This is a genomic window from Streptomyces albicerus, from assembly GCF_008905045.1.
Taxonomy (GTDB): domain Bacteria; phylum Actinomycetota; class Actinomycetes; order Streptomycetales; family Streptomycetaceae; genus Streptomyces; species Streptomyces albicerus.
The window spans coordinates 44766-102186 of the sequence record NZ_VWMY01000034.1 but is presented as its reverse complement, the minus strand read 5'-3'; the positions used below and the strand labels follow the sequence as shown (position 1 = coordinate 102186).

Here is a 57421-nt window from a genome sequence, read left to right as displayed (position 1 = left end):
GCGGTCCTCCGCGCGGGTCTCCAGGAACGGCTCGTTGCCGATGGTCAGGATGTCGACCTTGCCGAGCACGGCAGCCAACGCCTTGTCGACGCGTGCCAGTTCGGCGTCCATGGCGCTGGTGCCCGGCTGCGGCAGGGGCTTGTCCTGGTAGGGGAACTTCAGCGACAGCACGGTGCAGTAGCCGGCGGCAGCGAACGACAGCAGCGACTTGATCGCCGGCTGTTCGGGGGCCGCCACCGAGTCCAGCTGCGGCATCGCCACGAAGCCGCGCACCCACCGCGTGCGCAGGTCGTCCAGCACCGCGGTGGTCATGCCGCGCGGCTCCTCGTTGAAGTTCGCGCCCAGCACGTCCTGCGGTGCGGCGGTATGCGGCTCGTCCCCGCTGCTGCCGCTGGAACCGCCGCCGTCGCTGCTTCCGGCACCGCTGCCGTCGGAGCCGACGGCCTGGACCGTGCCGTACCCCGTGAGCAGCAGGGCTGCACCACCGGCGAGGCCGAAGAGTCGCCGACGGGTGGGATCCCGGTGGTCAGGCGGACGTTCGCCGGTCGGTTCTCCCGGCTCCAACATGTAGTCCTCCATTCTCGTAGATCTTGCTCCCGGCACCACGCCAGGGGATGGGCGCGTTGTGACGCTGACACAGCATGAGCACGACCAGATTTTTTCGTCAACAGGCCGGAATAATTAGTTGCGAGTTGTGGCTCATTGGGGCGGTGCCGACGAGGTGAGTTCGGTCATGGCGTCGGTGCCGGCGATTACGCCGCGGGATTCGGCCTCGGCCCAGGTGAAGATGCCGGTCGACATGCTGCTGCGCTCTTGGGCGGACCAGGCCGTGCGGAACGTGCTGCGGATGTTCGGCGTGAAGAAGACCGACGTGGACCGGATCGTGGCGTTGCCCCTCCCCGCCGACGAGCCCCCGGACGAGTCGATCTGACGACGGCGATCACGCGCCGGATGAGCGGCCGTCGGGCGCCGAGCATGGCCAACGCCGCGCGCATCAGGCCGGCGACGGCCTCCGGGTACCTGCGCTTGCCGCTCGTCCGGTCGGCGTAGGCGATGAGCCTCGGCAATCTCGCCGCAGTCGTCCACGCCGCGGACCCGGCACCATTCCGCATTGCCTGGCAGCAGCGACAACCCCAGGGTCCCGTCAACCGCGCGCACCCGCGGCGTCAAGGCGACGATGCCCGGAGGCTAGGGCGGGTTGCCACCATCGGGGGGCTCTCTCCCGGAACGACTCTCGGCGCGGAGGGCTTCGAGTAAGTTCCGTCCGCGCGAAGGCAGTTGATCGACGGAAAAGTGATCAACGCCGGCTGCTGTCCGACGGCAGTGAATGTGGGGGATTCTCATGGAGCGGCGTCTGTACGGCCTCGATGCCCTGCTCGACGGTCTCGTACCGGAGTTGGTCGGCCGCGAGCGCAACGGCGATGTCCGTGCCGTCGCCTGCCGCGAGGGCAACCCGGCGGTGGAAGTGATCGGGGGGCGGGACACCGGCAAGAGCGCCCTGCTCGATGCGCTCTTCGAGTCGTACAAGGATCTGGCTCCTGTGGCCCGGGCCGACTTCGCGGACAGCAGATACGGGGAGCCGGGCCTTGCTGAAGGTGTCCACGCGCAGGAGACGCCGAACGCCTCGCCGGTGAGCAACCTGCTGTATCTGCTCTCCCACAAGCTGGGCCTGAAGGCCGGTAGGTTCCAACGGGCGGTGAAGTTCCCGCGGCTCCACCTGGGTCTCCTTGTCGTGACCGCCTGGCGCCCGGACGGCGACGGTCTCAGTCCGCCGGAGCTGTGGCAGGCGCAGGAGAAGCTGCGGCAGCAGATCTCCCAGGACCACCCCGACCCGAGGCGGTTGCGCAACCTGGTGCGCCAGTGGATCGACGCGGTGATCAGCAATCTGGGAGCCCTCTCGCCCGGCCTCCCGGGGATCGACGCCATCATCGCGGGAACGCTGCAGACCGCGCGTGACGAGCTGCTCACGCGCCCCGACAGGGGGGCTCTCCGCTGGTGGAGAGATCATCTGTCGTCCTTTCGCGGGAACGGACTGCAACGGCTGTTGGACTCCGTGTGGGACTTCAGGCGGGACGGAGCCAGTCGGCAGGAGGCCGAGGGCCGGCTGATCGCCGCCTTTCTCGATGACATCGCTCAGCACTACGACCCCGTGAAGACGTGGTGCAACGCGCCCCGGCCGCTGTTGCTGTTCGACAACGTCCACGCGGCGTCCGGGAAACGCTTCTGGGAGCTGCTGTGCTCCGCGTACGGCGCGGGCGCCGGTGGCACGGAGCGGCCGGCGGTCATCGCCGCCTGTCTGGGCCGCGGCCCAGACCACGCTTCTCTGCGTGACTACGCCCGGCAGCTGCCGCTGCAGGGGCCTCGGGTGCGACTGGGTATCCCGGAGGTCACGGGCTCGGATGTGCAGTGCATGCTCAACGTGGCACCGGACTATCCGAAGACCCTGCCTGTCCTCATCAGGCGCTTCAGCGGCGGGCGCACCGGCAGCGCCGTCGTCCTCGCCGACGAGGCCGTGCGGCTGAGGCGAAGCAGCGGCGAGCACGCCGACGGCAGAAGCCTGCTCGACGCCGCCGCGCCGCGGCTGCTGGCAGGCCTGTTGCCGGATCCGCACCTGCACGACCGGCTGATGTTCTGGGCGGCGGCCGGTGACCGGGCGGCAGCCACGCGGCTGTGGGGCGTCTTCCACCCGGACGACGCCGCGGCAGAGATGGAGCAGGCCGTGGACCATCTGGCCGCGGCACAGCTCACGGGCGACCCGGCCCTGCGGGACCTGCTCCTGAACCTGCTGGCAGACGACCCGCGCTGGTCAGACATCCACCTCAACCTTCGGGGCAGCCACAACCCGAACCATCTGGAGGAGTACGCGCCCGGGCACACCGACGGCTATCTCCTCCACACCCTCGCGCTGGGCCGTCTCAAGCCCGTGGCACAGGCGATGCACCGCCGCTTCGCGGACACGCCGCCAGAGCAGTGGCTCGCCTCCGTCAACCTGCTCTGCTCCGCCCCGAGGCTGCGCGAGGAACTCGCGCCTTGGCCGGACACGGCCCGGCACCATGCCCGGCCTGCCCCGGTGACGGCAGACCCGACGACGTGCACTGCTCGATCAGACAGCTGGTCGAGAACGTGTGGAAACTGTCGGCTCCTCTGTGCTGCGAGCCGCCCGACAAGTAACTCAGGTCGATCGGCGCGGACCTGGAGAACCTGCACCGGGCCATGCGGTCCGAGGAGGACACCCCGTACCGCCTCGCCTCGCAGGACTGGCCCGAGCAGCTGAGAAATCACGTACGTGCGCCCCACCTGCGGGTGCCGGAGGGGCGTGGCTGATGAGAATGAAGCAGCGCATCACATACCTGATCGCAGCGATGACCCCGCCCACGAGAGCAGTGGCCCTCGCGGTCGTGGCGGCGGTGCTCGCGACGGGCGGCTGGAGGCTGCATGACGCGCTCCAGCCCGACCTGAGCTGCGCAGAGGGCATCAGCCGACACGAGGACGACTCGGAGTGTGTTGGCGTGACCGACGGCGCGTACAGCTTCGACGACGGCCTCGACGAGGTCAGCGCGCGGATCAAGGTCGAGAACGACAGTGTCGTCCACCAGCGCCATGTCTCCGTCGCGATCATGATCCCGATGGCGGCCGACGCGCCCTTCGAACGCCGGAAGATTCTCACCGAGGTCCAGGGCATGTATCTCGCCCAGTACCGCGCCAACCACCGCTCCAACGACCAGACCCCCAAGATCCGTCTGCTGCTCGCCAATCCCGGACGCGACCACCGCCACTGGAGGGAGGTCTCCGACCAACTCGCCCGTAGGACCGCCTCGCTGGAGAATCTGCGGGCGGTCGTCGGCTTCAACGTCAGCGTGGACCGCACCGAGAAGGCCATCGGCTACCTGACCAACGTCAAGCACATTCCTGTCGTCGGTGGCGCGGTGACAGCCGATGACATCGGCAACAGCGCACACCGTCCGGACGCCTACCGGGGGTTCGTCCGTGTCCTGCCCACCACGACGGACCAGGCGTCCGCGCTGCAGTCGTTTCTCACCAAGGACATCGACCCGAAACGCACCCAGGTCGTTGAGGACACCCGCGAGGACGACATCTACACCACCAGCCTCAAGAACGCCTTCCACGAGTTGGCCAAGGACGCCCCCCGCGCGCCGGAGCAGTACCGCTCTCCGAGGGACTTCAGCCAGGAGGGCCACACCTCAAATGACTTCCACCAGATGGTCAACACCCTCTGTATCTCGCCGGCCGACACCGTCTACTTCGCCGGTCGCCCCGTCCAGCTGCGGCAGTTCGTCAACGCACTGGGGGCACGTCCCTGCGTCCAGAAGAAGTACCGGGTCGTCACCGGCTATGCGGCCTCCACTCTCGCCTCCGACACCAAGCTCCACTGGAAGGCACTCACAAGCGGCGTGACCGTCCAGTACGCCTCCGTCGCCCACCCGGACGCCTGGACAGGCCCGCACGCCCCTGCGACCGGCGGCTCGGCGTCGGCGTACCGCACGCTCAGCGAGCTCGCCGACGAGGCCGCAGGCAAGCCCGTGGGCCCGATCGGCAGGGTGGATCTCACCGATTCGCGGACCGTCACGACCTACGACGCCGCGTGGACGGCGATCACTGCTGTCCGCAACAACTCCGGCACCGGCTCGGGCATCCCCAGCCTGGAACAGGTGCGCAACGCCTGGCTGCGGCTGCACGGAGTCAACAAGGTGGAGGGCGCCAGCGGTTGGATCTGTCTCGACAACCACGGCAACCCGTACGACAAGCTCGTGGCGGTCGTCCAGCTCGACCCCCGGACCAGGACCGTCGACTTCGTGGGCCACGCCTGGCCCAGAAATGGCAAGCCACCGGCGAAGGACTGCACAGCGAGCGCCGACTGATCCCAGGTCCCCGCCGGCACCGGCGGGGACCTGCCGGACAGCGCCCGGGCTCTGGCGGTTCAGCCTCGCGGCCACGCGCGGCCATGGTGTCGTTCCGCGCCGCTGGGTGGAGGCCCGCTGGGGTTTCACCCCGGCCCATTCCGTACGAGAATTGGACAGACGCCTCAGATCCATATGTCGCGCCACCAGTGCAGTGATCGGGGTCAGTATGACGTCCACCGGCAGCAGGTTGGGTGCGCACCCCTTCGGTACGACGAGCGCCGAAAGGGCGGCGGAGCGTGACGACGCGCTGGTCGACGCGGTGCTGAAGGCCGTCGAGATGACCGGGGCGCATGCCGGGAGCGTGTTCCTGGCCTCCGATGACGGCAGCACGCTGGTGTTGGCCGCGGCGGCGGGGATGCCGCCCTCGCTGCTCGGCGGCTGGCGGCGGATCCCGGCCAGCAGTGCCATTCCCGTGGCGGAGGCGTTCCGTACCGGCCGGACGGTCCATCTGGCCGACGCCGAGGAGACCGTCCGGCGGTTTCCGCAGCTCGCGGCGGCGTTGCCTTACCCGTTCGGGTCGGCCTCCGCGCCGGTCACGGCGGGGCAGGAGACCATGGGCGTCATTGCGGTGGTGTGGGCGGCCCGGCCGGGTGGGCAGGGGCTGTCCAAGGCGCAGCGGCGGCATCTGCGCACCACGGCCGGCCGCCTCGGCGTCTCGTTGGCCCGGCTGCGTGCGCACGGCGCCGACGCGGCGGGCGACCTGGGGCGTGAACCGGTGGAGGTCGCGATCCCGGCCGCCTCGGCGGTGCGGGTGGGCCTGTTCGACTGGGATGTGGGCACCGGGGCGCTCGCCGCGGATGCCACGGTCTGCTCGGCCTTCGGGCTGACCCCGGACGAGTACGACGGGCGGGCGGCCACGCTGGCGGCCCGGGTGCACCCGGCGGACCGCCCCGCCTTCCGGGCCGCCGCCCGCGCCGCGATCCGCGACGGCCATGTCCTGGCCCAGTGCCTGCGCATCCCGGAGACCGGCGGCGGCCACCGCACCATCGAACTGTGGGGCCGGATCCCCGACACCGGCGACGGTCAGCAGGCGCGGTCGCACGTGGTGGGCGGGGTCCTCGATCTGGGGACCGGGATGGCCGCGGTCGCGGCGCTGGAACGGCTGGCGGACGGGTTCTTCGCGCTCGACCGGGAGGGGCGGATCACCTACGCCAACCACCGCCTCGTGCAGCTGGCCCACGTGCGGCGCGGCGACCTCGTGGGCCGCCGCCCCTGGGAGGTGCTGCCGGGTCTGGCCGATCCCGCCTTCGAGGACCGTTTCCGGGCCGCGCGGGTCTCCCAGCAGCCCGTCTCCTTCCTCGCCCGAGGCCCGGATCAGTGGCTGATGTTTTCTCTACGCCCGGACGCGCAGGGCCTGACCGGGTGGGTGGCCCCCGCCCAGGACCCAGTCTCGGCCGGAGCCGAGCCCGCGGCATCTGACCCGGAGGTGGCCGTGCCTGCCCCGGCCGCCGCGATGCCCGCGCCGCCACGCCCGGGCGCCTTGTACCGGGTCCTGGAGCTGAGCAGCGCGCTGACCGAGGCCATCACCGCGCGCGAGGTGTGCGAGGTGGTCGCCGACCAGCTGCTGCCCGCCTTCGGCGGACACCGTGTGGCGATCTACGTGGTGCGGGAGCGGCGCATGCGTCTGCTGTGCCAGCGCGGCTACCGGGAGAGCTTCCTGGACCGGTTCGAGGGCACGCCGCTGCAGCACACCTGGGGGCCCGTCGCCGGGGCGCTGGCCGGTGGGGTCCCGCTGTTCATCGAGACCCCAGAAGACTTCGCGCGCGCCTACCCCGAGCTCGAGCCCGCCTCCAGCTCCCTGGTGTTCCTGCCGCTGATCGCCGCCGGCCGCCCCGTGGGAGCCTTGGTCCTCGGCTTCGACGAGGCGCACCCCTTCCCGGGCGAGGAACGCAGTCTGCTGACCGCGCTGAGCGGCCTGATCGCCCAGGCACTGGGACGCGCCCGGCTCTATGACGCCAAGAGCACCCTCGCCCACGGGCTGCAGCACGCGCTGCTCCCGCACGAACTGCCCACGCTGCCGGGCATCCGGATCGCCGGCCGGTACCTGCCCGCCACCCGCGGGATGGACATCGGCGGCGACTGGTACGACGCGATCCCCACCGACCACGGCATCGCGCTGGTCGTCGGCGACGTCGAGGGCCACAACGTCGCCGCCGCGGCCACCATGGGCCAACTGCGCAGCGCGGTACGCGCCTTCGCCACCGCCGGCCACGAGCCCGGCGAGGTGATCGCCCGCACCAACCGCCTGCTCCTCGACCTCGGCCCCGGCCAGCTCGCCAGCTGCTGCTACCTCCTGCTCGACCCCGCCACAGGCGTCGCGCACGCAGTCCGCGCCGGCCACTGCCCGCCCCTGCTGCACCACCCCGACGGGAACACCGAAATCCTGGAGCTGCCCGGCGGCCCGCTCCTGGGCATCGAGCGCCCCGCCCACTACCCGCAAACCCGACTGACCCTGACGCCCGGCTGCCTCCTCGTCCTCTACACCGACGGACTGGTCGAGACCCGCGACACCGACATCACCGTCGGCATCGACCGGCTGCGCACCCAACTGGCCCACACCCCCGCCGACTCCCTCGACGACCTCGCCGACACCCTCCTGCACAGCGCCCGCCACGCGGCGGACCGCACCGACGACATCGCGCTGCTCCTCACCCAATACACGCCTGCCCCACCGCCCACGACTCCCACCGACTGAACACCAGCGGGCACCGAGCGGCCAGGACCGCGGGTGCGGCCCATCGATCGCTGCTCCGTCGGCATCGCGCCCGAACGCGCCCTGGGGCGCGGCGACTTCACCGGAGTGCGCGCATGCCATGGTTCCGTATGGCACCGTGTACTCAGGCCGGGCCCGTCACTCCCCCCGTGGTGACGGGTCCGACCTCTCGCACGAGAGATCAGGCCGGGGAAGCCCCTGCCGCAGATCGGCGTACAGGTGCAGTCGGACGCCGGGCCGGCCGGGGTCCCGGCGGGTTGCTTCGGCCGTCGCGGCCGGCCGCAAACGGGCGATCGCGGGCCTGGACAGCGAACGCCGTTTCAGCGTCCTTGGCCACCACCTTTCTGGACCGCCTAGGCGCTCGCGGTCTCGTCCGGGTGGAGGGCGTCGAGCATGAGGGTGAGGCCGAAGGCGAACTCGTCGGTGTAGTCGTAGCCGGGCTTGAGAACGTGCTCGGTGGCCAGCTCGGTGAGGTGGGGGTAGGCGTCGGCGGGCATGTCGCGCAGGATGGCGCCCGCGACCTCGTCCAGCTCCGCCGCGCCCCTGAACGGCAGGCTCAGCTCCTGGAGCACGAAGCCGTACAGGTAGCTGTCGATCAGCGAGACGGCGTGCGCGGTCATCGGGACGGAGAATCCTCCGGCGCGCAACGCTCCGATGACAGCGTCGTGGTGGCGCAGGGTCGCGGGGCCGGGCTGAGAGCGGGAGTCCATGAGCCCGATGGCCCACGGATGGTGCCGGAGGGCGGCACGGGCGGAGACCGCGCGGTGACGCATGGCGCTTTTCCAGTCCGTGTCGGACGGTGGCAGGTCGATCTCGCCGAACACCGCGTCGACCATGCCGTCGAGGATGTCCTCCCTGCCGGCCACGTGGTGATAGAGCGACATCGCCTCGACTCCCAGCGGTTCGGCGATGGCCCGCATGGTGAGCGCGGCCGACCCCTTCTCGTCCGCCACCGCGACGGCCGTACGAATCACACGCTCGCGACTGAGCGGGGTGCGCGCCGACGCCCCGCGCCGGTCCTTGCCTCCCTGGGGCATCCACCCCTCCTTTCGCTCTCCTTGACTGCCTTACAGTATAAGGCTAGCTTGCCTTACAGCATAAGGTGAGCAGACCGGCGAAGGGGCAGTGCCATGGGCACGGATCGTGTGAAGAAGGTCTGCATCGTCGGGGCTTCGGGGAAGCTCGGGCAGTACATGGTCGGGCAGGCACTGGAACGCGGCTACGAGGTGGTCGGCGTGTGCCGGGAGCGCAGCGTGCCGAAGCTGGCCGCGTTCGAAGGCCGGATGACCGTCGTCCCCGGACCCACGAACGACCCGGAGGTGATCCGGCGGGCGGTCGCCGGGTGCGACGGGGTGTTGACGGTGCTGGTGCCCTGGGGTGTGCAGCAGTATGCGTCGGGCACGGCGCAGGCGGTGCTCGACCACGCACGGCCGGACGCGCGCCTGGTCTTCTCCTGCGGCTGGCACATCACCCGCGACGGCAAGGACACGTACTCGCGGATGTTCACCATGGCTGTCCGGATCGCCGCCGTGCTGGCCAAGCTCGTCCGTGCCGTCGAGCTCGACGACCAGGTGGAGGCGTGCCGACGGGTGTTCGCCAGCGACACCCGGTGGACCGTGGTGCGCGGCAGCACCCTGGAGGAGGGCGAAAGTCAGGGCCTGCCCGTGTGGAGCCGGCATGTGGGCGACCCGGTGCTGGCCAGCAACTTGACGCGCCGGGTGGACTTCGCGCTGTTCATGGTGGAATCGCTCACCGACGACACGCTCGTCCAGGAGGCCCCGGCGATCGTCGGCTGCCGAACCCCGAGCGCCCTCGCTCACGCCGTCAGCCCTCACGACCACGCCTAGCCAGGCCGGACAGGCTCCTTGGGCGGAACGCTGACCCGGTCGGGGAACCCGTTGGCCGGACTCCGGTGGTCCTCGTCCATCTCGGCCTTCACCCTCGCGTGTTGGATGAACATCTCGGCGATGCCCTCGCTCCGCACGGCGGCTCGGGACCGCGAAGTCGGAGGCGGAGAGCCGGAGTCGAGCCTGCGCCGGGGGCTCAGGTTCGGAGACCGTGGCCAAGGAGACCGGGCGGAGCGATCCGCCTCGCGTTCCGCACGCGGATCCTCTTGCGGGAGGCCGGTGTGGCGCCCCGCAGTGGCGCGTACACCTGATGGGACGCTGGGCGGACCGAGATCACGACAAGGGGAGGAATGACCGTGCAACCGAACGAGATCACCGAGGTTCTGAACCGACCGATCAGCCAGGAACTGCTGGCCCGCGACCTGACCCGCTTGGCCTACGTCGCCAAGGACGGCACACCCCGCAACGTCCCGATCGCGTTCGTCTGGAACGGCTCGGAGATCGTCATGTGCACTTCGAAGAACGCCCCGAAGCTCGCGGCCCTGCGCAACAACCCGGCAGTTGCCCTGACGATCGACACCGAGGTGCACCCGCCCAAGATCCTGCTCATCCGCGGATCCGCCGAACTGGACGTCGTCGACGGCATCCCGGACGAGTACCTCGAGGCGAACAGCACCTACCAGATGACGCCCGAGCAACGGGTCGAGTGGGAGGCGGAAGTGCGTTCGCTCTACGACGGCATGGTCCGGATCGTCGTGACCCCGACATGGGCGAAGCTGATCGACTTCGAGACGACTCTGCCGAGCGCGGTCGAGGAACTGGTCCGGCAGCGGGACGAGCGGCAGCGCGCCTGAGCGCCGCCAGGTCGCCCGCGTTGGGCGGATCGCCCACGTTGCGCCGCGGAGTGCGTGGAGTCTTTGAAATTCGACAGAGAAATTCTCGGCGGGATGTCGAGAACTCGAGCCCGGCTCCGTCCCCGCAGTGAACACGGCCACCACGGGCCGTATCGCATCAAGGAGACCAAGACGGCCAAGTACCTGCTTCTCAAGCACTACCGGGGCGCGCCGACGGCGGTCAACGACGTGCCGATGCAGGTCACCGTCCCGGCGCTCACAACACGACCGCTTCGCCGGCCGGCAGGCCCTCGAAGCCGGCCCCGCATCGAACGAACCTCGGCGAGGCCGCAGCGCGCCGACACCCCGGGCCGTCGTAGGCCGTCGGCCCGGGTGCGGAGCGGCCTCGCCGAGGTCGGACGATCAGTGGCCGGCGACGACGCCGGACAGTTCGTTCGTGCTCTTCGGCAGGGTCACGGACGTGACCTTCTTGCCCGATTCGATGTCGATCGCGTGCAGCTTGCGCTTGCCCGGCTCGGAGACGTACGCGGTGTGGTCGCGGACGAAGAGGGTGGGCCGGGGCTGCTGCCAGTCCAGCGGCTCCTGCCACGCGTCCACGACGGGGATCTTCTTGTCCACCTTGCCCGTTTCCGGGTCGATGACGTGGAGGGTGCCGTTGGTGCCCAGGAGGAGTGCTTCGCCGTTCGGTCCGCGGCCGAGTGAGCGGAAGGAGTAGCTGGTGCCCAGGTCGACGAGGCGCAGTTTCCCGGTCTCGGTGTTGATGAGGGAGATGCGGGTCGGCCGCTCCAGTTCGGCCTCCGGGTCGGTCTTGTAGTCGCCCAGGAGGACGGGCGACGCGTCGCTGCCACTCTGGTTGCCGATGCGGCCGTAGTCGTCGGGGGCGTCGACCTTGGTGAACTTGCCGTCCTTGTAGATCAGGATGCCGTCCTCGCAGCCGATGCCGATGGCCTCGCCCTTGGCCGCGGCCTCGCCGTGGACTCCGGGGCACTTCTCGTTGCGCTTGATCTCCTTGTTGTTCTTGTCCAGGACAAGGGCACCGGTGCGCTTCTCCTCGGTGCCGAGGGTGCTGAGGAGTTCGCCGTTGCTCAGTTCGATGGCGACGCCGTGGTGCGGCTCGGCGGAGGTGTAGGTGCGGCCCTGCGGCTTCTCGCCGCCCGAGAGGTCTTCGGGGTCGAAGACGTTGACCTCTCCGGTGCCGTCGGTGAACAGCACGGTCTTGCCGGCGTGCCGTACGACGTGGCCGGGCTTGGCGCCCTGGTACTCGATGCCGGTGAAGGTCTGTTCGGTGGCGCTCAGAACGCGGAATCCGGAGTCGGTGGAGACGATGACGTGGGAGTCGTCGCCGGCGGGGTTGAGGCGGTTGAAGCCGGGCAGCTCGATCGTGTCGGCCACCTTCAGGCTCTCGCCGTCCAGAACGTACAGGCCGCCGTCGAACGTGGCGACCAGCGGGTCCTTGACCGCTACGGCCTTGGTACTCGGCGCATCCTTGGCCTTCGAGTCGAACGACGAGGAGTTGTCCTCTCCTCCGCAGGCGGTCAGGACAGCGGAGACCGCCAGAGCAAGGGCCGTGCCCGTGATGGCTCTGGTGCGTATCGGCTTGTTCACCGGTGTGTTCCTTTCTGTGCCGCGCGGGCGCGGCAGTGGGTGCGGGTGTGCTTGAGCGGCCGGTCGGCCGGTGTCCACGTCAGGCGCGCTGGTTCAGGCGCCGGTCAGGCCGTCCGTCATGGCGGTGGTGTTGGCGCGCATCATCTGCAGGTAGGTGCCGGCGCCCTTGCCCTGCTCGGTCAGCGATTCGGAGTAGAGCTCGACGACGCGCACTTGTCCGCCCATCTCCGTACGCAGCACCTCGGCCAGCCGCTTGGGCTGGGAGGAGTCCGCGAACACGGTTTGTACGTCTGCCTTCCGCATCGCCTCGGTGAGTGAGCGCAGGTCGGAGGAGCTGGGCGAGGCCAGCGTCGTACCGCTCGGGATGACCGCGCCCACCACCCGGAAGTCGAAGCGTTCGGCGAGGTAGCCGAAGACGTGGTGGTTGGTCACCAACGCGCGCCGCTGTTCGGGTATGCGGTCGAAGGACTTCTCCATCCAGGTGGCGAGGTCGGCGAGTTGGTCGTCGTAGCGGTCGGCGTTGTCGCGGATGGCCGTCTCGTCGACGCCGCCCACGTGCTCGACCACCTGGTCGGCGATCAGTCCGGCGGCCTTGCGTACGCGGTCGGGGTCGGTCCAGAAGTGCGGGTCGGGCTGCCCGGCCTCCTCCTCGGGTCCGCCGTCGTCGTGAGCCTGGAAGGCGAGCGGGTCCACCGCCTTGCCGGCCTCGAAGGTGGCCACCCCTGCCTCGCGGGCAGCCTCCACGTGCCGCAGTACGTTCTCCTCAAGACCCAGCCCGTTGAAGATCACCAGGTCGGCCCGCTCCAACTCAGCGGCCTGCACGGCCGACAGACCGAAGGAATGCGGGTCGGCGTTCGGCTTCATCAGGACCGTCACTTCGGCCCCGTCGCCGACGATCTCCTGGGTGATGTCGCCCAGGATGTTGGTCGTCACGACTACCCGGGGCTGCTCGCCGCTGCTCGTACATCCGCTGCCGGCACCGGCCAGGGCGAGGATGAGCAGGACCGGCAGGAAGGTGCGCAGCGGCCGTGCCCCTCGTGTCTGTCTCGTCATCGTCCGGTCTCCACCATCAGGGCCGGCTCGATGTCCAGGTCGAAGGTGCGCGCGATGCGCAGGTTGTCGTTGTAGTCGATCTCGTACACGCGTTTGCCTTGGGGGTCGTTGAGGTAGGCGCGGCTGCGGTCGACCTCGATGACCGGTCCCGCGTTGCCTTCGGTGCCGGACTTGGGGACGCCCGTCAGAAGCCGCTTCGTCTTGGAGACCTGTTTGCCGGTGGTGATGTCGTAGCCGTGGAGCGATCCGTCGGTCTCCAGGACGATCAGGACGGAGCCCTCACCCGCGGTGTTGGCCGAAACGACGGGCCCGGTCTTCACCCGTGTCCAGGTCCGCTCGGTGACGTCCAGCACCCACACGGCCCGGTCACCGGCCGCCGCCGTGAGCGTGTCGCTGCCGGGCCGGTGCCGGAAGACCGTGGCCCGTTCCTTCGCGGGTACGTCCTCGCCGTACGGGATCCTCTGGGCCGTGAACGCGCCGTCGGTCTCACGGACGAGCAGGGCACCGTCGGTGCAGCCCAGGACGACTCCGCGCCGGGTGACGGCATCGCCCCGCGGGTCCTCGCACGCCGCGTCCGGCGACGCGACGCGCTTGCCCTCGCGGTCGTACACCGCGAGCTGCGCGGCGTCCTGCCCGCTGTCTGTGAGGCTGAGCAGGTGCTCCGCGTACGGCACGACAACTCCCGCGTGTGTCCCGGGAAGCGCGTGGGGCGAGCCGACCTTGCCCTTCTCCAGTTCGGCCCGGCGGTAGACACTGGCCCGGCCGTCCTCGTCGGTCACCGCGGTCACCGCGGCGTCGCTGCGGACGCGCGCACCGGAATCTCCGGGCAGTTCGCCCACCTCACGTATGGCCGCGCGGTAGTAGTGGATGTGGTCGCCGTGATCCACCATCCAGGCGCCGCCGTCGAGGACGTGCGTGCCGCCTGAGGTGTGGAAGTAGCCGAACCGACCGTCCGTGGTGAGTCCGGTGGTGCCCGTCGTCCGGGACACCTCGTGCGTCTTCCCTGTGATCAGGTCGAGCACCTGGGTGTTGCCGGTCCCCGGGTCGTTGAGCAGCAGCCGCGACTGCTGCTCGGCCTTCTCCTGTGCCCCTTCGACGTACCCGTGCGGTGCGGAGGCCGATGTGGTGGTCTTCGGAGCGGACGCGTCGTCGTTCTGACCGGCGCAACTCGTGGTGAGCAGGGAGACGGCCACGAGCGCGGCAGGCGCCCAAGGGGTGCTGTTGCTTCGGACGTGCAAGGGGATCGCCTCAGGTTCTTTTCAGTCGGTTGCCGCGACGTGCACGCCGACGAGGTGCGCACGGCGGTGGTGGCGGAGACCGGATGCCAGGTGGGAGAGGAAGAACAGGCTCACCGCGAGGGCCGAGACGGTCGCGCCGGCGGCGGTGCTCAGGTGCCAGGACAGCAGCAGGCCGCAGAAGGTGGCGGTGATGCCGAGCAGCGCCGCGAGGGCCATGACACCTCGCACACTGCGTGCCCAGGGCAGCGCGGCTGCGGGCGGGGCGATGAGCAGGCCCAGAACCAGTAGCGTCCCCACGATGTGGAAGGAGGCGACGATGGCGAGGGCCAGCAGGCCGAGCAGCACGGCGTGAGTGAGGCGGGGACGCAGGCCGAGCGTTCGGGCCTTGCGCGGGTCGAAGGCCAGGGCGAGGAAGGCCCGGTGACCGAGGACCGAGACGGCCAGTGCCAGCACCAGCGCCACACCCAGCAGCACCAGGTCCTGCTCACGGACGGCGAGGACGTCACCGAAGAGGAACCCGGTCAGGTCGACCGCGAAGGACTGCGAGCGCGACACGATGATGACGCCGAGGGACAGCATCCCCACGAAGAGCAGGCCGATGCCGGTGTCCTGGGACAGCTTCGGGGTGCGGCCGAGGGCGGTGACACCGGCGGCCATGACGACCGCGCTCAGGACCGCCCCGACCAGCAGGTTGCCACCGAGCAGCGCGGCGAGCGCGACCCCGGGCAGCAGCCCGTGGGACATGGCGTCACCCAGGAAGGCCATCCCCCTGAGCACGACCCACGTACCGGCCAGTGCGCAGATCACCGACACCAACATCCCGCCCCACAGGGCCCGTTGCACAAAGGTCACCTCGAAGGGAACCGTCAGCCAATCCATGCGGCGCACATTACAATGAAAATCATGTTCAAAAAATCCCCCTCTTTCGCCCAAGCCGAGGACAGGACGTCCCGCGTCCGCTTCACCGAGCTGTCCGCCGGTTACCCGGGCCGGCCCGTCCTCCACCAACTGGACGCGGAGATACCGGCGTTGGCCACCACCGCGCTCGTCGGCCCGAACGGAAGCGGGAAGTCCACCCTGCTCGGAGTCCTGGCCGGAGTGATCCAACCCACATCAGGCGAGCTCCACCACCACGGTGACCGGCCACCGGCGTTCGTCCCGCAGCGCGGCGCCGTCGGGGACGCACTGCCGCTGACGGTCAGGCAGACGGTGGAAATGGGGCGCTGGGGCGAACGCGGACCGTGGCGCCGACTGACCCGACAGGACCGCATTACCGTGGACCAGGCCATGGAGAGGCTCGGTATCAGCGACCTCGCCACCCGCCAACTCGGAGAACTATCCGGCGGACAGAGGCAACGCGCCCTGATCGCCCAAGGACTCGCCCAGGAATCGGACCTGCTCCTCCTGGACGAACCGACCACGGGACTCGACCCCGAGGCGAGGGGCTGGATCGGCGCGCTGCTGACCGAGCTGGTCGCTGACGGAGTGACCGTCGTCCACGCCACCCACGACCTCGAAGCCGCACGCTCCGCGGACGCCTGCCTCCTCCTCCGCAACGGCCACCTGGCAGGACAGGGGCACCCCGAACAACTCCTCACCGCATCAACGCTCGCCAGCATCTGGCAACCGATGTGAGGCGACCGCCCCGTCCTGTCTCGTGGAGACGGTACTCATGCGCCGCTGCCGCTGCCGCTGCCGCTGCCGCTGCCGCTGCCGCTGGTCCGGCCCGGCTCAGGGCTGTCGCGCGTCGATGGGTCCACGGCTGTTCGCGAGGCGTCATCGGTGTGGCGGACGCTCGGTCATCGGCATCGCCGGAATCGCCGAGTCCGCAGCCTGTCGACGGCGGCATGCCTGCCACTCCGGCAACGGCGGCCCGAGTGCCTGTTCGGCTCTTCCGTTCCCCACGTCGGCGCTGCACCGTAGTCCCCTCAGGTCGCCCGGACAGAACACAGATGCTTGCCGATGCTTCGTGTGGTCGGGCGATGCCAGGCGAACTTCAGCTGACGTAATTCCGTACTCCCCGTGACGGCATGGACAGTTCGCGGCCCTCTGTACGCAAGCTTCCCCGCGCACTATCGGCATGTCCTCGACAGCACCGACAGTCCCCGACAGTTAAGGAAGCGTCAGTGAGAACGCAGCACGCCAAGCGAAGAGCCGCAGTCCTCGCCTCCGGCACCGCCCTGGTCCTTCTCGCGGCGGCACCCTCAGGGGCGGCCGACCTGCCGGTGGTGACCGCCACCAGCGAGACTCCCGCCCTCTACGACGACGAGGCGGGCGGCAACTCCGACGCGGACGACCCGGCGATCTGGCGCAACGCCGCCGACCCCGGGCGCAGCCTCGTCATGGCCACCGCCAAGGAGGGCGGCCTGCGGGTCTACGACCTGGACGCGCGCCTGGTGCAGTCGCTGTCCGCCCCGCAGCCTCCGACGGCGGACGACGCGCCGGGCCGCTACAACAACGTCGACCTCGTCTCCGGCCTGCGCACGTCCGCCGGCCGGGCCGACGTGGCGGTGGTGAGCGACCGGGGCAACGACCGCCTGCGGATCTACCGCATCGACCCGTCGCAGCCGGGCGGCCCGCTGAAGGACATCACCGACCCGGCGGCCGCCCCGGTGTTCTCCGCGGACCAGTCCGCGATCAACGACCAGCGGACCGCGTACGGCCTGGCCACCTGGACGGACAAGGCAACTGGGCGTACGTACGCCCTGGTCAGCCAGCGGGAACGGACCCGCCTCGCCCTCCTCGAACTCGTACCGGCCGCAGGCGGCAGGGTCGGCTACCGCAAGGTGCGCGCCCTCGACCTGCCGTCCTCCTTCCGCCTGCCCGACGGCACGTCCTGGAGCCCCTGCGCGGAGCCCGACGAACTCCCGCAGGTCGAGGGCATGGTCGTCGACCCGGCGACCGGCACGCTCTACGCCGGTCAGGAGGACATCGGCATCTGGCGGCTGAGCGCCGACCTCACCGGCAAGCCGGTCCTGGTGGACAAGGTCAAGGAGTACGGCGTCCCCGGCGTCTACGACGAGGCGACCGAGGAGTGCACGCCGGGCACCGACCCCGGCTACGGCGGCGCGCGGCTGTCGGCCGACGTCGAGGGCCTGACCCTGTTCCAGGAGAAGGACGGCGACGGCTACCTGCTCGCCTCCAGCCAGGGCGACAACACCTTCGCCCTGTACGACCGCGAGGTGAGCGAGGCCAACGAGTACGAGGGCGGCTTCCGGATCGGGGCCGCCACGGCGACGCTCGACAGCGTGGAGGAGAGCGACGGCGCCGCCGTGCTCAACGCCCCGCTGGGAACGCGGTACCCGCGCGGCCTGCTCGTCGTCCAGGACGGCCAGGAGACCCCTGCGGTGCCGGACGGCGAGGGTGGCACGCGTACGGCGACCGGCTTCAAGTTCGTCGACCTCGGCGCTGTGGTGGACGCCACCGACATGTGACATCCCGTACGGCCGCCGGGTGCTCCCTGGCGGCCGTACGTGCTGCTCGGCCCTCGACGGCCTGCCGCCGAACAGGATCCCGTGAAGGTCAGGCCACCTTGGCGGGGGCTGGCGCCAACGACAGCAGCTGGCCCATGGCGGCGAGCACGGACGGCTCGACGCGGTAGTAGACCCACGTCCCGCGCCGCTCGGAGGCGAGCAGTCCGGCCTCCTTGAGCTTCTTCAAGTGGTGGGAGACGGTCGGCTGCGAGACGCCGACGTCTGCGATGTCGCACACGCAGGCCTCGTTGTCCGGGTGGGAGGCCACCTTGGAGAACAGGCGCAGCCGGACCGGGTCACCCAGCGCCTTGAACATGGCGGCGGTCCTCTGGGCCTCCTCCGCCGTCAGCTCCCTCTCGGTCAGGGGTGGGCAGCAGGGCTCGGCCGGGAGCACGGCCACCTTCTCCTGAAGATTCGACATGTGTCTATATTGACACTCGTTCGCCGAGATGCCAACATCCGCTGTTTCGATAGCTGCCTAAGTAGCGCGCCCGTCCGGCCGGGCGGTCCGGGGCTCGCAGGGTCGCTTCGCGGAGTTTGCGTAGACAGTGGCGACCTTCTCCGCCTCGACTGCGGAGAGTCTCGCGCCCGCCTCGGAGTGGCTATTTCGATGAACCTCTATGTTGACGTACGTCTATTCAAGGTGCATGCTGGTGTCCACAGCGTATCGATAAGCATCGAAGTCGAGGAGAGTCCCGTGACTGTGCCCGCCACCCACGATCTGCCCGTCGTCGTCATCGGAGCCGGCCCCGTCGGTCTGGCCGCCGCGGCCCACCTGCTCGAGCGGCAACTGACGCCCCTGGTCCTGGAATCGGGTCCGCTGGCGGCCGGCGCGGTGCGGGACTGGTCCCACGTCCGGCTGTTCTCCACCTGGGGCGAAGTCACCGATCCCGCCGCCGAGAAGCTGCTCGCTCCCACCGGCTGGACCCGCCCCGACGCGGCGACCTACCCCACCGGCGGCGACTGGGCCGAGCTCTACCTGCAGCCCCTCGCCGACACCCTCGGTGACCGTGTCCGTTACGGTGCCACCGTCACCGGCGTCTCCCGCGCCGGACGGGACCGCATCGTGGACGCCGACCGCGACAGCCAGTCCCTCGTCGTTCACCTCACCACCGCGGACGGCCGCGAGGAGCGCCTCTTCGCCCGGGCGGTCATCGACGCCTCGGGCACCTGGACCACTCCGAGCCCGGCCGGCGGCAGCGGACTGGCCGCCCTGGGGGAGCGGGCCGCCACCGACCGCATCACCTACCGTGTGCCCGACCTCAAGGACCCGGCCGTACGCGCCCGCTATGCCGGCCGGCGCACCGCCGTCATCGGTTCCGGGGCGTCCGCCTTCACCGCGCTGGCGACCCTCGCCGACCTGGCCCAGGACGAGCCGGGCACACGCGCGCTGTGGATCCTGCGCCGGGGCATCAGCGGCTCCACCTTCGGCGGCGGGGAAGCCGATCAGCTGCCCGCCCGCGGCGCCCTCGGCCTGGCCGCCAAGGCCGCCGTCGACAACGGCCACGCCGACGCCGTCACGGGCTTCCGCACCGAGGCGATCGAGCGGGACGGCGACGGCCGCCTGGTCCTGGTCGCCGAGGACGGCCGCCGTCTCGACCCGGTGGACGAGGTCATCGCCCTGACCGGCTTCCGCCCCGACCTCTCCTTCCTCTCCGAGGTCCGCCTGGGCCTCGACGAACGCCTCCAGGCCCCGACCGCGCTGGCCCCGCTCATCGACCCCAACGTGCACTCCTGCGGCACCGTCTACCCGCACGGCGTGGGCGAGCTCTCCCACCCGGAGAAGGACGTCTACCTGGTCGGCATGAAGTCCTACGGCCGGGCGCCCACCTTCCTCGCGCTGACCGGCTACGAGCAGGTGCGCTCCATCAGCGCCGCACTCGCCGGAGACCAAGAGGCCGCCGAGCGCGTCGAGTTGACGCTCCCGGAGTCCGGAGTGTGCGGCGGCGCCGGACTCTTCGACGAGCCGGAGAGCGCGGAGCAGGCCGGTGGCGGCTGCTGCGCGACCCCGACCACCCTGCAGATCGGCATCGGCGCCCCGGTCTCCTCCGGCGGCTGCTGAGACCCCACCCATCCAAGGAGGTTCGCCATGTCCCGCGTACAACTCGCCCTCCGCGTGCCCGACCTCGCCGCGTCCATCGCCTTCTACACCAAGCTCTTCGGCACCGAGCCCGCCAAACTCCGCGACGGCTACGCCAACTTCGCCATCGCCGAGCCCCCGCTCAAGCTCGTCCTCGTCGAGAGCGCCGCGGGGGAGGACACCCGCATGGATCACCTGGGTGTCGAGGTCGAATCCACCGAAGCCGTCAACGCGGCCACGGCCCGGCTGGCCGACGCGGGCCTGGCCACGGACGTGGAGAACGACACCACGTGCTGCTTCGCCCTCCAGGACAAGGTCTGGGTGCACGGTCCCGGCCGTGAGCCCTGGGAGGTGTACGTCGTCAAGGCCGACGCCGACACGCTGACCAAGGAGCAGGGCAGCACCTGTTGCGCCGCCCCGGACGCGGCCGACACCGGCGCGAACGAACCCGCCGCCGACGGCTGTTGCTGACCGCCGGATGCCCCACCTTCACACCAGTCAGGCCGCGACCGGAACGGGCGACCGGTCGCGGCCGCGCGCCGCCCTGCCGGCCCTGTGCGCCACCCAGATCACCAGCTGGGGCATCGTCTACTACGCCTTCCCGGTCCTCAACGCCCGCATCACCGCGGACACCGGCTGGTCCACCACCGCCACGACCGGCGCCTTCTCGGGCGCCCTGGTCGTCTCCGCGCTCGCCGGGATACCCGTCGGACGCATCCTCGACCGCCGGGGGCCGCGAGCCGTGATGACCGTCGGCTCACTGCTTGGCGTCGCCGCGGTGCTGGGCATCGCGTACGCGCCCAACCTCGCGGTCTTCACCGCCGCCTGGCTGGTCGCAGGCGTGGCGATGGCCGCCACCTTCTACCAGCCCGCCTTCGCCGCGCTCACCCTCCCCCAGTGCCTAAAGGGCCTGGGGGGACCCCCAGGTGGGGAGAGGACAGGGTCCGTGCCCTCACGATCGTCACGCTCGCGGGCGGCCTGGCGTCCACTGCCTTCGCCCCACTCACGGCCGCGCTCGCCGAACACCTCAGCTGGCGCACCACCTACGCGGCCCTGGCCGTGATCCTCGCGGCTGTCACCGTCCCGACGCATGCGCTCGCGTTGCGCGCCCCGTGGCCACCGGCCCCGCAGAACTCCGCTCGCCGGACCACCACCCACAGCGACTCGGTGATCCGCAGCCGCCCCTTCCTGATGCTCGCCGCCGCGCTCACGCTCAACGGCTTCGCGATGTACGCCGTCGTCATCGCCATCGTTCCGCTGTTGACCGAACGTGGCGCGAGCCCCACCGCGGCGGCCTGGGCTCTCGGTCTCGGTGGTGCGGGCCAGACCCTCGGCCGCACCCTCTACACAACCCTCGCCCGCCATACGGGAGTTACCACCCGCACCGTCGCGCTGATCGCCGCGGGCGGAGCCACCACCCTGGCGCTGGCCCTCACCCCGGGTCCCTATCCGCTCCTGCTCCTCCTGGCCATCTCCGCGGGCATGGTCCGCGGCAATCTCACCCTCCTCCAGGCCACCGCCGTCACCGACCGCTGGGGCACCACCCACTACGGCCGTCTCTCCGGCCTCCTAGCCGCACCCGTCACCGTCGCCAGCGCTCTCGCCCCCTTCGCGGGAGCGGCCCTCGCCGTCGAACTCGGGGGATACTCCACCCTCTTCGCACTGCTCTCCGCGGCTTCCCTCGCGGCGGCCTCGTTGGCTGCTCTGTCCACGCAGAGGTGAGCGCATCCCTGCCGAGCGTGGTGGGTGCCCAGTCGTGCCCTGGTGCTTCTATCCGGCTTTCCGAGGCGCACGGATGCGTGTGCCAGGACTCCTCGGGTACCCGTCAGCCGCTCTGAGGATCACCACGCTTCAAGCGTGGCGGGTGACTCCCCTCTGATCCCCGAAAGGCCTCATCAAACGACACGGAGGAGATCCACCATGACAAGCAGCACCGAAACCGGTGGCATCACCGGCACGCAGGACAAGGACTACAACCTGATCTGGTACGTCGAGTCGTGCCTGAACAACGCCCTTCGGCTGGAGACGTACATCCAGGATGCGGAGCGGGACAAGGACAGCGAGGTAGTCGAACTGTTCCGCAAGGCGCAGGCCGACAGCCGCAAGGGCGCTGAACTGGGCAAGCGGCTGTTGCGTACCCGGCTGAACGGCTGACGGCCGGAGTCAGCCGAGGAGGTCCGCGATCGTGGCGATGCCGCGGGCGATGGCGGTCTCTGTGAGGTGGCCGAAGCCCATCACGAGTTGTGGCGGGTGGGAGGCACCGTCGATCCGGTAGTGGCTCATGCCGTGCAGGCCGATCGACCGGGCCCACGCCTCGCGCACGACATGGCGTTCGTCGACGTCGTCGGGAAGGTGGGCCACGGCGTGCAGGCCGGCGGCCAGACCGCCGACGCCGACCCGTGGCACCTGGTCCTGCAGGGCTCGCACCAGAGCGGCCCGGCGGCCGGCGTAGACCTTGCGCATGCGGCGCAGGTGTCGGTCGTACCGGCCCGACTCCAGCAGCGTGGCGAGAGCCAGTTGGTCCAGGGTCGGTGACCCCCGGTCGGCGTACCGCTTGGCATGGGCGATGGCCGCGACGAGGTGCGGCGGGCTGAGGACCCAGCCCAGGCGCAGTCCGGGAGCCAGCGACTTGCTCACCGTGCCGAGCAGGACGACCCTTTCCGGTGCCAGGCCCTGGAGCGTTCCGACGGGTTCGCGGTCGTAGCGGAACTCCGTGTCGTAGTCGTCCTCGACGATCGTCGCGTCCCGCTCGCGTGCCCAGGCCAGAACGGCGTGGCGCCGCTCGGGGGTCAGCACCACACCGGTGGGGGACTGATGGGCGGGGGTCAGGATGACGGCGCGCGCGCCGGTGGCGGCGAGTGCGCCGACATCGATGCCGCCTTCGTCGACCGGGACGGGAACCGCCTCGATCCCCGCCCGCGTTGTGACGATGTCCCGGTACGTCGGACCGGGTTCCTCGACGGCGACGCGACGGACCCGCTCGGCCGCGAGCGCGCTCAGGACCAGCGCGAGCCCTTGGGCGAATCCGCTGCTGATCACCATCAGCTGCGGCTCGGCGACGGCGCCGCGCACTCTGCGGAGGTAGCCGGCGACCACCTCCCGCAGCGTGCCGCTGCCCTGGGCTTCGCCGTAGCCGAACTCGGAGCTGGGCGCACGGCGGGCGGCCTCGCCCAACGCCCACAGCCAGTCGCGTCGCGGGAAGTACGAGAGGTCGGGCTGGACGGGCCGGAAGTCGGTCGCTCCTGGAGGAAGCGGCTGCAGAAGCGGTGCCACCTCGGTCCGCCGGACCACGGGTGAACGCCCGGCGCCGTCCGCCACCCGCGTCGCCGATCCGGGACGGCTGCTCAGGTAACCCTCCGCCTCGAGCTGCGCGTAGCAGTCGACGACCAGCCCGCGCGAGATGCCCAGTTCGGCTGCCAACCGCCGTGTGGACGGGATCCGCTCCCCGGCCTGCAGGCGGCCCGACTGGATCGACTGACGCAACGCGCGTTCGAGCTGGGTACGCAGTGGTTCGCCGTGTCCGCGGTCCAGCTTCAACAGCAGCTCGGGATCCGAACCGGTCCACTCGATCGGCATGCAACTGGACCTTACCGACGGACCGCTTCCCCAGCATGCTGAAGGCCGGAACCGAGGAGAGACCCCCTCACCGACCGACGCTTCACCCGTCCCGAAGGAGATGACGTGACCGACACGCTGCGCCGCCTTCACCCGGCGCTCAACGAACTCGTGGCCGCGGTGCGTGACGCCGTCGGAGTCCGCGCGGACTGGGCCACAACCGCCGATCTCGTCGCCGACCAGCTCCGCCGACGACTTCCGACGCCCGCCATGCTCACCCCCGAGCAACGACTCGGGGATCCTGACCGGGCACGCGGCCACATACTGCACGTCGAACCGGACTCCTCGTTCTCCGTGCTGGCGGTGGTCTGGCGACCGGGGCAGGGCACGCGTATCCACGACCACACCACCTGGTGCGTCTTCGGCGAATTACAAGGCGTCGAGCACGAGATCCTGTACGACGAGAACCTGAACCCCGTCGGCGAGAACGCCCAACACGTCGGTGAGGTCAGCGGCTTCGCCCCGCCGGGCGACATCCACCGTGTCTGCAACCAAGCGGCCACCACCGCCATCTCCCTGCACATCTACGGCACGGACGTGTCCAGACTGGGTTCCAGCGTCCGCCGCTACTACGACTGACAGCGGGGACCGGTTCCAGCTCAACTGCCAACAGTTCCACGGAAGGACGAGGCACCCATGGGCAAGCTGATCTATTCGATGACCACGTCACTCGACGGCTTCGTGAGCGATCCCGACGGCAACTTCGGCTGGGGTGGTCCCGAGGAGGAGGTGCACAAGTTCATCAACGAGAAATTTCGAGCGATCGGCACGAACCTGTACGGCCGTCGGATGTACGAGACGATGGTCTACTGGGAGACGGCGCACACGGTGCCCGACCAGCCGCCTTTCATCCTGGAGTATGCGCGGATCTGGCGGGCCGCCGACAAGATCGTCTACTCCACGACGCTGGACGAGGTCACCAGCGCGCGAACCCGGCTGGAGCGGACGTTCGACCCGGATGCGGTGCGAAAACTGAAGGCCGAGTCCGACCTCGACATCACCGTCGAAGGGCCGCGCCTGGCGGCTCACGCGATCCGCGCCGGGCTCGTCGACGAGTACCAGCTCTTCGTGGGACCGGCGATCGTCGGCGGCGGCAACCCGTTCTTCCCGGACGGCGTCCGCGTCGATCTCGAGCTGTGGGACGAGCGGCGTTTCAGCAATGGTGTGGTCTATCTGCGCTACGGCGTCAAGGACCCTGGGCAGCAAGCGTAGTTGCCGGTGACACACGCGGCGGCCGACGCCATGCCGATGGGAGATCCATCTGAGGTGGATCAACCCGATCAAGTCGAGGCCGACCGCATGCACGAGATCTTCCGAGCCGACCAGGTTCACCAGCCCCGCCGGACGAGGACGCGCCCGACAAACAGGTGCTCGCCCAGCAGGAACCGTCAGGTGTCGAATTCGTGGTCGCGGGTCTCCGGCAGGGCCAGCAGGCACAGGAGGCTCAACAGGCAGAGTCCGCCGGTGTAGAAGCCGAGCACGAGCGGTGAGTCCCACCGACTGTTCAGCCAGGTGGCGATGCTCGGAGCGAAGCCGCCGCTGAGGGTGTTGGCGAGGATGAAGGCCGCGGAGGCGCCGGTGTAGCGCAGCCGGGCGGGGAACAGCTCGGGAAGGAATGCCGCCACCGGGGAGAACATCAGCGCCAGCAGCATGAGTCCGACGGTGTACGCGCCGGTGATCACCACGGCGTTGCGCGAGCTCAGGGAGGCGTACATGGGCACCGCCCACACGACGCAGCCGACGGCTCCGGTCAGCATCACCGGGCGGCGGCCGATCCGGTCGGCCAGCGCGGCGACCGGGAGGGTGATGGCGATGCCGGCCGCCGCGCCGATGCTCGCGGCGGTCAGCATCGTGTTCTGGGGGATGCCGAGCGACTTCGGCCCGTACGAGATGCTGTAGACGATCGTCAGGTAGTAGACGGCCGAGCCGCCGATCGCCGCACCGATGCCGAGCAGCAGCCGGCCGGGGTACTCCTTGACCAGAGCGCCGAGGGGGAAGCGGGACACCGGTGCCGGTGCCGGTGCCGGTGCCGGTGCCTGGGCCTGGGCCTGGGCCTGTATCTGTGCCTGTGTGGTGCGGCGGGCCGCGGAAGTGAAGACCGGTGACTCGGAGACCGTCGCCCGTACCCACAGGCCGATCACCACGAGCACGGTGCTGAGCAGGAACGGGATCCGCCAAGCGCCGTCCCTGAAACCGTCCCGGCCCGCGAACTCGAGGGTGGGCAGGATGACGGCGGTGGACAGCAGGAATCCGAGCGAGGGGCCGGCCTGCGGGATGGACGCGTACAGGGCGCGGCGTCCTGGCGGCGCGTGTTCCGCGGCGAGCAGCACCGCTCCGCCCCACTCGCCGCCCATGCTCACGCCCTGCAGCAGACGGAGCGTCACCAGCAGTACGGGAGCGAGGAGTCCGGCGGTCTCGTACGTGGGCAGCAGTCCGACGCCGACCGTTGCCACGCCCATCAGCAAGAGGGAGATGACCAGGGCCTGTCGGCGGCCCAGCCGGTCACCGATCGTCCCGAACAGCAGGACGCCGAGGGGGCGGGCGAGGAAGGCCGCGGCGAACGTGAGGAACGCGGCCAGGGAGGAGAGGGTGGCGTTGCCGGAGGGGAAGAAGGCGGGACCGAGGACGAGCGCGGCGGCGGTGCCGTACACGGCGAAGTCGTAGTACTCGATCGTGGTGCCGATCAGGCTCGCGACGGCGACGCGAGACGCCTCGCTCCGCCCGGCCGGCGGTGGTGGTGACGCGGCCGGTCTGTGGCCGACGGTCTCGGGAGCGGTCCTGGACGGTAATTCGGGCATGGGGAGGTCACTTCCGGTAGGCCCGGAGCGTGTGAATGGTCCGGGCCAAGGTGGGGGAGGGGACGGACTCGCATGTAACACGAACCGGAGTGCGCCTGTCACCCTAATCCCGTGAATTCCATTTCGACAAGGAAGACGACTCGTCCGAATAACCGAACAAGGTGGCAGGGGCTTAGCGGAAGAATAGCCGCCTCTTTACACGTCTCACCAGCAATAAAGTATCCGATGCAGCCATGGGTGGGGACAGACCGGCTCAATGGGCATAGACCGCACCGCATCCGCCACCTCACCATTTGCCGCACAATGGCCCACGAACACCACTGCTCGACGCCGTCAACCCCGTCATTCCTGTCAAATCGCTGTCAATATTCTTGCGGCGGATGGCATAAAAAGTTGCCGGTGATTACGCCTTGCCAACGGGCGATCACTCGGGGAATGCTGATGTGCGGCTGAACTTGAAAGTTCTACGACCATCGTTTTTCGGACATGGAGGCCCGCGACGGGATGTTGCGGTTCGAATTCCTGAAATGTTCACTCGAAGCCGCTGCCGGACCTTTGCCATGCGGCCTCCTGGCTGGGAAGGCGCATTACCCATGCTGAAAACTGGCAAGCCATTGCGCTTAAGAAGACTGTCCTTGGCAGGTGATGACCGGCACCTGCTCGTTCCTCTGGATCACACCGTGTCGGACGGCCCGGTGGCCCCCGCCGGCCAGTGGGACGATCTGCTGCGAGCGCTGGTGGCCGGCGGGGCCGACGGGATCATCGTCCACAAGGGGCGTGCCCGTGCCCTCGCGCCGGACATCCTCAAAGACTGCGCGCTGGTGGTGCACCTGAGCGCCAGCACCGCCTGCTCCGCCGACGTGGACGCCAAGGTGCTGGTCGGCGACGTCGAGGAGGCGCTGCGGCTCGGCGCGGACGCGGTCAGCGTCCATGTGAACATCGGCTCGGACACCGAGGGCCGCCAGCTCGCCGATCTGGGGGCGGTGGCCCGCTCCTGCGATGCGTGGGGTATGCCGCTGATCGCGATGATCTACCCTCGGGGCCCCCGCATCGAGAACCCGCGCGACCCCGCCCTCCTCGCGCATCTGGTCAACGTCGCCGCGGACCTCGGTGCCGACATGGTGAAGACCTCCGTCGCGCTGCCGCTTGACCGGATGGCCGAGGTGGTGGCCCACAGCCCCATCCCCGTCCTGGCCGCCGGCGGTCCGCCGGACGGCTCCGACCTCATCGAGTACGGCACCGCGGTGATGGCCTCCGGCTGTCAGGGGCTGGCCGTCGGCCGCCGGATCTTCTCGGACCCCTCACCCGCTTCTCTCGTGTCCCGCCTCGCCGCGGTCGTGCACGGCGATGGGGGCACCTCCCGCTCGAGCAGAGCCGAGAGCAGGGGAGAGATAGCTGATGACATGGGCATGTCCAAATACTCGACGATCGTGGCAGGTGTCGCATGAGGTTCGCGTGGATCGATCTCCGTGAAGTCCCCCGACCGCAGCTCCAGGCGGTGGTGGACGCGGCCGTCCACACCCGGATGGCGGGAGTGGTGTCCACCGACGCCGAGCTGCTCGGGACGCTGCCGCCGACTGTCACCCGGGTGCTGGTCCCCGGGGGGCCGGCCACGGCCGGCGCGAAGAAGCCCGGCGAGAAGGCGGTGAAGGACCCCGGGGACACGAAGGACACCAAGGCCGCCAAGGTCACCGAGGACCGGAAGGCGTCGGAGTCCCCGGCCGCACTCGCATCCCCGGCCGGAGCCGGAATCGACCTCCTGCTGCGGAAGTTCACCACTCAGGACGAGCTGGACGCGCTCACCGCGGACAACCGTGCCGCCGGTGGCACGCCGGCCGCCGGTCTCATCGACGTACGGGACGACCGTACCCTGCAGCTGTCGTGCGCGGGCGCCATGGCGCTGCCGTACACCGTCATCCACTTCGCCGACCCGACCAAGATCCCGCTGGAGATCGTGCTCGCCGCGGCCGAGTCCGCCGAGGGCAAGCTGGTGACCGTCGTGGACGGCCTGGAGGAGGCCGCGATTGTCTTCGACGTCCTGGAGCGCGGCTCGGACGGCATCCTGTACGCACCCGGCAGCGCCGACGAGGTGTTCGCGCTGGCACGACTGCTGGAGGCCACCACACCCCAACTGGAGCTGTCCACACTGACCGTGGAGAGCATCCGGCACGTCGGGCTCGGCGACCGGGTCTGTGTGGACACCTGCTCGCACTTCGAGGAGGACGAGGGCATCCTCGTCGGCTCGTACTCCTCCGGGTTCGTGCTCTGCTGCAGCGAGACCCATCCGCTGCCGTACATGCCGACCCGGCCGTTCCGGGTCAACGCCGGTGCCCTGCACTCGTACACGCTCGGCCCCGACAACCGCACCAGCTACCTGAGCGAGGTGGGCTCCGGAATGCCCCTGCTGGCGGTCGGCGCCGACGGACGCACCCGGCGGGTCGTGGTCGGCCGGGCCAAACTCGAATCCCGGCCGCTCCTTGAGATCCGCACCCACGCCGAGGACGGACGGCTGGTCAGCCTGACCGTGCAGGACGACTGGCACGTACGGGTGCTCGGCCCGGGCGGGAAGGTCCTCAACGTCACCGAGTTGCAGACGGGGGACGAGTTGCTCGGCTATCTGGCTGCGGACAAGCGCCATGTCGGCCTGCCCATCGGCGAGTTCTGCAAGGAGGTCTGAGGCCTCATGGGCGAACTCGTGGCAGACACGGCAGATGACGGGATGAGCTCCCTGGTCCAGAGGCTGTTCGACGCGAAGGACGACGGCCTGCCCTATCTGACACACCAGCAGGAGACTGTCACCCGGGGCGAGTTGAGGGAGCGAGTGGCCAAACAGGCCGCGGTCTTCGCCGGATACGGCATCGGCGCGGGCAGCACCGTGGGCCTGCGCACACCGCCCAGCTTCACCCAGGTCGAGGTGTTGCTCGCGTTGTGGCGGCTGGGCGCCCAGGTGCTGCTCTTCGACTTCCGGTTCAAACCGGCCGAGGTGGCGGCGCTCTGCGCCGTCTGCCGACCGCAGTTCATGGTCAGCGCCGGTGTCAACGTCCGGGCGGCGTTCGGCTTCCGGCCCGAGTACGAGGTCATCACCGAGTGCCAGGGAACCGGCCGGCCGGCCATCACCGGGCACCGGCTGGTCCAGTTCAGCTCGGGCTCCACCGGGCGGCCGAAGGTGATCGGCAGGACCACCCGCTCGCTCGCCGCCGAGGTCGAGGCCTTCGCCACGGTCCCCGGCATGCCGGGCGAGGGCGACCGGCTGCTGCTGCTCAGCTCGACGGCGCACAGCTTCGGCCTGATCGGCGGTCTGCTGCACTCGCTGGCGGCCGGTGTCTCCGTGGTCTTCGCACCCCGCGTCTCCGCCCGCGACCTGCTGCGGACCGCGGTGGACCACCGGATCACCGCCGTGTTCGGGGTGCCGATGCACTACGAACTGCTCGCCGCGGCCGTCGATCCCCCCGCACTGCCCGACCTGCGGATCGCTGTGTCGGGCGGCGAGTTGATGCCCCCGGACGTCGCGGCACGGTTCGCCGAACGCTACGGCGTCGCGGTCGGCGAGGCGTACGGGACCACGGAGACCGGCATCGTCGCCATCGACGTCGGCGGCACTCTGCGCCCGTCGGTCGGCCGGGCCGCACCGGGTGTGGCGGTGCGGGAGCACAAGGGCGAACTGGACGTCGCCCTTGGGGAGTCGCCGTATCTCTTCGACTCGGGCGGTACGCAGTACGCGGACGGCTGGCTGCACACCCGCGACCGGGCCACGGTGGACGCCACCGGGGCGGTCTCGGTGCACGGCCGCGCCGACTCCCTCGTCGTGATCGGCGGCCTCAAGGTGGACCTCACCGAGGTCGAGCACGTGCTCCGCGAGCACCCGGCGGTCGAACAGGCGGTCCTGGTCCACGAGGGCGTGACCGAGGCGTACGTCGCGGTGGCCGCCGGAGCCGACAGCCCGTCCGCGGAGGAACTGCTGCGCTGGTGCCGGGAGCGGCTGGCCGACTACAAGCTCCCGCGGGTGATCCGGCTGCTGGATGCGCTGCCGCGCACGTCCAACGGGAAGCTTGTGCGGCAGGCCGTGGCGTTGCGGGAGCGCGAGCGCTCCGCTGGGTGAGGTCCGGGTATTGCCGGTTGTTCGTTGTCTGCGGGTCTTCTGTGGCTGGTCGCGCAGTTCCCCGCGCCCCTTCGGGGGCGCCGTCCGACTCACTTGAACCATTCGATGGAGATTCTGGTCATGAGTACGTCAACCCTGGAAGATGAGATCCGCGAGTTCGTTCTGGCCTCGGTCATCGACGAGATGAACATCCTGACGAGCCGCGACGGCATCACGGACGAGAGCCCGGTGACCGTCGGCGGGCTGGATGTGGACTCACTGAGCCTGATCGAGCTCGCCCTGCGGCTGGAGTCGCGGTTCGGCGTGGAGATCCCGGACACCGATATCGAACCCCTGGCCTTCCTGACCCTCGGCGGACTCGTCGCCGAGGTCGTCCGACGCGGTGCGAAGGCATGAGCGCGGGAACCACGGCGAGCGACGCGGACCCCGCCCCCGCGTTGTCCCCCATCACCACCGACACCGTCCGGGAGCTGCTGTCGGACCGCAAGATCTTCCCGGGGCTGCCCGACGACCTCGGCGAGGACGCCGAACTGGTCCTGGACTCCCTCGGGTTGGTGTGGCTGCTGCACGTGGTGGAGGAGCGCTACGGCCTGGTCGTGGAGCCCACCGACGAGGACATCGCCGGACTGACCTCGCTCCGGCGGCTCACCGAACTGCTGCGCGCCGCCCAGTCGGGCCGGGCGGAAGGGGGGCGGCCGCGATGAGCGGTGAGGTGACGGTGACCGGATTCGGCGTCCGCACCGCGTTCGGCACGGGAGCCGAGGCCCTGCGGCGCGGGGTCTTCGCGGGAGTCCCCTCGTTCGCGCCCACCACGAGGTTCGACACTGGCCCGTACCGTACGCCGATGGCGGCGGCCGCCCCGGACGGCCCCGACGCGGTCGAGGACTGGGCACTGCGGCACGCGCTCGCCCAGTGCGGCACGGACGCCGTCGGCATGGCGGGCCTGCCCGCGGGCACGGAGGCGGCGGTCCTGCTCGGCGTCGCCGGCGACCACACGAGCGTCACGCGGTACTGGCGGGGCGCCGCGGGTTCTCTGCCGAGCGCTCCACGGGAAATGCCGTACGGAAACCGCGGGCCGTCGGTGGCTGGTCGCGCCCACGCGGCGCAGCCACAAATGTCACAGCCCCGCGCCCCTGAGGGGGCGCGGTACCGCGGCGAGTTTGATCGACTCCGCTCAGCCGCCGCGTCTGTACCGGGGCACGGGTCCGGCACGGACGCGAACCGGACGGCGGAGCAGGTTGCCGACGCCGTACCGACGGGCCGTCCCGGTGGGGACGTGGGCGAAGCCGCGGAGCGCCTCGCCGACGCCGTGCCCGCTCACCTCGCAGAGTTGCTGGCCGAAGGCCTCGGGCTGGTCGGGCCGCGGCTCACCTTCACCAATGCCTGTGTCGCCTCCGCCGCCGCGATCATCCATGCCTGCCGGCTGATCTCCTCCGGCCGGATCGATGTGGCGGTCTGCGCGGGCGGTTACCTGGTGGAGGAGGAGACCTTCGGCAAGTTCGACTCCGGCCGGGCGCTGTCCCGCGACGGCATGGTGCGCCCGTTCAGCCTCGATCGCAGCGGGCTGCTGCTCGGCGACGGGGTGGCGGCCGTCGTGCTGGAGTCCGCCGAGCACGCCCGGCGCCGCGGTGCCCGGCCGCTGGCGACCGTGGTGGGCTGGGGCGCGGCCACGGACGCCCACCACATCGCCCAGCCGCACCCGGAGGGCGTCGGGCTGGCACGCGCGGCACGGCAGGCGCTGCGGCTCGCCGGTGATCCGGACGGGGCGGCCCTCGGCTATGTCAACGCCCACGGCACCGGCACCAAGTACAACGACGGGGCCGAGACCCGTGGGCTTCGGGCCGCCTTCCCGCAGCGGGCCGAGTCGATACCGGTCAGCTCCACCAAGGGCACCACCGGCCATCTCCTGGAGGCGGCGGGCGTCGTGGAGTTCGTGATCACGATGCTGGCCCTGACGGACGGCGTACTGCCGCCGACCGCCGGGTTCACCCGGCCGGACCCGGAATGCGACCTCGACTACGTGCCGAACCAGCCGCGCCAGGCCGACCCGCGCCGGGCCCTGACCATCAACGCCGCCTTCGGGGGCGCCAACACCGCACTCGTCCTGGAGCGGCCGTGACGACGACCGAGAACACGGAGAAGACCGAGAAGAGCGAGAAGGCCGAGAAGGCCGAGAAGACGGTGCTGCGCTCGGCCCTCGGCGTCCTCGCCACCGCAACCGCCACCCACGGCACCGGACGGGACGACGACATCCCGCTGCCGAGGCTGCCCGGCTTCGTGGAGTCGGCGTTCAGCCCGCTGGCGTACGAGGTCAGCAGGCAGTGCCTGACCGAACGGCCCGGGGACGGCTCACGTACCGCCGTGGCGCTGGCCGGCCTCATGGGTGACACGACCACCGCGGATCTGGCCAGCCGGCGCATGGTGTCCGGGCGGGTCCACAACCCGCTGCTGTTCATGCAGGCCACCGCCAACTCCGTACTGGGCCACACCAGCCGGGAGTTCGGCATCACCGGGCAGATGGTCAGCCTCTCCACCCTCGACGACCCGGTGACCGAGTTGCTCGCCATGGCGGATCTGCTCCTCGAGGACCCCGAGCTGGACCGGGTCCTGGTGCTCGGCGTGGAGCTGGGCGGTGACGAGCGAGGCGACGCGGCGGTCCCCCCGGCCGAGGTCCCCCAGCCCTCGAGCGGGGATGCCCCCAGGGGGAGGTTGGCCGCCGTGTACCGGGAACTGGCCGCCGGCAGCGGCCGTCCGGTCCCGGTCCTCCCGGCGCGCGCCGGCCTGGCGGCGGCGATGCTCCTCGGCCGTCCGGACACCGGGGCACCGGTGACCGTCCGGTCGGCCGAGACGACGTACGACACCGGCCATGACGCACGGGACGCCGCGGTGGCCTGGCATCACGGAAGCATCCAGGGCCTGTTCGAGCTGGCCGCCGCCCACCGGCGGCTGCTGCGGGACGGCGGCAGCCACCTCCTGGTGACCGAGCCGCAGGCGCGGCGCGGCCCCACCGCGTTCGTCCTCACCACCGACACGGAAGCTCCCACGCAGGCACACATCGCAGGGAGCGAGACGGAGACCCATGCTCATCAGTAGGCAGGAGCGGGCACGGATCTGCTCCGACACCGAACTCGGCGCCGGCAACGTCCTGGAGCGGCTGAAGGCGTACGGCCGTGCGCTCGACGAGCCCGTGCTGTGGACGGACGGCAACTGGCAGGCCCCGGACGGCCGCCGTCCCGAGGCGCTGACGCTCGGTCAACTGAACGAGGCGGTCGAGACATACGCGGGCTGGTACGCCGGCCAGGGCGTGCGGCCCCGCGACCCGGTCGCCATCCACTCCTATTCCAGCGCCGAGTTCGCGGTGAACTTCCTGGCACTGACGGCGCTCGGCGCCATCCCGTCGTTCGTCAACGGCAATCTGCCCCCGGACATCGCCCGGGAGTACATACGCAGACAGGGCGCGGTGGGCGCCTTCACGGACCCGGAGCACCATCAGGTGCTCTCCGGATCGGGGCCCGGCTTCCGCGTGACCGCCGCCGACATCCGGCCGGAACACCGCGAGCTGCTGCCGCCGTCATACCCGTACCGGCACGACCCCACCGACCCGGTGCTCATCTCCCACTCCTCCGGCACCACCGGTATGCCCAAGGGCGTACCGCACACCCACCGGACGCTGATGTACGCGCAGGTGCACCGGCTCCGCTACTCCACCGGGACCGACATGGAGCGCACCCTGGTGGGGTTGCCGGGCGCGCACAACGCCATGGTGGCGACGCTGCTGTACTGCCTGCTGCTGCGCACGGACATCAAACTGCTCTCCAGCCAGCGCGGCACCGATGTGCTGGACGCCATCGAGGAGTTCCGGCCGACCACGGTGCTTGCCTTCGCCGGGACCTTCGGCGAGATGGCCGCGGAGGACCTGACGGCCCGTGATCTGTCCGGCGTGCAGGTGTGGTTCAACACCGGGGACGCGGCGCACGAGGCACACATCCGGGCCCTGGTGCAGCACGGCAGCCACGTGAAGATCGGAAAGGACCTGCGCCGGACCCGGGTCGACGGCTCGGTCTTCGTGGACGGGCTCGGCTCGTCGGAAGCCGGCTACTCCGTCTTCCACAACCGGCACACCAAGGACACCTCGGCCTACTCGCGCTGTGTCGGCAAACCGATCAGCTTCGCCGAGGCCGCCGTGCTCGCCGAGGACGGCACACCGCTGCCGCCCGGGGAGATCGGCCGGCTCGGGCTGAAGTCGCCGACGCTCACCCCCGGTTACTGGAACGACTCGCTGACCTGGAACCGGATGCGGCTGGGCGGCTACTGGCTCACCGGGGACCTCGCCCACCAGGACGAGCAGGGCAACTTCTACCACCTGGACCGGGCGCCGGACGCCATCCGGACCGGGAAGGGGATCCTCTTCAGCACCCGTACCGAGGAACTGCTGCTGGCCGAATTGCCCGAGCTGGCCGACTGCACCGTCGTCGGGGTGGCCCCCGAGGGCGTACGCGCGGACTGGGACGGCGACGGAGAAGCCGAGGCCTACGCACTGCTCCAGCTCGCGGACGAGGACGGCGCTGACGACGGTGGCGACGGCGGTGGTGACGGCGACGAGGCGTGGACCGGACGGGTCAACGCCGCCCTGGCAGCTGCCGGATTCCCCCCGGTGACCCGGGCCCTGCGGATGAAGCCCGACGACGTGGCCAAGGGAGCCACCGGCAAGGTTCTCAAACGCGTGATGCGCGACCGCTTCGCCGCCAAGGAGCAGGCATGAGTACGGGCACGGGTGGCGACGGGGTCAACCACCGCGCCGAAACGGTGGAGGCGTACCGGCTGTGGTGGCAGCACGACGCCCACTGGTACCAGGGGGTGGCCGCGCGGTTCGGGCAGCAGGCCGCGAACGAGATCAACGCCGAGGCGCTGCGCAAGGTCGCGCTCCACGTCGGGCAGCGCGTCGCCCGCCGGTCCGGCGCGCTCCCCGACAGCGGTGACAGCGGCAAGGACCTGGAGGAACTGCGCCGCCGGTACGACGCGTGCGGTGACCGGATGTTCCCGCGGGAACTGCGCAACGCCTCCACCGAAGTGGTCGACGACGATCTGATCGTGCTCACGCTGCGGCGGAACTTCGCCATCACCATGGTGCGGATGGCCGGTTCGCTGGAGGGCTACCAGTGCCCGTGCACCGACATTCACGCCGGCTGGTCCGAGGGGCTCGGCGTGACCCTGACGGAGAACCGGGCCGAGAGCTGTCTGCGGGACGGCGACAAGGCGTGCCGCCTGCTGATGCGGGTGCGCACTCCGCTCGCGGACGAGGGCACCGACGCCGTGCCCGTCTCTCCCGGTGCGGAGGGCTGAGCCGTGCGGGTGCTTGTCGCCGGGGCCACCGGAGTGGTCGGACATCCGCTGGTGGGCGCGTTGCGGGCGCGGGGGCACCAGGTGAGCGCGCTGGTGCGTGAGGAGTCGCGGGAGCGGGCCCCGGAGGCGGACGCGGTCATGGTCGCCGACGCCCTCGACCGGGAGGCCCTGCTGTCGGCGGTGTCGGCCGCCCGGCCCGAGGTGATCGTCCATCAGATGTCGGCGTTGCGGCTGCTGCGCGACGACCCCGCGGAGGCTTTCGCGCTGACCGCGCGGCTGCGTACCGAGGGCACCGCCAACCTGGTCGCGGCGGCCCGCGCGGCCGGTGCGCGGCGGCTGGTCGCGCAGAGCATCGCCTTCGCCGCCGCGCCGGAAGGGGAGCCGGTCCTCGACGAGGACGCACCGCTGTACGTGGACGCGCCGGACCCCGGCTGGGCCGCCACGGTACGGGCCGTCGCCGAGCTCGAGCGGCTGGTCCTGGGCAGCGGCCCGGACCTCGCGGGCGTCGTACTGCGGTACGGCACGCTGTACGGCCCCGGAACCGCGTACGCCCGTACCGGCGGGACCGCGGAGAGGGTGCTGGCCGGGCGGTTCCCGCTGCCCGAAGGCGGGTCCGGGATCATGTCGTTCCTGCACGTGGAGGACGCCGTGGGTGCCGCGGTGGCGGCAGTCGAGTCCAACGCCACCGGGGTCTTCCACGTGACGGACGACGAGCCGGCCGCGGCCGCTCAGTGGCTGCCGCACTACGCCCGTGCCCTCGGCGGCCCGACCCCGCGCACGATTCCGGCGGCCCTCGCGCCCCGGCTGCTCGGCTGGTTCATGGCCCATCAGCTCACCGCGGCGCGCGGAGCGGCCAACGACCGGGCCCGTACGGCACTGGGCTGGAAACCACTGCGGCCGAGCTGGCGCGACGGGCTGGGCGAGGAATGACCGAGCCGGGTGCTCAGGACACCCGAGGGCCTTTGTCGGAAGTTGCGCCTGCCGGGCGACGCCTGGCACAGGCCCTCGCCGTCTGTGTGATCGGCGCCGGTCCGCGCGGACTCTCGGTCCTGGAGCGAATCTGCGCCAACGCCGAGGGCACCGGCCGGCCGGTCGCGGTCCACCTCGTCGACCCGTACCCGCCCGGGGCGGGCGCGGTGTGGCGTACCGACCAGCCGGGCGAGCTGCTGATGAACACGGTCGCCTCCCAGGTGACCCTGTTCACCGACGACAGCGTGGACTGCGCGGGGCCGTCGGTGCCCGGGCCGAGCCTGTACGAATGGGCGCGCACGCTCGCCGACGGCGGAGCGGTAGCTGAGGACTACCCGGACCGGGTTCTGGACGAGGCCCGGCTGCTCGGCCCGGACACCTATCCGACCCGGGCGTTCCACGGCCACTACCTGGAGTGGGTGTTCCGGCATGTCTTACGCACCGCGCCTCCCGGGGTAACGGTCCACACGCACCGGGGGACCGCGGTCGCGCTGGACGACGCCCCGGACGGGCGGCAGACGGTGACGCTGGAGGACGGCGGCGGGCCGGCCGGGATGGACGCGGTGGTGCTGGCGCTCGGCCACGGAGCGCTGGTACCGAGCCCGGAGGAACGGGAGTTGCGCGCCTTCGCCGACCGGCACGGTCTCGGCTATGTGGCGCCGGCCAACCCCGCCGATGTCGATCTGAGCGGGATCCCGCCGGGCACGCGGGTGGCGCTGCGCGGTCTAGGGCTGAACTTCTTCGACCATCTGGCGCTGCTGACCGAGGGCCGCGGCGGCACGTTCAAGGAGAGCCAGTCCGGTCTCGTGTACCTCCCGAGCGGCAACGAGCCGGTGCTGTACGCCGGTTCGCGGCGCGGTGTGCCGTACCACGCCCGGGGCGAGAACGAGAAGGGCGCGCTCGGCCGTCACCACCCATGGTTCCTGACCCCGGACGTGATCGCCGGGCTGCGGCGGCGGGCTGACGGCGGGCATCCCGCCACCTTTCGCCGTGACATCTGGCCGCTGATCGACCGGGAGGTCCGCACCGTCTACCACGAGGCGTGGATCCGGGCCGTCCACGGGACCTGGGCCGCCGAGGAGTTCGTACGGTCTTGTCTCGCCGGAGCCGGGGAAGCGGCCCTGCTCGACCGGTACGCGGTGCCGCCCGGCGAGCGCTGGGACTGGCGGCGGATCGAGCGTCCGTACGGCGAGCGGACCTTCGCCGGCCGTGACGACTTCCGGCGCTGGCTGCTGGGCCACCTGCGGCGGGATGTCGCCGAGGCCCGGCTGGGCAATGTGAGCGGGCCGCTGAAAGCGGCGCTGGACGCCCTGCGGGACCTGCGCAACGAGATCCGACTGGTGGTCGACCACGGCGGTGTCTCCGGAGAGTCGTACCGTGCCGAACTGGACGGCTGGTACACGCCGTTGAACGCGTTCACCTCGATCGGTCCGCCGGCCTTCCGCGTCGAGCAGCTGATCGCGCTGATCGAGGCCGACGTGCTGCATGTGGTCGGTCCGGGGATGCGGGTACGGCCCTCGGCGCTCGCGGGCGGTTTCCTCGTGGACGCGGAGCTCGTGTCCGAGCCTCCCGTGCTGGTGAGCGCGCTGGTCGAGGCGCGGCTGCCCGCTGTCGCTCTGCGGCACAGCGCCAATCCGCTGCTGCGTGGGCTGCTGACGGCCGGCCAGTGCGGCCCGTACCGGCTGGACGGTCACGAGACGGGCGGACTGGCGGTGACCGGCAGCCCGTCCCGGCTGGTGGACGCGGCGGGCCGGGCGCACCCGCGCCGGTTCGCCTTCGGGGTACCGACGGAGGGTGTCCGCTGGGTGACGGCGGTCGGCATCAGGCCCGGCGTCGGCTCCGTGACGCTGGAGGACTCGGATGCGATCGCGCGAGCGGCACTTCGTTTGGACGGTTTGGACGGCTTGGACGACGCCGATTCGCCGGTGCGCGCTGCCGCTGTGACCACCCATCAGACATCAGGCACAGGGAGTCGATGAGCGTGAACGGGATGTCCGTGGGCACCGACGCCGGCCTGCTCGCCCCCACCTGGGCGGGCACCCCCGCGGCGGCCGAAGTGACCGACGAGGCATGGCTGCAGGCCATGCTGGATGTCGAAGTGGCGCTGGCCCGGGCCCAGCACGCCGTCGGGCTGACGCCCGCCGGCGCGGTGGAGGCGATCGCGGCGGCGGCTCGTACGGAGCGGCTGGACCTGGTCGCCCTGGCCCATGCGGCCCGGGCCGCGGCCAACCCGGTGGTCGCGCTGGTGGCGGCCTTCACCGAGGTGGTCGCAGCCAAGGACGCGGCCGCCGCCGAGTATGTGCACCGGGGGTCGACCAGCCAGGACATCCTCGACTCGGCGGCCATGCTGATCGCCCGCCGGGTGCTCGGTCTGATCGCCGCCGACCTGGAACGCACCGGCGCCGCCCTGGCCGCGCTGGCCGACACCCACCGCCACACCGTCCTGGCCGGACGCACCCTCGCCCAGCACGCGGTCCCCACCACTCTCGGCCTCAAGGCGGCGGGTTGGCTCCAGCTGGTGGCCGATGCCCTGGCCCGGGTGCGTTCGGTCGCGTGCGCCCTCCCGGCCCAACTCGGCGGCGCGGCCGGCACCCTCGCCGCGTACCGCGAGTACGCGGCATTGGACGGTGGGGAGGGAGAGGGCGGGGTGGAGCTTCTCCGGCCGTTCGCGCAGGCCCTGGGGCTGGCCGAGCCGGTGCTGCCCTGGCACACCGTGCGCACGCCCGTCGCCGAACTGGGGTCGGTGCTTCAGCTGGTCACCGGAGCCCTCGGAAAGTTCGCACTCGATGTACAGACGCTGTCCCGTACCGAGATCGGTGAGGTGTCCGAGCCCGCGGCCGCGGGCCGCGGGGCGTCTTCGGCGATGCCGCAGAAGCGCAACCCCGCGCTCGCCACGCTGATCGTGGCGGCCGCCCGTCAAGTGCCCGCCCATGCCCTCGTACTGGCCCAGTGCATGCTCGCCGAGGACGAGCGGCCCGCCGGGGCGTGGCACGCGGAGTGGCAGCCGCTGCGGGAGGCTCTGCGGCTGGCGGGCGGGGCCGCGCACACCGCCGTCGAGCTCGCGGAGGGGCTGATCGTCCACCCGGAACGGATGCTCGCGAATCTCGAACTGACCGGAGGCGCCATCGTCACCGAGCGGCTCACGGTGGTGCTCGCCCCGTCGCTCGGCAAGGCACGGGCCAAGCAGCTGCTGACCGCAGCATCGGCCGAGGCAGCCGGCACCGGGCGCACCATCGGCGACGTGCTGTCCGGCCACCGTGAGCTGTCGGCCCGGTTCACCCCCGCCCAGCTGTCGGAACTGCTCGACCCGGCCCGCTACACGGGCGCCGCCGACACGCTGGTCGACCGGGCGCTGCGCGGATACGGGGACCTCAGCCACACGGACCTCAGCCAGGGGCGCCTCGGCGACAACACGGACCACGGAGGCAGCCGATGAGCAAGGCGAGCAGCAGCACCGGAGGGAGAGCCGCCCCGTCCCGGTCGTGGCCCGTCCTCCTGGTCGTGGTCTGCGCCCAGATGCTGATCTGGCTGGACACCTCGGTCCTCAACGTCGCCGTCACCACCCTGGCCGACCCGGAGAAGGGCCTGGGCGCGACGCCCGCCGAACTGGAGTGGGTGGCGAGCGCCTACACCCTGGTCTTCGCCGGCACTCTCTTCGCGGGCGGCGCGCTGGCCGACCGTTTCGGCCCCCGGACGACTCTCCTCGCCGGTCTGGCACTGTTCGGCGCCGCCTCCGGCGTCGGGGCCTTCGCCGGGAGCCCGGCCCAACTCATCGTGGCGCGCGCCTTCATGGGCGCGGGCAGTGCACTGCTGATGCCCGCGACGCTGTCGGTCATCGTGCAGAGCACTCCGGAGGAGAAACGCACCCGGGCGATCGCGATCTGGAGCTCGTCCAGCGGTCTGGGCGTGGCCGTCGGTCCGGTCGTGGGCGGGGCGCTGCTCAGTCACTTCTGGTGGGGTTCGGTGTTCCTGGTCAACGTGCCGATCGTCGCCCTGTGTCTGGCCGGGGTGGTGGCCCTCGTACCCGACCTGGGCGGTGCACGCCGCCGGGTGCTCGATCTGCCGGGTCTTGCCCTGTCGGTGCTCGGTCTTGGCGGCGTGGTCTACGGGATCATCGAACTCGGCAACGGACAGACCTGGCACGGGTCGCATGTGCTGCTGCCCCTCCTCCTGGGCGGCGCGCTGCTCGTCACCTTCGTGGCCGGTCAGCGCAGGTCACCGTCCCCCAGCCTGGATCTGCGGCTGTTCCGTCAGCCCGGGTTCACGGCCGGGAGCGTGGTGCTGCTGCTCGCGTTCATGGCGCTGGCCGGGCATCTGTTCTACGCGGCCTTCTACCTTCAGGGGCCCCGCGGGCTCTCCCCGGCCGACGCGGGAACCGTGATGATCGCCGCCGCGGTCGGCATCGTCCTGGGCAGTCAGGCGTCCCCGGCGATGAGCCGGCTGCTGTCGGCCCGGTGGACGGTCGCGGCCGGAATCCTCGCCACCGCCGCCACGTACGTCGGCTATGTGTGGTTCGACGAGCGGACGCCGATCGTGGCCATCGCCGCGCTGCTGTGGGTACAGGGTTTCGGTATGGGCCTGGTCGGCACGCCGGTCACGGCCGTGATGATGAGCGGGGTGCCGCAGCATCTCGCGGGCGCCGGATCGGCCGTCAACAGCGTCACCCGGCAGGTGGGCGGGACGCTCGGGGTGGCGGTGGCCGGCTCGGTCCTCTCCGGGGTGTACCGGGAGCGGATGGCGGACGCCACGCTGCCCGGCGGTCCGCAGGGGCTGCCGCCCGGCGCGGAGGAGCAGGCCCGGACCTCGGCGGAGGCGGCCCGCGCGCTGGCCGATTCACTGCGACTGCCGGAGCTGGCGGAGACGGCCGACCGCGCCTTCCTCGACGCGATGTACGCGGCCACGCTCTGGACCGCCGTCCTGGCCCTCGTCGGGTTCGCCGTGTCTGCCGTGGGCCTGCGCGTACGGGAAGCGCGCCCGCAGAACCTTCAGGAAGGGCCGGAAGAACCACGAGAGGCGCGGGACGACCACGTGGAAACCGCGTAAGTGTCTCGAGACAAGCTTTGGGCAGGAGAGGGACGGCACGATGGCGCAGGCAGCGGCCCGGTCGGTTTTCGTGACCGGAGGGAACAGCGGAGGGAACAGAGGGATCGGCCTGGCCACAGCCCGCCACTTCGCCGCGGCGGGAGACCGCGTCGCGGTGACCTACCGCGGTGACGAGCCGCCTGAGTCCCAGGGCTTCCTGGCCGTACGACGCGATGTGACGGACAGTCAGCTTCGGTGGTGGTGACACAGTCGCGGATTCTCGTCGGAGGCGCCCGACGAGACGGAAGTGCGCCGCGGGGTAATCGGCGAACAGGGGTCTCTGGTCGGCGTCCCGACAGATGTCTTCACTCACGCGCAGGACCACGCCGACATCCCCTGCAGGGCGGCCAGGCGTTTGCCCACGGCGATCTGTTCTTTGCGGGTGGCCAGATCGGCCCGCGGGGCGAACTTGAGTCCGCCGGCCGCGGCCCAGCTGGATTGCGTGAACTGCAGGCCGCCGTAATGGCCGTTGCCGGTGTTCGCCTTCCAGTTGCCGCTGGACTCACACGCAGCGATGGCATCCCAGTCAGGCCCGGACTGAACGGAGGGCAGGGCCTCCGCTCTCGTCGCAACGCCCGATATCACGGCGGTCGCCAAGAGCACGAGTGCCGTTCCGACCCCACGGCGGCGGCAGCCACGAGTGTTGATCATTTCAGCATTCTGTGACGAGATCACATACAGACTGTTGCACCATGTGACGGAAAGTGGCGACTTGGGCACGGGGCTCAGACACCCAAAAGGGTTCACCCGGCAGATGATGACTGGCCCACGTCCATGGCCCTGGGCGTGCCCGAATGAGGGCATTCAGATCAAGGCCGGCAGCCAGCAGGCGACCGCGTTGGTCGCCTTGGCCGTGGCCTACCGACGCCGGCGAGTGGACGAGGGCGGCGTGCTCCCGGCGGTGGGTGGGCGTCGTTGAGTTACTCGCGGACCTGAGCGTTCACTGCGGGATGCGCGTCACCGCTGTCCGCGCCCAGGCCCGCGAGCAGACGCAGCCCGTCCTCGGCGGGGCTGCCGGGGGCCGCGGACAGCACCAGCAGCTCCATGCCCGATTCGTCCGGTAGCGCGAAGTTTTCCTGGTGCAGTTCCAGCAGTCCGACCAGCGGGTGCCGGTACGCCTTGCGTCCATGCGTGCGGGCGCGCACGTCCGCGCGGGCCCAGAGGCGGCGGAAGCGTTCGCTGCCCATCGCCAACTCGCCGATGAGCGAGGCCAGGCGGGGGTCCTCGGGGTATTTGCCGGCGGCCAGGCGCAGGTGCCCGACCACGTCGAGGGTGCATTTCTCCCAGTCCGCGTAGAGGCCGCGCTCGGCCTCCTCGAGGAAGATGTGCCGGGCGGTGTTCAGGCCCGGCATCGGCCGGCCGTAGAGGAGTCCGGCGAGGCGGTTCCCGGCGAGCACGTCCAGGCGGTGGTCCACGATCAGTGCGGGTGCGTCGGTGACCAGGTCGAGGACGCGCAGCAGCTCCGGCCGGACCCGCCCGCCAGGGGCCTTCGCGCGGCGGCGGCGCTGCCGGGCGAGCCGGTAGAGGTGCCCGCGTTCGGTCTCGTCGAGGCCGAGGACGCGGGCGAGCGCGTCGAGGACCTGCTCGGAGGGCTGGGTCGCGCGGCCCTGCTCCAGGCGTACGTAGTAGTCGACGCTGACTCCGGACAGGTGCGCGACCTCTTCGCGGCGCAGCCCCTCGACCCGGCGACGGCTGTCGGTGGGGATGTCGACGGCCGCCGGGTCGACCCGGGAACGCCGGGTCCGCAGGAAACCCGCAAGATCGTCCATGCCCCCAGTATGGCCTCGGTGGTGCCCGTGAAGGTGGCCCTGCCGATACCAGGAAGTCCCGTCCGATGGAAGCGGCGCCCCTGAACGCCGGGCGCCGCGACGCCCAGGATCGAAAGCACCGATCCGAAGGAGTTCCCATGAAGACGCTGATCGTCTACGCCCACCCGGAGCCGAAGTCGCTCAACAGCTCGCTGAAGGACCTCGCGGTGTCCACGTTGGAGACCGCCGGGCACGAGGTACGGGTGAGCGATCTGTACGCGATGGGCTGGAAGGCGGTCGTGGACGCCGCGGACTACGGCCCCAACGCCTCAAGTCCGCTGAAGGTCGCCCTGGACTCGGGCCGGGCCTACGACGCCGGGACGCTCACCCCGGACGTCCTCGCCGAGCAGGAGAAGCTGCTGTGGGCCGACACGATCATCTTCCAGTTCCCGCTGTGGTGGTACACGATGCCCGCGATCCTCAAAGGCTGGGTGGACCGGGTGTTCACGTACCACTTCGCGTACGGCGTCGGCGAGCACAGCGACACCAGGTACGGCGAGCGCTTCGGCGAAGGCACCCTCGCGGGCAGGAAGGCTCTGCTGTCGGTGACCGCCGGCGGCCCGGAGTCGCATTACGCCGTTCGCGGGATCAACGGCCCCATCGACGACCTGCTGTTCCCGATCCACCACGGCATCCTCTACTACCCGGGCATCGAGGTGCTGCCGCCGTTCGTGCTGTACGGCACCGACCGGATGACCGGCGAGGACTACGCGGACGTCGCCAAGGCGTGGGAGCAGCGCCTGCTCACCCTGGAGTCGACCGAGCCGATCGGGTTCCGGCGGCAGAACTTCGGTGACTACGAGATCCCCTCGCTGCACCTGAAGGAGGGACTGGAGCCCGCAGGCCGCACGGGTTTCGGGCTGCACGTGCGCGGCTAGGCGACGACCGCGGTGGCTTCGACCCGACCAAGAGGTCCGGTTCCCCCAGTGCCGCAAGATGAAGCCACTCAGCGCTCCCGCTGACGGGAGGGGTCCCGCAGGCGCCGGGCGAGGATGCGTGTGTCCTCGCCTGACCGCTGACGAAGGGGACGTGACGTACATGCGGGGGACGCTGCTGGGTGGGCGGTACCGGCTGGAGGAGCGGATCGGGGGCGGCGGGTCGCAGGCCGTGTGGCGGGCGTGGGACGAGGAGTCCGCGCGCTACGTCGCGGTCAAGACGCTGACCGGGATCGTGACCGGGCTTCCCGAGGAGCACAGACAGCACCGGCGATCCGTGCGCTTCTACACCAGGTTGTTCAAGGGCACCGCGCGGACGGCCGCCAAGCTGGGGCCCCACCCGCACATTGTGGCCGTGTACGACTCCGGGGGCGAAGAGGTGGACGGCCGCACGGTGCTGTATGTGGTGATGGAGGAGGTGCGCGGCCGGTCCCTGGACCGGGTGCTGGCCGAGCGGCGACCGGGGCTGGAGGAGATCGCCCGGTGGGGGCAGGAAATCTGCCGGGCGCTGGAGCGAGGCGGGAGCCACGAGCATCTGAAGCCGTCGAACGTGATGATCGGCGAGGACGGCCGGGCCGTGGTGCTGGACTTCCAGATCGCGCGGCTTGTCCACCAGAGCCACGCCCTGCGCACGAGCGATTCCGCCCACGCGCTCGCGTACGTAGCTCCGGAGCAGGCCCTGGAAGAGGTCGTGGACGTGTCCGGGGACTCGACGGTCTCGGGCACGCGCAGCGATCTGTACGCACTGGGGTGCATGCTGTACGAGCTGCTGACGGGACGGCAGCCGTTTCCCGACGGCCCCAACCCCTGGCACCCGACGGACGCGCCGGCAGCGCCGAGTGCGCTGTGCCCGAGCTTGCCGGAGGGGTGGGACGAACTGGTCCTTGCCCTCCTTGACTGGCGGCCGGAGCGACGGCCGCGGGATGCCCAGGTCGTGCGCCGGCGGCTGGCCGCCCTGCCGACCGCGTCTGGCCGCCCGCCCGCGCCGCTGGGCCGTCCCACGCGGCCCGGCGCGACGTGGTCGGTGATCCTGCTGGTGACGGCCGGCGTGAGCTGGCTCCTGCTCCACTCGCTGACACCGCTGGGGACCGGCTGGTTGGTGGGGCTGCCCCTGCTCGCCATGCTGGCTCCGGGCTCCGTCATGGCGATGGGACGCGAAGGCGACAGGGCCCACGACACCTTCGGTTGTGTGGTTTACGCGTCGGTGTTCGGCTGCGCCGGGTTTTTCACCAAAGGCCTGCCCGTCGGGTGGTCCGAGTGGAACGAGCTTCTCGCGGTGCCGGCTGTCTTCGGGTGCTTCTACGGCATTCTCGCCACCGGTCACGGCATCTCCGAGACCGTGGACCGGCTGGACTTTCCCGAGCCGGTCAACTACGCCGTCTCTCTGGGCGGATGGGTGAACGGAGCCCTGGCCTTCGGCCTCCTCATCGGCCTGACGAGCACCGCCTGGTGGTGGGCCGGACTCGCACTGCTGGGCATCTGGACGGGCACGTCCGCAGTCATCCTCCTGCTGCTTCTTGCCTTCCGCCGCTGACACCCGCGCCGGACACCACCGCTCCGTGCGGTGCCTCCGGAAGGCTCGTGGCCAGAGTGCTTCGCGTTCTGGTGACTTCGGCCGACTCGATTGACGCAGTGGTGAGTTGAGCCGAGGCTTGGCGGATGGTCCGCGTGTTGTGCCTGCTGGGTGGCCTGGTCTTGTTGGCGATGGTTATGGGGAGCTGGCTCGGGTTCGTTCGGGAGCGGCGGCGGTACTGGCAGGCGGGAGTGTGCGCCGGGCGGGTTGTTGAAGTCGAGGTTGCGGACACCGGCGAAGGCCCGGTGTACGAGCTTGTGGTGGAGTTTCCCACCAGGGCTGACGGCCGAATGGTGACGGGCCGACTTGGGGTGCCCCCGCACATCGGGGAAGGAATGATCAGCGGCCAGAAGATCACCCTCCGGTACAACCGTGAGAATCCGACAGAGGTGTGGTTGAGCTGGCAGGAGCCCGAGGGGAGTGTGATGTGGGCGGTCATCGGCCTGCTTTTGGCTTGTGGGATGTTCTCCCGAGCGGTCCGCTGACAACCGTTTCTGCGCGGTGGGCATCGTCAACGATCCGGTGGCGCTGGTGCCTTGACCACATCGGTTCGCCGGGTTGATGAGTGCGGAGGCATGGAAGCCGTCGGCCGGCCGCGCATACGGCAGGTGCCTCGCCCCGATACCCTGCACGCCGTGATCAACTCACCTGCGAGCCTTGACGACGCTGAGGTTGCGATAGCTGCGGCGCGTGCCGGTGCGGAGGCCGTGCGCGTCAGGTACGGGCGGCGGCTCAGCCGCATCGACAAAGGTGCCGGGGACTTCGCCACTGATGCCGACGTGGCGGCCGAGGAGGCGATCCTCGGCGTCATCCGTGCCGCCCGGCCCGAGGATGCGGTGCTCGGCGAGGAAGGCGGGCAACAGGGTGCGACCGACGCAGTGCGCCAGTGGCTGGTGGACCCCTTGTGCGGCACGCTCAATTACGCCGTCGGCAACATGCTGGTCGCCGTCAACGTGGCACTGCGCAACGGCCCGGCGGCGGTGGCCGATCCGTTCAGCGGCGAGGTCTTCTTCACCGACGGTGAGACCGCTTGGGTCCGGCGCGACGGGGGCGACGAGAAGCTGGCGCCGACGGCTGCCACCCAGTTGGTGGACGTGAACCTGGATCCGCCCTTTCCGAGCGCCCCCGGATTCCGGGCCGTGGACTTGCTCGCTCACCCTGGGTTCGTCGAACGGTTCCGGCCGCGGGTGGTCTCCACGACGCTGGCGCTGGCCTGGGTCGCGGCCGGCAAGCGCGCCGCATACCTCACCGATGGCGGTGACCTGACCGAGAGCTTGCACTTCGCCGCCGGCGTCGCTCTGTGCCGGGCCGCCGGCTGCGTCGTCACCGGAGTCGACGGCGCTCCGATCGGGCAGGCAGGCCGTGGGCTCGTAGTGGCCGCGGACGCCGAGACTCACGCGCTGCTGTTGTCGATGCTCCGCGGTCGAGGCTAGCGCTGTGACCTCGTAGATTCCGGCTGGCATCCCACCCCCCACAAGAATGATGCGATGTAGCAGCGGGAGACCCCGCTCCTACATCGCATCAGGAAGGACAACTACTCGCTCAACGGGCCGCTGCGGTGCGGTGGAGGTGGTCCAGCACCCGGATGGTTCCGGCGACACTGTCGGCCTGGAACGGGGAGGTGCGGAAACGCCCGCCCACCACCACGGTGGGCTGTTCGACCACCTGGTAGCGCTCACGGAGCGCAGGGGCCGCCTTGACGGCGTCGGTGACCTTCTTGGACTCGTAGGCGGCTCGTACCGCGTTCACGTCGAGGCCCTGCTTGGCTGCCCAGGCCAGGACGTTCGCCTTGGTGGTGAGGTTCAGTCGCTGGTCGTGCACGGCGTGGAAGACCGGGATCGCCATGCGCTGCGCGAGGCCGAGCCGGTCCAGTGTGTAGTAGAGGCGGGCGTAGGCGACCATGTCGGGCTGGTCCGGCCAGACTGCAGGGATCCGCACTACCTTCACCGGGGGATTCTGCCGTGCGGCCCAGTCGGCCAACGGCTGTTCGAGCTCATAGGAGTGGTGGCAGCCGTACCAGAACACTTCCGCCACTTGCCGGGCGTCCACACCGGTGACCGGGTGCGCGAGCCGGACGTACTGCACGCCCTCCTTCGGTTCGCCGGCGGAGGCGCCGAGCAGGCAGCCGAGAACGGTGGACAGGGCGAGCAGGCGCAACACCATCTTCTTCATGCGGGCCACCCTTGCGCTCTGCGTCTGAGCGCACCCTGGTGACACACGCAAGGTCCCCCGATCGGACCGTCCACCGGTGGACCAAGGTCACCCGCGGGGCCGACTCCCGCACCGCTGAACTGGCGGGGTTCTCCAAGCTCGTCGAGTCCGCGCATGCCCGCAGGCGGGCCGTGAACGCGTCGTACCCGGTGGTGTGGCGGCCACCGGGAACGCCACCAACTCGCCCGGGAGCGGGCGTTCGTCCGGCCGACCTCAGGAGCTCGTGAGGATGACGAGTTGTTGGGTCGCCCGGGTCATCGCGACATAGTGGTCGACCGCTCCTTCGATGCCCTCGCCGAACTTCTCCGGGTCGACGAGGACGACCAGGTCGAACTCGAGTCCCTTCGACAGCTCCGGGGTCAGTGACCGGACGCGGGACGTCGCCCGGAATGCGGGATCGCCGATGACACAGGCGATCCCGTCCGCATGTGCGGCGAGCCAGGTGTCGAGGACCGAGTCCAGATCCGAGGTGGATCCGTGTACGACGGGGACGCCGCCGCTGCGGATGGAGGTCGGCACGTTGGCGTCCGGGAGCACGGCCCGGATGACCGGCTCGGCTTCCGCCATGATCTCTTCCGGGGTCCGGTAGTTGATGCTCAGGGAGGCCAGGTTGATCCGGTCGAGCCCGATCCGCTCGAGGCGTTTCTGCCACGACTCGGTGAACCCGTGCCTGGCCTGGGCGCGGTCCCCGACGATGGTGAAGCTCCGGGACGGGCAGCGGAGCAGCAGCATCTGCCACTCGGCGTCGGTGAGTTCCTGAGCTTCGTCCACGACGACGTGCGCGAACGGGCCGGCGAGCAGGTCCGGTTCGACGGTGGGCAGCTCGGACTCGTCGACCAGGCTGACCTTGGCGTCCTCGCCACGCAGCATCCTCACCAGGCCTTCGCCGTCGTCACCGTCGGCACCGGAGTCGGCCGCGGCCTCGATCAGGTTGTCGACGACCTGCGCCGTACGCTCGCGCTGGGCGGCGAGGATGGCCTCGTGCCGACGCTTGCGCCGCGCCGCCTCCGGGTCGCCCAGCCGCTGCCGTGCCGCGTCCAGGAGCGGCAGGTCGGACACCGTCCAGGCCTGGGCCTCCGCGCGCTGCAGCTTCTGAACGTCATCGGGGCTGAGCCAGGGAGCGCACATCCGCAGATAGGCGGGTACCGACCACAGGTCCCCGACGAGGTCGGCCGCTTCGAGCAGCGGCCACGCGCGATTGAAGGCTGTGAGCAGCTCCCTGTCCCGCGACAGCGACTTGCGGAGCAGGTCGGGCGAGACATCGTCGCCGTCGTGCTTGTCCACCAGGATCGTGACCAGTTCCTCCCAGATCTGGTCGCGCGCCTCGTTGTGCGGAGTACCGGGTGCTGCTTCGAACGCCACAGCCCAGTCGTCGGCGCTCAGCCAGATGTCGGACCACTGGGTCGTGACCGTCATCCCCTTGCTGGGCGGCTCCTCGTAGAACCTGACGGCCGTCTCGATCGCCTTCACCAGGTTCGCGGACGACTTCAGGAGTGCCACGTCCGGGTCGGTCTCGATCGCTGCCGCGGCTCCTTCGGCGACGAGGTCCCGCAGGGTGCAGGTCTGCACGCCCTCCTCTCCGAGGCTGGGGAGGACGTCGGCGACGTAGGCCAGGTAGGGCCGGTGCGGACCGACGAACAGCACGCCGCCCCGACGGTGACCGAGGCGAGGGTCGGAGTAGAGGAGGTAGGCGGAGCGGTGCAGGGCGACGACGGTCTTGCCGGTACCCGGACCGCCGTCGACGACGAGAGCGCCGCGGGATCCGGCGCGGATGATGGCGTCCTGGTCGGCCTGGATGGTGCCGAGCACGTCTCGCATCCGCGGCGACCGGGTGCTGCCCAGGCTGGCGATGAAGGCGGACTGGTCGTCGAGCGCGGCGTGCCCGGCGAACCCGTCCGCGGTGAACACCTCGTCCCAGTAGTCGCTGATGCGGCCGCGGGTCCAGCGATACCTGCGTCGGCTTGCCAGACCCATCGGGTTGGCGTGGGTGGCTCCGAAGAACGGCTCAGCCGCGGGGGAGCGCCAGTCGACCAGCAGCCGACGACCCGCGCTGTCCGTAAGGCCAAGTCGTCCGACGTACACGGGCTCGGGATCGTCCGCGCTGACCATGTGTCCGAGGCACAGGTCCAGACCGAAGCGACGCAGTGCGCGCAGGCGAGCGGCCAGCCGGTGGATCTCCATGTCCCGGTCCATCGCCTGCCGGCCCATGCCGCCGGGCGCCCTGCGCTCGGCATCGAGGCGGTCGGACACCTCGGCGATCGTCTGCTCGAGGCACTCCGCGATGGCCGCGAAGTGCTGCTCATCGCCGCCGATCAGCGTCGGGTCGGCCTTGGGGGAGAGGTGGTCAGGAAGGTCAAACGCCCTGGTGGTCAGGGGGTTCACGTCATCAGCTCCGATGTGAGGTTGCTGCGTCCATGGCGCGCAGCAAGGCGTCTGGACCGGCGTAACGAACCTGGTGGCCATGACGAGCAACGCTTCGCCTGATGTGGACCGCGTGGCCGTTGTCGGTTCTGGCCGTCCGGGTTCGCAGGTTCTCGTGTTCTCTGGGGCCTGGCTCGACGAATCCGCGTGGTTCACGCGGACACGGGCGGCCTTGCTCAACCGGCCGCGTCGAGCAGCAGTTTCGCGGCCACCGTGGCTCCGTCGGTGCGGATCGTGCCGGCCACGGCGGTCGCTCGTTCGCGGGTCTCGGGGGTCAAGGCCGTCCCGAGCGCGGCCGACAGCGACTCGAAGGTCGGGGTCGGGCCGTCGTGTGCCGCGCCGATGCCCAACTCGGCCACCCGGCCCGCCCAGTACGGCTGGTCCGCGATCTGGGGTACCACCACCTGAGGCGCGCCGGCCCGGGTGGCCGTCGTCGTGGTGCCCGCGCCGCCGTGGTGCACGACGGCGGCCACCCGGCCGAACAGGGCCTGGTGGTTGACCTCGCCGACGGCGAAGCAGTCGTCGGCGTCGTCGATCAGGGCCAGGTCGGCCCAGCCGCGGGCGATGAGTACGCGGCGGCCGTGCGCGCGGACCGCCTCGATGGCCACCTGGGCGGCGTCCGCCGAGGCGTGCATGGACATGCTGCCGAAGCCCACGTACACCGGTGGTTCACCGGCCTCCAGGAACGCCTCCAGCTCCTCCGGGAGCGGGCGCTCGTCCGGCAGGACCCACGCCCCGGTCTGTACGACGTCGAGATCCGGTGTCCCCTGCCACGGGTCCAGGGTCGGGTCCGTCGCCAGCCACGGCCGGTCACCGATGACGAAGTCGCGGACGCTGTCCACCGGGGGCAGGCCGATCGACGCCCGGTTGGTGTTGAGCGCCTCACCGAACAGCGCGTTGATGTTCTGCGCGTCCAGGTCCCACAGCACCCTGTTGTCGGTCACCTCCGGCGGGAGTGGCCGACCCGGAAACGCCAGCGGCGGGCGGTCCGGCGACGGCAGGGTGAGCTGTTGGAAGGTCACGGACACGGAGGGGATGCCCAGCTTCTCGGCCACCGACCGCGCGCCGGCCGCGGCCGAGATCATGCCGGTCGCCACCAGCACGTCGCAGCCCTCGGCGGCGGGGGTGACCACGTCCAACTGGCTGGCGACCACCGCGGCCGCGCGCTCCGGCAAGGACGACGGTGGCGGCGCCGACTTCGTCAGGGCGCGCGCCGACGGGCCGAAGGGCACCAGCTCCACGCCGACACCGGCCAGCAGCTTCGCGAACTCCTCGTCCGCCGGCCCGCACACCCGCACCTCCGCGCCGAGCGCCCGCAACTGGACCGCGAGTCCCGCCATCGGTTGGACATCCCCGCGCGACCCATACGTCGACAACAACACACGCACTTTGCGACTCCCCGTTTCCGCAGATTCTGGCCTTGGCCGGAGATTCTGCGGCACGACCGGGGCCTTGCCGCAAGCCCCCCGGTGCGCTATAAGTTAAGAGTGGCAAGGAGCGCGTGACCTCCTTGCCTTTCCTTTTGTCGTCCGCTGTGGACGGACAACCTCCTCGCGAAACAGCGTCGCGGCGTGCCGCGTACAGCGGCACCGCACCGCCGCCCGCGTCGTCGAGGGTGCCGTCATTCGGGCGCCCGTACGAACTCCGTACCCCTGCTGGCATAGTGGTGCCTCGGTGCCGCGCCGTCCGGCATGGGGCCACACGTGTGCGGTACGTGATCCGGGCGATCCACAAGCCGCGGCGGAAAGTCCCGTACCCCGCGACTCGTTGGGCGGTCGATCGGAGAGCGACGGATGCCGAGTGGGCTCATCGCGCTGGCACTCGGCGGGTTCGGCATCGGTCTGACCGAGTTCCTGATCGCCGGGCTGCTGCCGCAGGTGGCGTCGAGTTTCGAGGTGTCCGAGGCGGCCGCCGGCTGGCTGATCTCCGGGTACGCGTTGAGTGTCGCGATCGGCGCGATCGCGCTGACCGCGGCGACGGCGCGGCTGCCCCGCAAGGGGATCCTGGTCGGCCTGGTGGCGTTGTTCGTCATCGGCAATCTGTTGTCCGCGGTCGCGTCGACCTATCCGGTGATGCTGTTCGGTCGGATCGTCGCGGCGTTGTGCCACGGTTCGTTCTTCGGTATCGGCTCGCTGGTCGCTCGCAGTCTGGTCGCGCCGGAGAAGAAGTCCCGCGCGGTGGCGGTCATGTTCGCCGGGCTGACGCTTGCGAACGTGCTGGGCGTGCCGTTCGGTGCGCTGGTCGGTGAGCGCTGGGGGTGGAGAGCGGCCTTCTGGGCGGTCACCGCAATCGGCGTACTCGCGCTGGTGGGAATCATCGCCCTCGTCCCCGGCGGCGCGGGAGAGACACGGCCGCCGACAGCCACGGACCGGTCAGACCCGATACCGCCCAGCAGCCTGCGGGCCCAGTTCCGCGCGTTCCGGTCCTGGCAGGTCTGGCTGACCCTGACGGCCACCGCGCTCAGCTACGGCGGCATGTTCGGTGCGTTCAGCTATCTCGCCTACACGTTCACCGAGGTGGGCGGCTTCTCCTCGGCGGACGTCGCTTGGTTGCTGATGGTGTACGGCGTCGGCCTGGTCGTCGGGAACCTGATCGGCGGGCGAGCGGCCGACCGGGACCGTGACCGCGCCCTGGTCCTCGCGCTGCTCGGACTTGCCATCACCTTGGCCGTGTTCGGTCTGCTGGCCGACAGCGCCACCGCGTCGGTGATACTGGTCTTTCTGATGGGGCTGTTCGGGTTCGCCAGCGTGCCCGGCATGATCACTCGCGTCACCGACTTCGCCCACGGGGCGGCGCTGGCCGCCAGCGCGAACGTGTCCGCGTCCAACATCGGCAACGCGCTTGGCGCCTGGCTCGGGGGCCTGGCCATCACCGCGGGCCTCGGCTACACCGCGCCGCTCTACGTCGGCGCCGGCATCGTCCTGATCTCCGTCATCGTCATGCTCGTTGCCGCACACCAGGCCAGGTCACCCGCGCAGCAGACTGGCCACTGCAGGTGACTTGATGCCGGCCGGCCGTCGAGAACCAGCCCGGTGCCGTTGAGGCGGCCATCGATCACCTGGCGGCCGATACCGCAGCAGTCACTACAGCCAAGGCCGAGGGCGAGGGAGGGCGACGGCGCTGGCCTGTGTACGGTCCGGATCTTGGTCCGCTGTGGCGGAGCATCCCGGAGTTGGCGAGGCCCCCAGGATTCAGGTGGTGGGGCGGGAGTGCACGCTGACGGCATAGCCGCCGCCTTGACTGTAGGGCTCGCCGGCCCAGGTGGCGTAGCGCTGGCGCAGGATCAGTCCGGCCTGGGTGCACCAGTGATCGAACTCCGGCAGAGTCACTGGAGGTTCGGGTAGCGGCAGGTGTGCCGCGTCCAGCCCCATGCCCGTGACCAGCAGTCCGCCGGGACGCAGGACGGCTGCCAGTTGCTGGACGACGGCTGACTCGGTGCCGGAGGCCAGCAGGGGGATGACGTTCCCGGCGGCAACCACCAGGTCGAAGCCCGGTTTCAGGCCGAGGGCATCCAGGTGCGCCAGGTCGCCGTGGAGCCATTCCAGCGCGGGGGCGGCACCGCGGGCGACAGTGAGCATGGAAAGGTCGGTGTCCACGCCGGTGCAGTGGTGGCCCAGCTCGGCGAGCCGGATCGCGAGCCGGCCGGTGCCGCAGCCGGCGTCGAGGATCCGGGCGGCGGGCTTCAGCAGTGCGGCGCAGAAGGCGGCCTCGCCGTGGATGTCATGGCCCGATTCGGCGAGCCGCGCGAAGCGCTGGGCGTACTGCTCTCCGGCTTGTCCGCCTGTCAGTTCCGCCCAGCGGTCGCGTTGCCTGCTCATGTTCTGCGTGCCTTCCGGTCAGCCTCGGTAGTAGAGGCGGGGACGCTGCCATCGCGCTTGATCGTAGGTAAAGACCTCGGAGCCTGCTACGACGGTACGCGGGCGCGGCTCGTCTCAGCGAGCAGTCACCGGACCGGATCACCACGGCGCCGGTGAGTCCGGGTGGGAGAGCGCCCCCAGGCAAGCGAAGTCCGCCTGCGTGTCTTCGACCTTGGTCGGATAGCGCCCGGGTCGAGGTCGCCCGCTGCGCGGCTGGGGTGGGTACCGGGAAGCGACCAGGCAGCCACATGACGCGAGCCGGAGAGGTCACACGAGCCTGACCGGCCCGGCGTCGATCGGCAGGCGGACCAGGAGATAGGGCTTGCGGCGCAGGTCCTTGCCCTCGTGGAAAGGCGACAGCCGGTTGAGCTGGTTGGCGATGGCGTACAGGTGGCGGTCCGAGGCGACGGACAGGGTGTCGACCCAGAGCAGGTCGCTGCCCTGGACGAGGGTCCGGTAGGTGCCGTTCGGGCTCCTGCGCCAGAGGGAGTTGTGTTCCAGGTCGCCGCCGTAGAGCCGTCCCTTGTCGTCGCTCTCCAGGCCGTCGGCCATCGGCTTGAACCCGAGGTCCTCGACCGTGGCCGCCACCTCGGCGTCCGTGGCGTCCGGGTCGGCGAGGGCGTCGGTGGACACGCTGTGCAGTCGGCGGCTGGACAGCGGGCAGTAGTAGAGGCGCGTGCCGTCGGCGCTGAGGGCGATGCCGTCGGAACCGGTCTCGTAGTGCGTGGGCTCGCCGCCGGCGGGGCGGACCATGAAGGGCTCGCCCTCGATGACCGGAAGGAACTGCTTGTCCGCGAGCACCGAGGGATGTCCGGCCAGTCGCCGCCAGGAGCGGCCCGTGGCGAGGTCGACCACGATCACGCCGTTGGAGCCGCCCGAGTCGGTGATGAACGCCATGCCCTGGGCGCCGCGCCGCAGGTCGAAGCGCACGTCGTTGGGGTAGCTGTTCGCAGGCACCACCTCGGGCGGGAAGAGGATCTTCCGTACGATGCGGTCGGTGCGCAGGTCGACCGCCACGAGTTTCGGGCCGCCGTAGGAGGACCCGGCGAACAGCGGGCTTCCGGTGTCGAGGATCCACAGCCGGTCGGCCGGGTCGACGACGACGCTCTGCACCGACTGGAAGTGCCCGGCCAGGTCGGAGGCGTCCTCGCGGTTCACCTCGGCGTCGGGGTAGGCCACCGGCTTCCCGCCCCGCAGTTCGGCGACGGTGAACGGGACGTCGTCGCCCCAGCGGGGAAAGTTGACGAAGATGCGGCCGCGGCGCGAGACGGTGACCCCTGTCGGCATCGCGCCCCAGAAGCGGGCAACGACCTCGTAGTGACCGGCTGTTGAACCGGAGGGGGATGCGGAGGCGTAGGCGGGTCCGGCGATTTGGGTGGCGACCAGCGACGCGGTGGTCGCCGTAAGGAACGTACGTCGTTTCATGAGAGCGTCTCCTCTTGGGTCAAGTCACTGGAGAGCGCGGCGAGTTGCCGCAGCACCTCGGCGCGTGGTGGGAATGGCCGGACACTGCCGTGGCTGGTGGAGGGCGCCACCAGGAGCGCTGTCCGCCGAGGACATCGCCTGCGGCTACCGCCAACTCCTGGAAGAGGAACGGGGTCAAACGGCCGGTGGACCTGGAGCTCTCAGGTCCGCCGGGCTGCCGGGCGGGTCTTCGCGACCATGCTGCGGTCCCCCGAGGAGACCATCGCGTGAATGGGTACGGTGCTGACGCTCATGAGCGTCGCAAGGCCCCGGCGGCCCTGCTGGCGAGCGAGCGCTGGACCCATGAGGTGCATCAGGGCGGTGAGGGCCGGCATCGGACGCCCGAAGAGCGTGATCTCCGTGATGCGTGCTTGGTCGTCGAGCCGCAGCATCTGCACCTCCTCGAACGACTGGGAACCCACCCGCGCCCGGTAGACCAGGGCGTACTTGTCGCCCTCGCCGGTCTGGGTGTGGTATCGGACGTCCTTGACCGCCGCGAACGCCACGGTCAGGAAGTCGCGCAGCTGGTCAGATCCCTCGAAGGGGAACTGGTCGGTGAGCGGCGAGCTGAGCACGACGTCCGGGCTCAGGCACGCGACCGCGGCTTCGACATCACCGCGTTCCTCGGCGGAGCGCCAGCGCGCGATGGTAGTGGCGGCGGAGTGCAGGGTCTCGGACACGGGTCTCTCCCGGTATCAACGGCGCGAACGGGTTTGTGGGTGGCGGGATGCGCGGGTGGCGGGTGTCAGCCGGCGAGCTTGTTCATCGTGCGGATCTGCTTGTCCAAGACCCAGGCGGGAACGAAGCGGAGCATCCGTGCGCGTCCGGCCATGGGGCCGGCGGCGTAGCGCAGTTTCGGCTTCTTGTCGGTCGCTGCCGTGACGATCGCCTTGGCGACCACGGCGGGGTCGTCGCCGTCCTTGATCGCCTCCGCCATCAGGCGGTCGAAGACGTGCCGCTGATCCGCGTAGATCTGCAGGGGCGTGTCGGGCTTCGCGCTGTTGGCCTCGAATCCGGTCCGGGTGTAGGCGGGTTCGACGAGAAGCGACCGCACGCCATACTCCCGGACCTCGTGGTCCAGGGACTGGGAGTAGCCCTCGATCGCATGCTTGGACGCGCCGTAGACGGCCATGTAGGGAGCGGGGATGAACCCCTGCACTGACGAGAGGTTGATGATGCGCCCGCGTCCCTGGGCGCGCATGTGCGGCAGGACCTCATTCACCATGCGCATGACACCGAATACGTTGATGTCGAAGACGCCCTGGGCCTGCGCGAGGGAGGTTTCCTCGGCCGCGCCTATCGAGCCGATGCCGGCGTTGTTGACCAGGACGTCGATCCGCCCGAACCGCTCGATCACCTGCTGGACCGCGGTGGTGACCGACTTGTCACTGACCACGTCGAGGTCGAGGAACGTCACACCGTGGAGCGGGGGAACGCGTGAGGTGTCGCGGCCTGTGCCGA

Annotated in this window: 50 protein-coding genes and 3 pseudogenes (1 of these 53 running past the window's edge); 34 read left to right on the top strand and 19 right to left on the bottom strand. The window is 70.5% G+C overall.

The features are described 5' to 3' along the window. A protein-coding gene (locus tag GAS53_RS29655) for a hypothetical protein (RefSeq protein ID WP_225859165.1) crosses the window boundary here: on the bottom strand, positions 1-567 show its beginning. It extends 720 nt beyond the left edge of the window; the window shows 567 of its 1287 coding nt (coding positions 1-567); it begins with the start codon at positions 565-567; its stop codon lies beyond the left edge, outside the window. A gap of 232 nt (positions 568-799) precedes the next feature. Here GAS53_RS29655 and GAS53_RS57695 point away from each other — a divergent pair, with 232 nt between their 5' ends. The 4 genes from GAS53_RS57695 (at position 800) to GAS53_RS29640 (ending at position 7617) form a co-directional block, all read left to right on the top strand. Beyond that, positions 800-931, top strand: coding sequence for a hypothetical protein (locus tag GAS53_RS57695; protein WP_263974173.1), 132 nt, complete (start codon positions 800-802; stop codon positions 929-931). A 411-nt stretch (positions 932-1342) separates the two neighbouring features. Continuing rightward, entirely contained in the window at positions 1343-3274 is a 1932-nt protein-coding gene (locus GAS53_RS29650; RefSeq protein WP_151480790.1) for a hypothetical protein, read from the top strand. A 49-nt stretch (positions 3275-3323) separates the two neighbouring features. Next, entirely contained in the window at positions 3324-4880 is a 1557-nt protein-coding gene (locus GAS53_RS29645) for a type 1 periplasmic-binding domain-containing protein (protein ID WP_225859164.1), read from the top strand. 208 nt (positions 4881-5088) lie between these two features. After that, positions 5089-7617: a SpoIIE family protein phosphatase gene (locus GAS53_RS29640; protein WP_151480789.1), complete on the top strand. Its 2529-nt coding sequence runs from the start codon at positions 5089-5091 to the stop codon at positions 7615-7617. Between the two features lie 156 nt (positions 7618-7773). Here GAS53_RS29640 and GAS53_RS58450 read toward each other — a convergent pair whose 3' ends face one another. Next, positions 7774-7920: a DUF6207 family protein gene (locus tag GAS53_RS58450; protein ID WP_225859163.1), complete on the bottom strand. Its 147-nt coding sequence runs from the start codon at positions 7918-7920 to the stop codon at positions 7774-7776. 68 nt (positions 7921-7988) lie between these two features. Beyond that, positions 7989-8672 (bottom strand): TetR/AcrR family transcriptional regulator, encoded by a 684-nt coding sequence (locus GAS53_RS29635; protein ID WP_151480788.1) that lies wholly within the window; start codon positions 8670-8672, stop codon positions 7989-7991. Positions 8673-8765: 93 nt separating this feature from the next. Here GAS53_RS29635 and GAS53_RS29630 point away from each other — a divergent pair, with 93 nt between their 5' ends. From GAS53_RS29630 to GAS53_RS58815, 3 genes and pseudogenes are all read left to right on the top strand, one after another. After that, on the top strand, positions 8766-9482 hold the full coding sequence (locus GAS53_RS29630; RefSeq protein WP_151480787.1) for an NAD(P)-dependent oxidoreductase: 717 nt from the start codon (positions 8766-8768) through the stop codon (positions 9480-9482). A 356-nt stretch (positions 9483-9838) separates the two neighbouring features. Continuing rightward, positions 9839-10336: a pyridoxamine 5'-phosphate oxidase family protein gene (locus GAS53_RS29625; protein WP_151480820.1), complete on the top strand. Its 498-nt coding sequence runs from the start codon at positions 9839-9841 to the stop codon at positions 10334-10336. Between the two features lie 93 nt (positions 10337-10429). Then, positions 10430-10591 (top strand): annotated as a pseudogene (locus GAS53_RS58815) (YciI family protein); the annotation flags it as partial. A gap of 147 nt (positions 10592-10738) precedes the next feature. Here GAS53_RS58815 and aztD read toward each other — a convergent pair. The 4 genes from aztD to aztB form a co-directional block, all read right to left on the bottom strand. Then, positions 10739-11941 carry a zinc metallochaperone AztD gene (gene aztD, locus GAS53_RS29620; protein WP_151480786.1) on the bottom strand — a complete coding sequence of 401 codons (1203 nt, stop codon included), beginning with the start codon at positions 11939-11941 and terminating at the stop codon, positions 10739-10741. Between the two features lie 93 nt (positions 11942-12034). Continuing rightward, on the bottom strand, positions 12035-12994 hold the full coding sequence (gene aztC, locus GAS53_RS29615) for a zinc ABC transporter substrate-binding protein AztC (protein WP_151480785.1): 960 nt from the start codon (positions 12992-12994) through the stop codon (positions 12035-12037). Next, a complete protein-coding gene (locus GAS53_RS29610) occupies positions 12991-14232 on the bottom strand; it encodes a hypothetical protein (RefSeq protein WP_151480784.1) in 1242 nt (413 codons plus the stop codon). The genes aztC and GAS53_RS29610 overlap by 4 nt, the downstream gene beginning before the upstream one ends. A 21-nt stretch (positions 14233-14253) precedes the next feature. Continuing rightward, positions 14254-15111 carry a zinc ABC transporter permease AztB gene (gene aztB, locus GAS53_RS29605; RefSeq protein ID WP_151480783.1) on the bottom strand — a complete coding sequence of 286 codons (858 nt, stop codon included), beginning with the start codon at positions 15109-15111 and terminating at the stop codon, positions 14254-14256. A gap of 15 nt (positions 15112-15126) precedes the next feature. On the opposite strand from aztB, the gene aztA reads away from it, so the two are divergent. Together aztA and GAS53_RS29595 are read left to right on the top strand one after the other, a co-directional pair. Next, a complete protein-coding gene (gene aztA, locus GAS53_RS29600) occupies positions 15127-15867 on the top strand; it encodes a zinc ABC transporter ATP-binding protein AztA (protein ID WP_151480782.1) in 741 nt (246 codons plus the stop codon). A gap of 491 nt (positions 15868-16358) precedes the next feature. Further along, the gene (locus GAS53_RS29595) at positions 16359-17666 is read left to right on the top strand and encodes a phytase (protein ID WP_225859162.1); all 1308 of its coding nucleotides are present in this window, start codon (positions 16359-16361) and stop codon (positions 17664-17666) included. Positions 17667-17754: 88 nt separating this feature from the next. Here GAS53_RS29595 and GAS53_RS29590 read toward each other — a convergent pair whose 3' ends face one another. Then, positions 17755-18126 carry an ArsR/SmtB family transcription factor gene (locus GAS53_RS29590; protein ID WP_151480780.1) on the bottom strand — a complete coding sequence of 124 codons (372 nt, stop codon included), beginning with the start codon at positions 18124-18126 and terminating at the stop codon, positions 17755-17757. 276 nt (positions 18127-18402) lie between these two features. On the opposite strand from GAS53_RS29590, the gene GAS53_RS29585 reads away from it, so the two are divergent. The 4 genes and pseudogenes from GAS53_RS29585 (at position 18403) to GAS53_RS29570 (ending at position 21939) form a co-directional block, all read left to right on the top strand. Then, positions 18403-19767 (top strand): FAD-dependent oxidoreductase, encoded by a 1365-nt coding sequence (locus tag GAS53_RS29585; protein ID WP_192583339.1) that lies wholly within the window; start codon positions 18403-18405, stop codon positions 19765-19767. A gap of 27 nt (positions 19768-19794) precedes the next feature. Further along, positions 19795-20256 carry an ArsI/CadI family heavy metal resistance metalloenzyme gene (locus GAS53_RS29580; RefSeq protein WP_151480778.1) on the top strand — a complete coding sequence of 154 codons (462 nt, stop codon included), beginning with the start codon at positions 19795-19797 and terminating at the stop codon, positions 20254-20256. 7 nt (positions 20257-20263) lie between these two features. After that, positions 20264-21507 (top strand): annotated as a pseudogene (locus tag GAS53_RS29575) (MFS transporter). 198 nt (positions 21508-21705) lie between these two features. Further along, positions 21706-21939 (top strand): hypothetical protein, encoded by a 234-nt coding sequence (locus tag GAS53_RS29570; protein WP_151480777.1) that lies wholly within the window; start codon positions 21706-21708, stop codon positions 21937-21939. Positions 21940-21948: 9 nt separating this feature from the next. Here the strand turns inward: GAS53_RS29570 and pdxR are convergent, their stop codons facing one another. Then, positions 21949-23361: a MocR-like pyridoxine biosynthesis transcription factor PdxR gene (gene pdxR / locus GAS53_RS29565; RefSeq protein ID WP_151480776.1), complete on the bottom strand. Its 1413-nt coding sequence runs from the start codon at positions 23359-23361 to the stop codon at positions 21949-21951. Between the two features lie 105 nt (positions 23362-23466). On the opposite strand from pdxR, the gene GAS53_RS29560 reads away from it, so the two are divergent. Continuing rightward, positions 23467-23979, top strand: coding sequence for a cysteine dioxygenase family protein (locus GAS53_RS29560; protein ID WP_225859161.1), 513 nt, complete (start codon positions 23467-23469; stop codon positions 23977-23979). Between the two features lie 57 nt (positions 23980-24036). Then, the gene (locus GAS53_RS29555) at positions 24037-24612 is read left to right on the top strand and encodes a dihydrofolate reductase family protein (RefSeq protein ID WP_151480775.1); all 576 of its coding nucleotides are present in this window, start codon (positions 24037-24039) and stop codon (positions 24610-24612) included. Between the two features lie 176 nt (positions 24613-24788). On the opposite strand, the gene GAS53_RS29550 is transcribed toward GAS53_RS29555, so the two are convergent. Further along, positions 24789-26198, bottom strand: a complete 1410-nt coding sequence (locus GAS53_RS29550; protein ID WP_151480774.1) for an MFS transporter — start codon at positions 26196-26198, stop codon at positions 24789-24791. A gap of 593 nt (positions 26199-26791) precedes the next feature. On the opposite strand from GAS53_RS29550, the gene GAS53_RS29545 reads away from it, so the two are divergent. The 14 genes and pseudogenes from GAS53_RS29545 to GAS53_RS29475 form a co-directional block, all read left to right on the top strand. Beyond that, entirely contained in the window at positions 26792-27646 is an 855-nt protein-coding gene (locus GAS53_RS29545) for a 2-amino-3,7-dideoxy-D-threo-hept-6-ulosonate synthase (protein ID WP_151480773.1), read from the top strand. Then, entirely contained in the window at positions 27643-28875 is a 1233-nt protein-coding gene (locus tag GAS53_RS29540; protein WP_151480772.1) for a 3-dehydroquinate synthase II family protein, read from the top strand. Before GAS53_RS29545 ends, GAS53_RS29540 begins: the two co-directional genes overlap by 4 nt. Before the next feature lie 6 nt (positions 28876-28881). Beyond that, entirely contained in the window at positions 28882-30297 is a 1416-nt protein-coding gene (locus GAS53_RS29535; protein ID WP_151480771.1) for a class I adenylate-forming enzyme family protein, read from the top strand. Positions 30298-30417: 120 nt separating this feature from the next. Continuing rightward, the gene (locus GAS53_RS29530; RefSeq protein ID WP_225859160.1) at positions 30418-30693 is read left to right on the top strand and encodes an acyl carrier protein; all 276 of its coding nucleotides are present in this window, start codon (positions 30418-30420) and stop codon (positions 30691-30693) included. Next, entirely contained in the window at positions 30690-31001 is a 312-nt protein-coding gene (locus tag GAS53_RS29525) for an acyl carrier protein (protein WP_151480769.1), read from the top strand. Before GAS53_RS29530 ends, GAS53_RS29525 begins: the two co-directional genes overlap by 4 nt. Further along, positions 30998-32416 (top strand): beta-ketoacyl-[acyl-carrier-protein] synthase family protein, encoded by a 1419-nt coding sequence (locus GAS53_RS56630; protein ID WP_225859159.1) that lies wholly within the window; start codon positions 30998-31000, stop codon positions 32414-32416. Before GAS53_RS29525 ends, GAS53_RS56630 begins: the two co-directional genes overlap by 4 nt. Beyond that, the gene (locus GAS53_RS29510) at positions 32413-33390 is read left to right on the top strand and encodes a hypothetical protein (protein ID WP_225859158.1); all 978 of its coding nucleotides are present in this window, start codon (positions 32413-32415) and stop codon (positions 33388-33390) included. Before GAS53_RS56630 ends, GAS53_RS29510 begins: the two co-directional genes overlap by 4 nt. Further along, entirely contained in the window at positions 33377-35059 is a 1683-nt protein-coding gene (locus tag GAS53_RS29505) for an AMP-binding protein (protein WP_151480768.1), read from the top strand. The genes GAS53_RS29510 and GAS53_RS29505 overlap by 14 nt, the downstream gene beginning before the upstream one ends. Then, the gene (locus GAS53_RS29500) at positions 35056-35640 is read left to right on the top strand and encodes a hypothetical protein (protein ID WP_151480767.1); all 585 of its coding nucleotides are present in this window, start codon (positions 35056-35058) and stop codon (positions 35638-35640) included. The genes GAS53_RS29505 and GAS53_RS29500 overlap by 4 nt, the downstream gene beginning before the upstream one ends. 3 nt (positions 35641-35643) lie before the next feature. Further along, positions 35644-36570 (top strand): NAD-dependent epimerase/dehydratase family protein, encoded by a 927-nt coding sequence (locus GAS53_RS29495; protein WP_151480766.1) that lies wholly within the window; start codon positions 35644-35646, stop codon positions 36568-36570. Then, positions 36567-38588 (top strand): FAD/NAD(P)-binding protein, encoded by a 2022-nt coding sequence (locus tag GAS53_RS29490; protein ID WP_151480765.1) that lies wholly within the window; start codon positions 36567-36569, stop codon positions 38586-38588. The genes GAS53_RS29495 and GAS53_RS29490 overlap by 4 nt, the downstream gene beginning before the upstream one ends. Beyond that, positions 38585-40045 carry a class-II fumarase/aspartase family protein gene (locus GAS53_RS29485; protein ID WP_151480764.1) on the top strand — a complete coding sequence of 487 codons (1461 nt, stop codon included), beginning with the start codon at positions 38585-38587 and terminating at the stop codon, positions 40043-40045. Before GAS53_RS29490 ends, GAS53_RS29485 begins: the two co-directional genes overlap by 4 nt. Continuing rightward, positions 40042-41652 (top strand): MFS transporter, encoded by a 1611-nt coding sequence (locus tag GAS53_RS29480; protein WP_151480763.1) that lies wholly within the window; start codon positions 40042-40044, stop codon positions 41650-41652. Before GAS53_RS29485 ends, GAS53_RS29480 begins: the two co-directional genes overlap by 4 nt. A 40-nt stretch (positions 41653-41692) precedes the next feature. Next, a pseudogene (locus tag GAS53_RS29475) lies at positions 41693-41881 on the top strand (beta-ketoacyl-ACP reductase); the annotation flags it as partial. Positions 41882-42000: 119 nt separating this feature from the next. Here the strand turns inward: GAS53_RS29475 and GAS53_RS29470 are convergent. Both GAS53_RS29470 and GAS53_RS29465 read right to left on the bottom strand, forming a co-directional pair. After that, positions 42001-42342: a transglycosylase family protein gene (locus GAS53_RS29470; RefSeq protein WP_151480762.1), complete on the bottom strand. Its 342-nt coding sequence runs from the start codon at positions 42340-42342 to the stop codon at positions 42001-42003. Positions 42343-42611: 269 nt separating this feature from the next. Next, the gene (locus GAS53_RS29465; protein ID WP_151480761.1) at positions 42612-43460 is read right to left on the bottom strand and encodes a helix-turn-helix transcriptional regulator; all 849 of its coding nucleotides are present in this window, start codon (positions 43458-43460) and stop codon (positions 42612-42614) included. Positions 43461-43597: 137 nt separating this feature from the next. On the opposite strand from GAS53_RS29465, the gene GAS53_RS29460 reads away from it, so the two are divergent. The 4 genes from GAS53_RS29460 (at position 43598) to GAS53_RS29445 (ending at position 47440) form a co-directional block, all read left to right on the top strand. Further along, entirely contained in the window at positions 43598-44377 is a 780-nt protein-coding gene (locus GAS53_RS29460; protein WP_151480760.1) for an NAD(P)H-dependent oxidoreductase, read from the top strand. 160 nt (positions 44378-44537) lie between these two features. Further along, positions 44538-45968, top strand: coding sequence for a serine/threonine-protein kinase (locus GAS53_RS29455; protein ID WP_225859169.1), 1431 nt, complete (start codon positions 44538-44540; stop codon positions 45966-45968). Positions 45969-46093: 125 nt separating this feature from the next. Next, on the top strand, positions 46094-46492 hold the full coding sequence (locus GAS53_RS29450) for a DUF3592 domain-containing protein (RefSeq protein ID WP_151480758.1): 399 nt from the start codon (positions 46094-46096) through the stop codon (positions 46490-46492). 150 nt (positions 46493-46642) lie between these two features. Further along, on the top strand, positions 46643-47440 hold the full coding sequence (locus GAS53_RS29445) for an inositol monophosphatase family protein (RefSeq protein WP_192583337.1): 798 nt from the start codon (positions 46643-46645) through the stop codon (positions 47438-47440). 109 nt (positions 47441-47549) lie between these two features. On the opposite strand, the gene GAS53_RS29440 is transcribed toward GAS53_RS29445, so the two are convergent. The 3 genes from GAS53_RS29440 to GAS53_RS29425 all read right to left on the bottom strand — a co-directional run bounded on the left by GAS53_RS29440 (position 47550) and on the right by GAS53_RS29425 (position 52027). Continuing rightward, a complete protein-coding gene (locus GAS53_RS29440) occupies positions 47550-48179 on the bottom strand; it encodes a thiol:disulfide interchange protein DsbA/DsbL (protein WP_151480756.1) in 630 nt (209 codons plus the stop codon). Between the two features lie 252 nt (positions 48180-48431). Continuing rightward, positions 48432-50600, bottom strand: a complete 2169-nt coding sequence (gene helR / locus GAS53_RS29430) for an RNA polymerase recycling motor ATPase HelR (RefSeq protein ID WP_151480754.1) — start codon at positions 50598-50600, stop codon at positions 48432-48434. A gap of 215 nt (positions 50601-50815) precedes the next feature. Further along, positions 50816-52027: a glycosyltransferase gene (locus tag GAS53_RS29425; RefSeq protein WP_151480753.1), complete on the bottom strand. Its 1212-nt coding sequence runs from the start codon at positions 52025-52027 to the stop codon at positions 50816-50818. A gap of 405 nt (positions 52028-52432) precedes the next feature. Here GAS53_RS29425 and GAS53_RS29420 point away from each other — a divergent pair, with 405 nt between their 5' ends. After that, positions 52433-53638: an MFS transporter gene (locus GAS53_RS29420; protein WP_151480752.1), complete on the top strand. Its 1206-nt coding sequence runs from the start codon at positions 52433-52435 to the stop codon at positions 53636-53638. Between the two features lie 192 nt (positions 53639-53830). Here the strand turns inward: GAS53_RS29420 and GAS53_RS29415 are convergent, their stop codons facing one another. The 4 genes from GAS53_RS29415 to GAS53_RS29400 form a co-directional block, all read right to left on the bottom strand. Next, a complete protein-coding gene (locus tag GAS53_RS29415; RefSeq protein ID WP_151480751.1) occupies positions 53831-54457 on the bottom strand; it encodes a class I SAM-dependent methyltransferase in 627 nt (208 codons plus the stop codon). A gap of 306 nt (positions 54458-54763) precedes the next feature. Then, positions 54764-55921 (bottom strand): L-dopachrome tautomerase-related protein, encoded by a 1158-nt coding sequence (locus tag GAS53_RS29410; RefSeq protein WP_151480750.1) that lies wholly within the window; start codon positions 55919-55921, stop codon positions 54764-54766. A gap of 200 nt (positions 55922-56121) precedes the next feature. Next, positions 56122-56640 (bottom strand): nuclear transport factor 2 family protein, encoded by a 519-nt coding sequence (locus GAS53_RS29405; RefSeq protein WP_151480749.1) that lies wholly within the window; start codon positions 56638-56640, stop codon positions 56122-56124. 65 nt (positions 56641-56705) lie between these two features. After that, on the bottom strand, positions 56706-57421 hold a 716-nt coding region (locus GAS53_RS29400), incomplete at its 5' end, for an oxidoreductase (protein ID WP_151480817.1).

Coding starts and splice junctions, on each gene's coding strand:
- GAS53_RS57695 (WP_263974173.1), top strand. CDS start 800: ATGCTGCTGCGCTCTTGGGCGGACCAGGCCGTGCGGAACGTGCTGCGG.
- GAS53_RS29650 (WP_151480790.1), top strand. CDS start 1,343: ATGGAGCGGCGTCTGTACGGCCTCGATGCCCTGCTCGACGGTCTCGTA.
- GAS53_RS29645 (WP_225859164.1), top strand. CDS start 3,324: ATGAGAATGAAGCAGCGCATCACATACCTGATCGCAGCGATGACCCCG.
- GAS53_RS29640 (WP_151480789.1), top strand. CDS start 5,089: ATGACGTCCACCGGCAGCAGGTTGGGTGCGCACCCCTTCGGTACGACG.
- GAS53_RS29635 (WP_151480788.1), bottom strand. CDS start 8,672: ATGCCCCAGGGAGGCAAGGACCGGCGCGGGGCGTCGGCGCGCACCCCG.
- GAS53_RS29630 (WP_151480787.1), top strand. CDS start 8,766: ATGGGCACGGATCGTGTGAAGAAGGTCTGCATCGTCGGGGCTTCGGGG.
- aztC (WP_151480785.1), bottom strand. CDS start 12,994: ATGACGAGACAGACACGAGGGGCACGGCCGCTGCGCACCTTCCTGCCG.
- aztB (WP_151480783.1), bottom strand. CDS start 15,111: ATGGATTGGCTGACGGTTCCCTTCGAGGTGACCTTTGTGCAACGGGCC.
- aztA (WP_151480782.1), top strand. CDS start 15,127: ATGAAAATCATGTTCAAAAAATCCCCCTCTTTCGCCCAAGCCGAGGAC.
- GAS53_RS29590 (WP_151480780.1), bottom strand. CDS start 18,126: ATGTCGAATCTTCAGGAGAAGGTGGCCGTGCTCCCGGCCGAGCCCTGC.
- GAS53_RS29580 (WP_151480778.1), top strand. CDS start 19,795: ATGTCCCGCGTACAACTCGCCCTCCGCGTGCCCGACCTCGCCGCGTCC.
- GAS53_RS29570 (WP_151480777.1), top strand. CDS start 21,706: ATGACAAGCAGCACCGAAACCGGTGGCATCACCGGCACGCAGGACAAG.
- pdxR (WP_151480776.1), bottom strand. CDS start 23,361: ATGCCGATCGAGTGGACCGGTTCGGATCCCGAGCTGCTGTTGAAGCTG.
- GAS53_RS29555 (WP_151480775.1), top strand. CDS start 24,037: ATGGGCAAGCTGATCTATTCGATGACCACGTCACTCGACGGCTTCGTG.
- GAS53_RS29550 (WP_151480774.1), bottom strand. CDS start 26,198: ATGCCCGAATTACCGTCCAGGACCGCTCCCGAGACCGTCGGCCACAGA.
- GAS53_RS29545 (WP_151480773.1), top strand. CDS start 26,792: ATGCTGAAAACTGGCAAGCCATTGCGCTTAAGAAGACTGTCCTTGGCA.
- GAS53_RS29540 (WP_151480772.1), top strand. CDS start 27,643: ATGAGGTTCGCGTGGATCGATCTCCGTGAAGTCCCCCGACCGCAGCTC.
- GAS53_RS29535 (WP_151480771.1), top strand. CDS start 28,882: ATGGGCGAACTCGTGGCAGACACGGCAGATGACGGGATGAGCTCCCTG.
- GAS53_RS29530 (WP_225859160.1), top strand. CDS start 30,418: ATGAGTACGTCAACCCTGGAAGATGAGATCCGCGAGTTCGTTCTGGCC.
- GAS53_RS29525 (WP_151480769.1), top strand. CDS start 30,690: ATGAGCGCGGGAACCACGGCGAGCGACGCGGACCCCGCCCCCGCGTTG.
- GAS53_RS56630 (WP_225859159.1), top strand. CDS start 30,998: ATGAGCGGTGAGGTGACGGTGACCGGATTCGGCGTCCGCACCGCGTTC.
- GAS53_RS29505 (WP_151480768.1), top strand. CDS start 33,377: ATGCTCATCAGTAGGCAGGAGCGGGCACGGATCTGCTCCGACACCGAA.
- GAS53_RS29500 (WP_151480767.1), top strand. CDS start 35,056: ATGAGTACGGGCACGGGTGGCGACGGGGTCAACCACCGCGCCGAAACG.
- GAS53_RS29490 (WP_151480765.1), top strand. CDS start 36,567: ATGACCGAGCCGGGTGCTCAGGACACCCGAGGGCCTTTGTCGGAAGTT.
- GAS53_RS29485 (WP_151480764.1), top strand. CDS start 38,585: ATGAGCGTGAACGGGATGTCCGTGGGCACCGACGCCGGCCTGCTCGCC.
- GAS53_RS29480 (WP_151480763.1), top strand. CDS start 40,042: ATGAGCAAGGCGAGCAGCAGCACCGGAGGGAGAGCCGCCCCGTCCCGG.
- GAS53_RS29470 (WP_151480762.1), bottom strand. CDS start 42,342: ATGATCAACACTCGTGGCTGCCGCCGCCGTGGGGTCGGAACGGCACTC.
- GAS53_RS29465 (WP_151480761.1), bottom strand. CDS start 43,460: ATGGACGATCTTGCGGGTTTCCTGCGGACCCGGCGTTCCCGGGTCGAC.
- GAS53_RS29460 (WP_151480760.1), top strand. CDS start 43,598: ATGAAGACGCTGATCGTCTACGCCCACCCGGAGCCGAAGTCGCTCAAC.
- GAS53_RS29455 (WP_225859169.1), top strand. CDS start 44,538: ATGCGGGGGACGCTGCTGGGTGGGCGGTACCGGCTGGAGGAGCGGATC.
- GAS53_RS29450 (WP_151480758.1), top strand. CDS start 46,094: ATGGTCCGCGTGTTGTGCCTGCTGGGTGGCCTGGTCTTGTTGGCGATG.
- GAS53_RS29440 (WP_151480756.1), bottom strand. CDS start 48,179: ATGAAGAAGATGGTGTTGCGCCTGCTCGCCCTGTCCACCGTTCTCGGC.
- GAS53_RS29420 (WP_151480752.1), top strand. CDS start 52,433: ATGCCGAGTGGGCTCATCGCGCTGGCACTCGGCGGGTTCGGCATCGGT.
- GAS53_RS29415 (WP_151480751.1), bottom strand. CDS start 54,457: ATGAGCAGGCAACGCGACCGCTGGGCGGAACTGACAGGCGGACAAGCC.
- GAS53_RS29410 (WP_151480750.1), bottom strand. CDS start 55,921: ATGAAACGACGTACGTTCCTTACGGCGACCACCGCGTCGCTGGTCGCC.